The 57,671-nt window shown below is 35.4% G+C and carries 52 protein-coding genes (1 of these 52 running past the window's edge); 30 read left to right on the forward strand and 22 right to left on the reverse strand.

Annotation, left to right across the window (positions count from 1 at the left end; all coding sequences use genetic code 11):
• Positions 1-137 precede the first annotated feature (137 nt).
• From T367_RS25475 to T367_RS25485, 3 genes are all read left to right on the forward strand, one after another.
• Positions 138-1,652: a T9SS type A sorting domain-containing protein gene (locus T367_RS25475; RefSeq protein ID WP_051568513.1), complete on the forward strand. Its 1,515-nt coding sequence runs from the start codon at positions 138-140 to the stop codon at positions 1,650-1,652.
• 69 nt (positions 1,653-1,721) lie between these two features.
• On the forward strand, positions 1,722-3,284 hold the full coding sequence (locus tag T367_RS25480; RefSeq protein WP_051568514.1) for a T9SS type A sorting domain-containing protein: 1,563 nt from the start codon (positions 1,722-1,724) through the stop codon (positions 3,282-3,284).
• A gap of 345 nt (positions 3,285-3,629) precedes the next feature.
• Positions 3,630-3,761, forward strand: coding sequence for a hypothetical protein (locus T367_RS25485; protein ID WP_262485459.1), 132 nt, complete (start codon positions 3,630-3,632; stop codon positions 3,759-3,761).
• Here T367_RS25485 and T367_RS0111730 read toward each other — a convergent pair whose 3' ends face one another.
• The gene (locus T367_RS0111730; protein WP_027420018.1) at positions 3,762-5,000 is read right to left on the reverse strand and encodes a DEAD/DEAH box helicase; all 1,239 of its coding nucleotides are present in this window, start codon (positions 4,998-5,000) and stop codon (positions 3,762-3,764) included.
• Between the two features lie 374 nt (positions 5,001-5,374).
• Between T367_RS0111730 and T367_RS0111735 the strand changes: the two genes are divergently transcribed.
• The gene (locus tag T367_RS0111735; RefSeq protein WP_027420019.1) at positions 5,375-5,884 is read left to right on the forward strand and encodes a DUF2480 family protein; all 510 of its coding nucleotides are present in this window, start codon (positions 5,375-5,377) and stop codon (positions 5,882-5,884) included.
• A 141-nt stretch (positions 5,885-6,025) separates the two neighbouring features.
• Here the strand turns inward: T367_RS0111735 and T367_RS0111740 are convergent, their stop codons facing one another.
• Positions 6,026-7,036 carry an NAD-dependent epimerase/dehydratase family protein gene (locus T367_RS0111740; RefSeq protein ID WP_027420020.1) on the reverse strand — a complete coding sequence of 337 codons (1,011 nt, stop codon included), beginning with the start codon at positions 7,034-7,036 and terminating at the stop codon, positions 6,026-6,028.
• A gap of 221 nt (positions 7,037-7,257) precedes the next feature.
• Between T367_RS0111740 and T367_RS0111745 the strand changes: the two genes are divergently transcribed.
• Entirely contained in the window at positions 7,258-8,175 is a 918-nt protein-coding gene (locus T367_RS0111745) for a peptidylprolyl isomerase (RefSeq protein ID WP_027420021.1), read from the forward strand.
• Between the two features lie 339 nt (positions 8,176-8,514).
• Here the strand turns inward: T367_RS0111745 and T367_RS0111750 are convergent, their stop codons facing one another.
• The 3 genes from T367_RS0111750 to T367_RS0111760 form a co-directional block, all read right to left on the reverse strand.
• The gene (locus tag T367_RS0111750) at positions 8,515-8,892 is read right to left on the reverse strand and encodes a hypothetical protein (RefSeq protein WP_027420022.1); all 378 of its coding nucleotides are present in this window, start codon (positions 8,890-8,892) and stop codon (positions 8,515-8,517) included.
• A 127-nt stretch (positions 8,893-9,019) separates the two neighbouring features.
• Positions 9,020-10,027 (reverse strand): COX15/CtaA family protein, encoded by a 1,008-nt coding sequence (locus T367_RS0111755; RefSeq protein WP_027420023.1) that lies wholly within the window; start codon positions 10,025-10,027, stop codon positions 9,020-9,022.
• Between the two features lie 56 nt (positions 10,028-10,083).
• Entirely contained in the window at positions 10,084-10,566 is a 483-nt protein-coding gene (locus T367_RS0111760) for a glutathione peroxidase (RefSeq protein WP_027420024.1), read from the reverse strand.
• A gap of 134 nt (positions 10,567-10,700) precedes the next feature.
• On the opposite strand from T367_RS0111760, the gene T367_RS0111765 reads away from it, so the two are divergent.
• Both T367_RS0111765 and T367_RS0111770 read left to right on the forward strand, forming a co-directional pair.
• Positions 10,701-11,264 (forward strand): hypothetical protein, encoded by a 564-nt coding sequence (locus T367_RS0111765; protein ID WP_027420025.1) that lies wholly within the window; start codon positions 10,701-10,703, stop codon positions 11,262-11,264.
• 76 nt (positions 11,265-11,340) lie between these two features.
• Positions 11,341-13,503: a PKD domain-containing protein gene (locus tag T367_RS0111770; protein ID WP_027420026.1), complete on the forward strand. Its 2,163-nt coding sequence runs from the start codon at positions 11,341-11,343 to the stop codon at positions 13,501-13,503.
• A gap of 4 nt (positions 13,504-13,507) precedes the next feature.
• Here T367_RS0111770 and T367_RS0111775 read toward each other — a convergent pair whose 3' ends face one another.
• Positions 13,508-15,052 (reverse strand): hypothetical protein, encoded by a 1,545-nt coding sequence (locus T367_RS0111775; RefSeq protein ID WP_027420027.1) that lies wholly within the window; start codon positions 15,050-15,052, stop codon positions 13,508-13,510.
• 255 nt (positions 15,053-15,307) lie between these two features.
• Here T367_RS0111775 and hemA point away from each other — a divergent pair, with 255 nt between their 5' ends.
• Genes hemA through T367_RS24705 form a run of 3 tightly spaced genes read left to right on the forward strand, consistent with a single transcriptional unit; the run spans position 15,308 to position 18,100 of the window.
• Positions 15,308-16,540, forward strand: coding sequence for a glutamyl-tRNA reductase (hemA, locus tag T367_RS0111780; RefSeq protein WP_027420028.1), 1,233 nt, complete (start codon positions 15,308-15,310; stop codon positions 16,538-16,540).
• The gene (hemC, locus tag T367_RS24700; protein ID WP_051568515.1) at positions 16,537-17,436 is read left to right on the forward strand and encodes a hydroxymethylbilane synthase; all 900 of its coding nucleotides are present in this window, start codon (positions 16,537-16,539) and stop codon (positions 17,434-17,436) included. Before hemA ends, hemC begins: the two co-directional genes overlap by 4 nt.
• On the forward strand, positions 17,429-18,100 hold the full coding sequence (locus tag T367_RS24705) for a uroporphyrinogen-III synthase (protein WP_035843481.1): 672 nt from the start codon (positions 17,429-17,431) through the stop codon (positions 18,098-18,100). Before hemC ends, T367_RS24705 begins: the two co-directional genes overlap by 8 nt.
• 7 nt (positions 18,101-18,107) lie before the next feature.
• On the opposite strand, the gene T367_RS0111790 is transcribed toward T367_RS24705, so the two are convergent.
• Together T367_RS0111790 and T367_RS0111795 are read right to left on the reverse strand one after the other, a co-directional pair.
• Entirely contained in the window at positions 18,108-18,854 is a 747-nt protein-coding gene (locus tag T367_RS0111790) for a signal peptidase II (RefSeq protein ID WP_027420029.1), read from the reverse strand.
• 11 nt (positions 18,855-18,865) lie between these two features.
• A complete protein-coding gene (locus T367_RS0111795) occupies positions 18,866-19,243 on the reverse strand; it encodes a TraR/DksA family transcriptional regulator (RefSeq protein WP_027420030.1) in 378 nt (125 codons plus the stop codon).
• 187 nt (positions 19,244-19,430) lie between these two features.
• Here T367_RS0111795 and T367_RS0111800 point away from each other — a divergent pair, with 187 nt between their 5' ends.
• Together T367_RS0111800 and uvrC are read left to right on the forward strand one after the other, a co-directional pair.
• Positions 19,431-20,069 carry an NAD(P)H-dependent oxidoreductase gene (locus T367_RS0111800; RefSeq protein WP_027420031.1) on the forward strand — a complete coding sequence of 213 codons (639 nt, stop codon included), beginning with the start codon at positions 19,431-19,433 and terminating at the stop codon, positions 20,067-20,069.
• A gap of 30 nt (positions 20,070-20,099) precedes the next feature.
• Positions 20,100-21,893, forward strand: coding sequence for an excinuclease ABC subunit UvrC (gene uvrC, locus T367_RS0111805; protein WP_027420032.1), 1,794 nt, complete (start codon positions 20,100-20,102; stop codon positions 21,891-21,893).
• Between the two features lie 49 nt (positions 21,894-21,942).
• Here the strand turns inward: uvrC and T367_RS23970 are convergent, their stop codons facing one another.
• The 4 genes from T367_RS23970 to T367_RS25495 form a co-directional block, all read right to left on the reverse strand.
• Positions 21,943-23,841, reverse strand: coding sequence for a glycine-rich protein (locus T367_RS23970; RefSeq protein ID WP_051568516.1), 1,899 nt, complete (start codon positions 23,839-23,841; stop codon positions 21,943-21,945).
• A 3-nt stretch (positions 23,842-23,844) separates the two neighbouring features.
• Positions 23,845-25,836 (reverse strand): T9SS type A sorting domain-containing protein, encoded by a 1,992-nt coding sequence (locus T367_RS0111815; protein ID WP_027420033.1) that lies wholly within the window; start codon positions 25,834-25,836, stop codon positions 23,845-23,847.
• A gap of 126 nt (positions 25,837-25,962) precedes the next feature.
• Positions 25,963-27,828, reverse strand: coding sequence for a T9SS type A sorting domain-containing protein (locus T367_RS25490; RefSeq protein ID WP_027420034.1), 1,866 nt, complete (start codon positions 27,826-27,828; stop codon positions 25,963-25,965).
• 39 nt (positions 27,829-27,867) lie between these two features.
• Entirely contained in the window at positions 27,868-29,895 is a 2,028-nt protein-coding gene (locus tag T367_RS25495; RefSeq protein WP_157454211.1) for a T9SS type A sorting domain-containing protein, read from the reverse strand.
• A 194-nt stretch (positions 29,896-30,089) separates the two neighbouring features.
• On the opposite strand from T367_RS25495, the gene T367_RS0111830 reads away from it, so the two are divergent.
• The 11 genes from T367_RS0111830 (at position 30,090) to T367_RS23980 (ending at position 40,401) form a co-directional block, all read left to right on the forward strand.
• Positions 30,090-30,959 (forward strand): YicC/YloC family endoribonuclease, encoded by an 870-nt coding sequence (locus T367_RS0111830; RefSeq protein WP_027420035.1) that lies wholly within the window; start codon positions 30,090-30,092, stop codon positions 30,957-30,959.
• Between the two features lie 31 nt (positions 30,960-30,990).
• Positions 30,991-31,566, forward strand: a complete 576-nt coding sequence (gene gmk / locus T367_RS0111835; RefSeq protein WP_035843487.1) for a guanylate kinase — start codon at positions 30,991-30,993, stop codon at positions 31,564-31,566.
• Positions 31,566-32,213, forward strand: coding sequence for a nicotinate (nicotinamide) nucleotide adenylyltransferase (gene nadD, locus T367_RS0111840; protein WP_084274408.1), 648 nt, complete (start codon positions 31,566-31,568; stop codon positions 32,211-32,213). Before gmk ends, nadD begins: the two co-directional genes overlap by 1 nt.
• A 1-nt stretch (position 32,214) precedes the next feature.
• On the forward strand, positions 32,215-32,748 hold the full coding sequence (locus tag T367_RS0111845) for a CopD family protein (protein WP_027420038.1): 534 nt from the start codon (positions 32,215-32,217) through the stop codon (positions 32,746-32,748).
• Positions 32,749-32,869: 121 nt separating this feature from the next.
• Positions 32,870-33,649, forward strand: coding sequence for an enoyl-CoA hydratase/isomerase family protein (locus T367_RS0111850; RefSeq protein WP_027420039.1), 780 nt, complete (start codon positions 32,870-32,872; stop codon positions 33,647-33,649).
• A gap of 12 nt (positions 33,650-33,661) precedes the next feature.
• On the forward strand, positions 33,662-35,101 hold the full coding sequence (locus T367_RS0111855) for an oligosaccharide flippase family protein (protein ID WP_027420040.1): 1,440 nt from the start codon (positions 33,662-33,664) through the stop codon (positions 35,099-35,101).
• A 30-nt stretch (positions 35,102-35,131) separates the two neighbouring features.
• Positions 35,132-35,566: a dUTP diphosphatase gene (gene dut / locus T367_RS0111860; protein WP_027420041.1), complete on the forward strand. Its 435-nt coding sequence runs from the start codon at positions 35,132-35,134 to the stop codon at positions 35,564-35,566.
• Between the two features lie 61 nt (positions 35,567-35,627).
• Positions 35,628-36,629, forward strand: a complete 1,002-nt coding sequence (locus T367_RS0111865; RefSeq protein ID WP_027420042.1) for a sugar phosphate nucleotidyltransferase — start codon at positions 35,628-35,630, stop codon at positions 36,627-36,629.
• Positions 36,629-38,383, forward strand: a complete 1,755-nt coding sequence (locus tag T367_RS0111870; RefSeq protein WP_027420043.1) for a tetratricopeptide repeat protein — start codon at positions 36,629-36,631, stop codon at positions 38,381-38,383. Before T367_RS0111865 ends, T367_RS0111870 begins: the two co-directional genes overlap by 1 nt.
• The gene (locus T367_RS0111875) at positions 38,373-39,200 is read left to right on the forward strand and encodes a DUF4292 domain-containing protein (RefSeq protein WP_027420044.1); all 828 of its coding nucleotides are present in this window, start codon (positions 38,373-38,375) and stop codon (positions 39,198-39,200) included. Before T367_RS0111870 ends, T367_RS0111875 begins: the two co-directional genes overlap by 11 nt.
• Entirely contained in the window at positions 39,184-40,401 is a 1,218-nt protein-coding gene (locus tag T367_RS23980) for a murein hydrolase activator EnvC family protein (protein WP_027420045.1), read from the forward strand. The genes T367_RS0111875 and T367_RS23980 overlap by 17 nt, the downstream gene beginning before the upstream one ends.
• Here T367_RS23980 and T367_RS0111885 read toward each other — a convergent pair.
• The 7 genes from T367_RS0111885 to T367_RS0111915 all read right to left on the reverse strand — a co-directional run bounded on the left by T367_RS0111885 (position 40,373) and on the right by T367_RS0111915 (position 46,738).
• Entirely contained in the window at positions 40,373-41,374 is a 1,002-nt protein-coding gene (locus T367_RS0111885) for an energy transducer TonB (RefSeq protein WP_027420046.1), read from the reverse strand. The genes T367_RS23980 and T367_RS0111885 overlap by 29 nt on opposite strands.
• Complete coding sequence (locus T367_RS0111890) at positions 41,374-41,931, reverse strand: RNA polymerase sigma factor (RefSeq protein ID WP_027420047.1); 558 nt, start codon at positions 41,929-41,931, stop codon at positions 41,374-41,376. Before T367_RS0111890 ends, T367_RS0111885 begins: the two co-directional genes overlap by 1 nt.
• A 266-nt stretch (positions 41,932-42,197) precedes the next feature.
• Positions 42,198-43,673 carry a CotH kinase family protein gene (locus T367_RS0111895; protein WP_027420048.1) on the reverse strand — a complete coding sequence of 492 codons (1,476 nt, stop codon included), beginning with the start codon at positions 43,671-43,673 and terminating at the stop codon, positions 42,198-42,200.
• The gene (locus tag T367_RS0111900; RefSeq protein ID WP_027420049.1) at positions 43,666-44,352 is read right to left on the reverse strand and encodes a DUF2490 domain-containing protein; all 687 of its coding nucleotides are present in this window, start codon (positions 44,350-44,352) and stop codon (positions 43,666-43,668) included. The genes T367_RS0111895 and T367_RS0111900 overlap by 8 nt, the downstream gene beginning before the upstream one ends.
• Complete coding sequence (locus tag T367_RS23985) at positions 44,352-44,939, reverse strand: TetR/AcrR family transcriptional regulator (RefSeq protein ID WP_051568518.1); 588 nt, start codon at positions 44,937-44,939, stop codon at positions 44,352-44,354. The genes T367_RS0111900 and T367_RS23985 overlap by 1 nt, the downstream gene beginning before the upstream one ends.
• Before the next feature lie 256 nt (positions 44,940-45,195).
• Complete coding sequence (locus T367_RS22225; protein WP_035843498.1) at positions 45,196-46,401, reverse strand: APC family permease; 1,206 nt, start codon at positions 46,399-46,401, stop codon at positions 45,196-45,198.
• Entirely contained in the window at positions 46,394-46,738 is a 345-nt protein-coding gene (locus tag T367_RS0111915) for a PadR family transcriptional regulator (RefSeq protein ID WP_027420050.1), read from the reverse strand. Before T367_RS0111915 ends, T367_RS22225 begins: the two co-directional genes overlap by 8 nt.
• A 169-nt stretch (positions 46,739-46,907) precedes the next feature.
• On the opposite strand from T367_RS0111915, the gene T367_RS0111920 reads away from it, so the two are divergent.
• The 6 genes from T367_RS0111920 to T367_RS25565 all read left to right on the forward strand — a co-directional run bounded on the left by T367_RS0111920 (position 46,908) and on the right by T367_RS25565 (position 52,093).
• The gene (locus T367_RS0111920) at positions 46,908-47,294 is read left to right on the forward strand and encodes a DUF7793 family protein (RefSeq protein WP_027420051.1); all 387 of its coding nucleotides are present in this window, start codon (positions 46,908-46,910) and stop codon (positions 47,292-47,294) included.
• A gap of 25 nt (positions 47,295-47,319) precedes the next feature.
• Positions 47,320-47,706: a DUF7793 family protein gene (locus tag T367_RS0111925; protein ID WP_027420052.1), complete on the forward strand. Its 387-nt coding sequence runs from the start codon at positions 47,320-47,322 to the stop codon at positions 47,704-47,706.
• Positions 47,707-47,793: 87 nt separating this feature from the next.
• The gene (locus T367_RS0111930) at positions 47,794-48,174 is read left to right on the forward strand and encodes a DUF7793 family protein (protein ID WP_157454212.1); all 381 of its coding nucleotides are present in this window, start codon (positions 47,794-47,796) and stop codon (positions 48,172-48,174) included.
• 71 nt (positions 48,175-48,245) lie between these two features.
• Positions 48,246-48,626: a DUF7793 family protein gene (locus T367_RS0111935; RefSeq protein WP_027420054.1), complete on the forward strand. Its 381-nt coding sequence runs from the start codon at positions 48,246-48,248 to the stop codon at positions 48,624-48,626.
• A 202-nt stretch (positions 48,627-48,828) separates the two neighbouring features.
• On the forward strand, positions 48,829-49,191 hold the full coding sequence (locus T367_RS25665; RefSeq protein WP_449390398.1) for a DUF7793 family protein: 363 nt from the start codon (positions 48,829-48,831) through the stop codon (positions 49,189-49,191).
• A 109-nt stretch (positions 49,192-49,300) separates the two neighbouring features.
• Positions 49,301-52,093 (forward strand): PKD domain-containing protein, encoded by a 2,793-nt coding sequence (locus T367_RS25565; RefSeq protein WP_084274409.1) that lies wholly within the window; start codon positions 49,301-49,303, stop codon positions 52,091-52,093.
• Positions 52,094-52,163: 70 nt separating this feature from the next.
• Here T367_RS25565 and T367_RS0111950 read toward each other — a convergent pair whose 3' ends face one another.
• Positions 52,164-52,346 (reverse strand): hypothetical protein, encoded by a 183-nt coding sequence (locus tag T367_RS0111950; protein ID WP_157454213.1) that lies wholly within the window; start codon positions 52,344-52,346, stop codon positions 52,164-52,166.
• 337 nt (positions 52,347-52,683) lie between these two features.
• Here T367_RS0111950 and T367_RS0111955 point away from each other — a divergent pair, with 337 nt between their 5' ends.
• A complete protein-coding gene (locus T367_RS0111955) occupies positions 52,684-53,217 on the forward strand; it encodes a hypothetical protein (RefSeq protein WP_027420058.1) in 534 nt (177 codons plus the stop codon).
• Between the two features lie 164 nt (positions 53,218-53,381).
• Here T367_RS0111955 and T367_RS23990 read toward each other — a convergent pair whose 3' ends face one another.
• Entirely contained in the window at positions 53,382-53,813 is a 432-nt protein-coding gene (locus T367_RS23990) for a hypothetical protein (protein WP_027420059.1), read from the reverse strand.
• Between the two features lie 79 nt (positions 53,814-53,892).
• Positions 53,893-57,671: the 3' portion of a hypothetical protein gene (locus T367_RS0111965; protein ID WP_027420060.1), read on the reverse strand. It continues 310 nt past the right edge of the window; 3,779 of the gene's 4,089 nt are visible here — the last part of the coding sequence; the start codon falls outside the window, past its right edge; it ends in the stop codon at positions 53,893-53,895.

The raw sequence follows: 57,671 nt of genomic DNA on the forward strand, positions 1-57,671 counted from the left end.
AACCCTTCCTAAAAAAAGAGCTTAACAATCTGTTATTCGATTCAATAAAAATGCAGTTCATAAAGAAAAAACGGTCTTCATAAAGTATATAAAGACCAAGCATCATGAAAAGATAAATTTGACAAAAAAAACGAATTATGATAAAAAACTACTTAAAACAAATTTTCATTTTTGGAGGTTTTATGATTGCAGGATTTTCTGCAAGCTCACAAATAACAACATTCGACTATTCTGGCACTATCGATACATATACAGTTCCAGCAGGAGTTACAGTAATAAACATTGAAGCCCGCGGTGCACAAGGAGCAAATGATGGTGGACTCGGCGCCATTATGATTGGAGATATTGAAGTAACCCCTGGTGAAGTCTTAAATATTTTAGTTGGTAGCGAAGGATTGGGCGACGCCGGAAGATCTGGAGGCGGAGGCGGAAGCTTTGTTGTAAATTCAGCTAGTGAACCATTGATTATTGCAGGTGGCGGAGGAGGACGTGCTTGGGATGGAGTAGCTATAGTAACTACCCCAGGAATTGATGCCAATACTGGTGAAGCAGGCAATGACGGATATAGTGAAGAAAATGGATTAGACGGAGCTTACTTAACGCAATTTGGTTATGGTGGCCTAGACGGAAATGGAGCAACCTTACCTGGTCCTGGAGGACTTCCTCATGCTGGTAACGGCGGTGGATTTTACACAAACGGTGCGAATGGAGAATGTGGTAATGGTGGTTTCTCATACCTTTCAGGTGGTGCAGGCGGCGGTGGATGTGGTGTTGGTATTGGAGGATTCGGTGGCGGTGGCGCAGGTGGAAACCAAGGCGGCGGTGGCGGCGGTGGTTATTCTGGCGGTGGTGGTTCATACCATTCTCCTGCTAACGGAGGAGGTGCTGGCTCATTCAATTCTGGTTTAGATCAAGAAAATTCAGTAGGAAATACTGGAAATGGACAAATCATTATCAGTACATGTGATGCGCTTACAGTAACGGTTTCAGCTGAAACAGTTTGTTTCGGTACATCTTTCACACTAGACGCTTCAGGTACTGGTTCAATCACATGGGACAATGGAGTTGTAAACGGTACAGCATTTACACCAACAGATTTAGGAATCACAACTTACACAGCAACGAGTGATAATGCTGGTGATTGTGCATTTTCTATAGACATCAATGTATTAGATGCTCCGGCAATATATTATTCATTAGTACACGAAGTAACAGGTGGAGATGGTGAAATAAATCTATCAGTTTTAGGCGGAGCTCCGGCTTATACTTACGATTGGAACATAGATGGAACTGGCGACTTTGATGATGCAGAAGATTTAACTGGATTAACAGGTGGAACATATGTTGTAACTGTTAAAGATCAAAACGAATGTACATCTACAAGTTCTATTGTGATTAACAAATTTGCTAGTGTTGTAAATAACGATGAATTGACATTATCAGTTTATCCTAACCCAACTTCAGACGAATTAACAATTGAGACTGAAGGTAACTTTTCATACCAAATTATTGGAATGGATGGCGCTGCAATAATCAACGGTGCTGGAAATGATATGGAAAGAATTAGTTTGAATGAGATCGCAAACGGTGTTTATTTTGTAAAAGTAAACGCAGCGAACAAACAAAACATACTAAAAATTGTAAAAAAATAAATCTATTTATAAGGCTGATGCAAATATGTCAGCCTTTTTTAATTTTCAATTATAACAATAATACCCAAAATGAAAAAAAAATTATTCAAAAGCGCATTTCTAATAGCCGGACTAGTTTTTGCTAATTTTAATGCAAATGCACAAGAAGTGACTTACGACTACACTGGTACTATTCAAACCTATATAGTTCCTGACGGCGTAACCTCAATTCAAATCTCTTCAACAGGGGCTAAAGGTGGAAACAATACGACTGTTGCAGATGCAGCAAATCCTGGTAAAGGCGCACAAATGGTTGGTACATTTAGTGTAACACCCGGTGAAACATTAAACATTTTAGTCGGTGAAGAAGGCGCTACAGCACAATTTGTTGGTGGTGGAGGTGGAGGATCGTTCGTTTGGAAGACAGCGGATGACATATTATTAATTGCTGCTGGTGGTGGCGGTGGAACCGGATATACAGATATAGGAGGCCTTGCCTTTTCAGGTATTGACGCTTCAATTATGGAAAGCGGAACAAATGGAAATGAAATGCCTGATGGCGGAGGAGTTAGTGGTAATGGTGGAACAACACCTACAACTGATACTTACGCAAGTGGTGGTGCTGGCTGGTTGACTTCAGGTAGTGATGGTACAACACATGGATGTGCAAATCTATCAACTGGTGGTCAAACTCCATTAGATGGTGGCGCAGGAGGTACTGGTGGTGGCGGTGATGATTACGCAGCACCTGGCGGATTCGGCGGCGGTGGCGGCGGAAATGGTCGTTGCGGCGCAGTTGGCGGTGGCGGTGGCGGTGGCTACAGTGGCGGCGGTGCAGGAGGAGAACCTCTTGGTGGCGGATTTAATGGCGGCGGCGGCGGCGGATCTTACAATAGCGGAATTAGTCAATCTAATAGTGCTGGTATAGGTGTAGGAAATGGTCAGGTTATTATTACAGTTGTTTGTACTCCCCTTACTGTTACGGCTACTGAAACTACTATTTGTCTTGGGACTTCATTTACATTGGACGCTTCAGGTAGCGGCACGATTACATGGGACAACGGTGTTATTAACGGAGAACCATTTACTCCAACTGAAATAGGTCTTGTTACCTATACTGCAACAAGCGACGATGATGCTGATTGTAATTACTCAATTAATATAGAAGTAGTTGACGCTCCAACAATTTCTTATGTTTTAACACACGAAATTGCAGGTTATGACGCAGCAATTGATTTAACAGTTGAGGATGGAACCCCTACTTATACTTACGACTGGGACAATGATGGAACTGGTGATTTTGACGACATGCAAGATTTAACAGGCTTAACAAGCGGCACTTATAACGTAGTTGTTAAGGATCAAAACGAATGTTCTGCGACAAGCTCAATTGAGATTAATCGTTTTGCAAGTGTTACTAATAATGATGAATTGAATTTATCTGTTTACCCTAACCCTACATCTGATCAATTAACGATTGAAACTGAAGGTAACTTTTCATACCAAATTATTGGTATTAATGGTGCTGTTTTGATAAACGGAACAGCAACTAATAAAACAGATGTGAGTTTAATTGAATTAGCAAACGGGTTTTACTTTGTAAAAGTAAATACGGCTTACCAAGAACAAGTTTTAGAAATTGTAAAGAAATAATACCAAGATTTTACTGCTAAATGTTAAGTTTTATTTTGTAAATCGGTAAACTCCGGTAGAGTTAAAAACTTTACCGGAGTTTTATTTTGTGTCGAATTTAAATTAAGATAGATTGGTAAAACTGAACTGGCTTAGGGATTGCAGCAATTGTTTGAGCCCCCAACTGGAGGCGAGTGCGTAAAGCCCGACCCTGACCAAACGGGAAGGGGAAGCTCCAAATCATAAAAAACTTTAAATGAAAGGATAAACCAAACGCGGAATCACTGATTTAAGACGATAATTATTTACCTTGTAACTTTTAAAGGAATAAAAGCGTCATACAATTGAATAAGCATATTATTTAGGATGAAAAAATCAGGAAGAATTTTATTAATTACACTTGCTTTCACCAGCTTAATTGCATGTGAGCAAAACGCAGAGGATCAAAATGAAGCTCGCCAGCCTACAGGCAAAGAATTACCTTGGTCACTGATTTAGTTATTTCTTTTTATTCTTATTATTCTTACGCTTCAATTTTTTCTCTTCGACATCTTTTTGCATCAAAGCTTTCCAATTATTGGTACCATCATCTGAAAACAGAATAGTTTCATTGATCAATTTTTTGTCTGCCTCTAAAACTTCAATTGGCACTGTTATATATTCTTCAATACCTTTTAATAATACACGTTCTCCTTCACTACAAAATGACAAGGCTTGCCCTTTATTTCTTCCACGCCCCGTTCGACCTACCCTATGCACATAATTTTCAGGTTGATCTGGCATGTCGTAATTAATCACATAATCAACATCTGGAATATCGATACCACGTGCACTGACATCTGTTGCTACTAAAACACGTTCTTCACCTGTTTTGAATTTTTTCAATACTATTTCACGATCTTTTTGCTCTAGGTCGCCATGAATTGTACCCACCACTATTCCAACACGCTCCATTGCCGCCTTCACTCTTTCTGCCCGCACTTTTGTTCGAACAAAAACCATGAATTTTAAAGTCTCACTTTCTTTCAAGATCCGCTCTAAGAAAAAACGCTTGTCATCCATTTCAACAAATGTTATGGCATGGGTTACATTTTTAGAAACTGGATTTTTAGGTGAAATTTGAATTCTAATTGCTGCCTTATTGACTAAAGAATAGGCCAATTTTTTAATTTTTTGATCAATTGTTGCAGAAAAGAACAAAGTTTGCCTGTTTTTTGGCAAAAAACGAATCAAATCAACGATATCTTTGTAAAATCCTAAATTCAGCATTTGATCCGCCTCGTCTAAGATTAATGTTTCAATTTTATCTAAAGTAATATGCCCTTGACTAACCAAGTCGAACATTCTACCTGGTGTTGTTACCAACACATCAATACCCGCTTCTAATTTTTGAATTTGCGGATCTTGTTCAACACCGCCATAAACACACAATGATTTTACTTTTGTGCCTTTACCTAATTCTTGAAATACCGCAGTAATTTGAATAGCTAATTCTCTAGTTGGCACCATGACGATACATTTAATACCATCCTTTTTACGAGAAAATTGAATTTTATCTATAATTGGAATAGCAAATGCAGCGGTTTTACCGGTACCGGTTTGGGCAATCGCCAATAAATCTTCTCCTTTTTGAATATTAGGGATACATTTAAACTGAATGTCTGTTGGACGTTTAAATCCCATCTTTTCAAGATTGGCTTTTAATTCTTTGGAAATACGGTATTCGTTAAATTTCATGTTGTAAAGATAAGTCCTAATTTTTAACCTGAGTTTAAGGATAACGCAATAATTTCTTAATCAGCCGTCATAATGTTATCCATACCTTTGTGACGTATTTAATTGGTGGAATTAGTCACTCCTCATTAAAGCTGATATTTTAGATCAACAATATCGACATCAGCAATTTTCTTCATAACTTAAAAGTCCGTTCATGTAGGGTGTCCGGGCTTTTTTTATTTGATATGTTCCCCCACAAATGAATTGCTTTAACAATTCCTATTCATTGAAGATAATTAATTATTACTCTGAGCGGTAAAAAACTAGTCAACCAAAATTCGTCCTTTAACCAATTTTTATTTTGAGAATCTAGCAAATCAAGTTAACTTTGAAACATGGAAGAGGAAATAGTAAATAAGGTAGCGGGTGCTCAAATTGAACAGATCGATTTGAAAAGCTTTGTGAATAAATCGAACATTGTTGGTATTGATTTAAAGGATTTATTGTGGGAAGAACTGGTATTGAAAGAAAAGGATTTTCGCGACTGGGTTAAAACCAACGACTGGAGTCAATACAATGATCAAATAGTACATTTATACTGTTCGAACGACGCTATTATACCGGCATGGTCGTACATGTTATTGATGACACAGTTATCGGAAGCGAAGCAAGTTATTTTTGGCGATATTGCAGTTGTTGAGGAAGAGTTATTTTTCCAAAACCTTGCCAATTGGAATATAGATGATTTAAATGCCAAGCGCGTTATGGTTAAGGGATGCTCAACCATTCCAAACCCGAATAAAGCTTATGTTGAATTGACAAAAAAGTTAATGCCAACAGTAAAAAGCTTAATGTTTGGAGAGCCTTGTAGTGCAGTTCCCGTTTTTAAACAAGCAAGAAGGTAGTTGTTAGAGGATAGTGAATAGTGGATAACGGTTTTTCCTTCGCTGAGACTATGGAGGACAAGGTTTTAGTGGATGATAAAAATCACTAAGTAATGACACTATTGGACCTGCTATTATTACGCTACAGAACTTTTCTTTAACCTAATAAACTTTCTTAAAATAAACAACAGCATCATTCACTGACTGTTCGATTGGAATAAATTCATGAGCTATAGCTGCTTTAATTTTATCATTCGAATACTTTGTGGTATGCATTGAACTATGTGCCGTTTCTTTGGTAATATTCTGTTTTTTCTTGAATAAAAAATTCAAAACACCTTCAACACGCCATGCTACTTGAGCCATCCAAGGTTTTGTAAGTATACTAGGTGCTTTAACATGAAAGGCATTTGCCATCAATTCGAACAAATTTTTGTATCCTAAATTTTCAGAGATTACCAAAAATCTTTCGTTATAAATTTTTCGATCAGTTAATTCACTCAAGCAAAAAGCCACATCTCTAGCATCAACAAAAGCATTTGCTCCTGGTGTATAAAATTTGAGTCCTTTTTTAATTGCCTTAAACAAACTCAGCGAACTATCATTCCAGTCACCAACACCCAGAATCACACTTGGATTAACAATAACAACATTCAATCCTTCTTCCACTCCGCGCCAAACTTCGTTTTCTGCGCTATATTTACTAACGGCATAATTAGAATTGTCGCGCGCTGTGACCCATTTATTGGTCTCATCGTAAAAAAGCTTCTCTGTTGATCGACCAATCGCTGCAGTTGAACTAACATATGACAGCTCCTTAATCCCTACAGCCAAACAAGTATTGACGATATTTGCGGTCCCCTCTTTATTGACCTTCATTAACTTTTTAAAGTCTCTTTTTACGAAAGAAACGAGGCCAGCACAATGATAAACACTTGTACAATTTTGCATGGCATTAGTTAATGAAACAATATCTAAAACATCGCCATCCACCCATTCAATTTGATTGAATTTGTTTTCAGCATCTGTCTTAAAGAAATGCGCAAATACTGATTTAACATTAGACAAGTTACTAGTTGGCCTTTTTAAAGCCTTAACTTTCTTGTCACGTTTTAGTAATTCAACCAAAATATGCGACCCTAATAAACCTGTGCTCCCTGTTAGAAATATCATCACTACAAATTTAATTGAAATATCATGAATTGAATATCCTTTTTGTGAAATGTGCTATTTGCCAGTCTTGCAATAGAAACGGACTTAATAAAAGGCATGTTATTTGTATATTTGTACAAAAACAGATTATAATTATGAAGAAATTACTATTAAGCGCACTCTTATTTGCGAGTGTTGGTCTATTTGCACAAAAGGATCTAGAAGATGGACTTTATGCGAAAATGACAACAACAAAAGGAGAAATTATGTTGGCATTAGAATTTGAAAAAACGCCAATAACTGTTGCTAATTTTGTTGCTTTAGCAGAAGGAAATCTTGAATATGATACAATTGAAATTTCTAAACCTTATTATGATGGTGTAACTTTTCATAGAGTAATTGCAAATTTCATGATTCAAGGGGGTGACCCTACAGCCACGGGTTCAGGCGGACCTGGGTATTCATTTCCAGATGAATTTGATACTTCATTAACACATAAAGGACCTGGAATCTTATCAATGGCCAATGCTGGTCCTGGCACAAATGGAAGTCAATTTTTTATTACACATAAAGCAACGCCACATTTAGATGGAAAGCACAGTGTTTTTGGACATGTTGTTACTGGTCAAGAAGTTGTTGACAAAATTGAGCAAGGCGATGCCATGGAAAAAGTTGAAATTATTCGTGTTGGAAAAGCAGCTAAAAAATTCAAAGCTTCAAAAACATTCTCAACTAAGGTTACTGAATTAAAGGAAGCTGAAGCAAAAATATTAGCAGAACGCAATGGTATTTTTTATGAAGAAATGATTAAAAAATTCCCAGAAGCTAAACAAACTGAATCAGGCTTAATGTACCAAATCATTAAAAAAGGAGACGGTGTCTATCCAGCAAAAAACAAAACTGCTGAAGTACATTATACTGGTACCTTTTTAGACGGCAATAAATTCGACTCATCAGTTGACAGAGGACAAACTTTTCAATGTCAAGTTGGTCAAGGTCGAGTAATTAAAGGTTGGGACGAAGGAATACCAATGTGTGATGTAGGTGGACAGATTAAATTAATCATTCCTTACTGGTTAGCATACGGTGAAAATGGTCGTTCTTCTATTCCTCCTAAGTCGACATTAATATTTGATATTGAAGTTTTTGGAGTAAAATAATTATCTCAATTGGACCGGAACAAATAGAAATAATTTGAACCAATCCATAAGGGTACAGAAATATTTAGATTTAAAAAGCCTTGAATAACTCGTTTATTCAGGGCTTTTTTTTATGAATGAACCTTGTGGATAGTTATTTAATCAAACCTATTATAACGCACTTCTAAAGCGCATAATCTCGCCATCAGAACAACAAGCTACAAGTTATAATTGAAGAGCGCTAAAAGAAATATTAGGGCATAAAAAAACCTGATAAATCTATGAATTACCAGGTTTTAAATAAATCTATATTAAAATTGACTAAATTGTTTTTCAACTAAAAGTCGTAATGCTTTACAATTAAAGTACTGCGCCTAATTTCTCTAGGTAATCTGTAAATCTTTGGCTTTTTGTTAGGTTATCATTCCCAACAAATAGTACACTTTTTGGTTTATTGTTCTCAATCCAGAAACGCAATGAAGCTACAGCGGCATTCATTGTTGCATTGATATCAATTTGGTGCGTTGATTTATGCAATTTTTCAAGTGCATCTCTCAATTCCTTAACGTCTTTCGAAATATTGTGATCTTCGTGTAAAATCACAAGAGAATCTACCGTATCGAATAAGCTTTCCTTACCATCAAAAAATGATGTTTCAATATTCTTGTTTTTAGCCCATTCTTCAATGGCTTGGCTAAACCCATCATTTGTACGTAAAACTATTTTCTTCAATATCATATCTCTAACTTCAGATGAAAGTGGGGACAAAAGTACTCCTTTTTCTAAATCTATTTCTCAAAATACAGTTTTTTTTTCTAAAATTTTATAAAGTACTTTAAAGCATCAGTATAAAACGAACTAAAACTTATTTTATCCTGATTTTTAGCTTGTTAATTAAATAAAACTGAATTCCAATTAAAATTGCCGCCAATAATAAATGCAATGGTTGAATTATCGCTGGCATATTCGCATAAGAAAACAAAACACCTGTTATAAATTCAAGAATTAAAATCATTACAATAATATTAATTAAGTTAAAACCTAATTGTTTTTTACGGTTAATCCACCAAATAAAAAGATTAACGGTAAGAATAACCCAAGAAAAAGATCGATGGAAAAGGAAATCCCTTCCAACTGTGGCGATCCAATCCGCTCGATGAACATCATCCATCACTAAAAAATCGATTTCTTGTCTTACTTGAGCACCTAAAATAATTTGAATAAAAGTTAAGAATAATGCGAAATAACACAACCAATTAAACAATTGGCTTTCTTCTGATTCAACCGGGTTCTCTTCAGCCAAATGAATAATTTTAAATTGCATACCAATTATAATCAGGGCAAAGAACATGTGTAAGGTTATTGTCCAAGGGACGAGGTTTGTTGCGACAACAATTGAACCTAACCAACCTTCAAACCCCATTAAAATCAAGTTTAAAAAAGTCAACAAGACTAATAATTTATGGTTGCGGTACTTTATAAGTGTCCAAATAAAGAGGATAAGCACAAGATTACCAGCTACAAAACCGACCAATCTATTTCCATATTCTGTCCAAGTACGTGCTGCGTTAAAATCTTCTTCGTGCCAAAGGTTAGGGTCGTTTCGCAATTGCTCTGCTTTTTCAGTAAAACCAATTGATTCTAGGACACCAGCAAATTTTTGAACTTTTTCTTTCCGTCCTTCTACAAACTTTTCTTTATAATTATCAGGTAATTGATCAGCTGAAGTAGGTGGAATTATTTGATCAAAACATTTTGGCCAATCTGGACACCCCATTCCTGATCCTGTTGTACGTACAATACTACCCGCAAGTGTTACTAGGAAAATAAAAATTAATGTAATCCAAGTTAATCTTCTGTATCCTTTACTCATAATTACGATTTAAAAGCCGCACAAAAATACCTTGTTTTAAGCTAAATTCGATAAGATTATCCTATTAATTCTTGAATTAGCGGTTCAATTTTATTTGGTTTTGCGGTTGGAGAAAACCGTTTAACAGGCATTCCATTTTGATCAATTAAGAACTTCGTAAAATTCCACTTAATCTTTTTAAATAAAAAATGGTTGGTATTCGCTTTAAGCCAAGTAAATAGGGGCAATTCGTTTTTACCATTCACCTCAATCTTCTCTAAAAGCTGAAAACTTACTCCAAAATTAATAGCACAAGCTTGCACCATACTTTCATTCGTTTCAGGTTCTTGTTTACCGAATTGGTTACAAGGGAATCCTAAAATCACCAACCCTTTATCTTTATATTTTAAATGCAATTCTTCTAGACCTTCAAATTGCGGAGCCAATCCACATTGAGTTGCTGTATTTACAACTAATACTACTTTACCTTTTAATAATTCCATATCAAACGGTTTATTATTCGGTAAATTGAACGAAAAATCATAGAGATTTGTAGACATCTGCGTTTTTTTTAGGTAAAGTTAATGCTTATAAATCACAACAATCAAAACGATAAAATAATTCGACTAAATTTGCGTTTTATTGCCAGACGACAAATCGTCAGCTAGCCCTTTTATTAAGAAATACACACACAATGAATACTCCAACTCGCTTAAGTTTATTGTTATTAATTTGCGTATCAGCCATTGTCGGAAATGCTCAAACTGACCAATTTAAAATAGACATAGGAGCAGGAATATCAGGCGGACTTATCACTGAGAATACGCAAACATTGCAAGCCAATGCTTTTGTTGGCTTAAATCTTCCATCAAAAAAATTTCAAATTCGTTTAGACGGTTATTATTTTATTGATTCATGGGGAGATAGACCTAGATTTCAAATTAACCACCAAGCCTATTTAGGCGTATTTTATAATTTACCTTTTGAAAAAATAATCCCATACGTTGGTATACAAGGAGGCATTGCTTATTCACAATCATCTGAATATGGTGTAACAGATGTATCTACCGGTGAGATTGATTATCAAAAAACAATTAACCCATTAATTTCTGGAATAGTTGGTGCTAATTATCCAATTGCTGAAAAGATAAACATTTTTGCACAACTACGTTATATATCTGGACGTCATCAATCTGATACATATCCCATTTATTTGGACGAACTACGTTTTTCTTTGGGTGCAGTGTATCAATTTTAAGGTGCTTGCTCACTAATCACTACCATTAAATAAATGGTTTTTGATAAGCAATTTAAAATCATTACATTAGTTTGCTTTGAAAAGAATTCTTTACATACTGCTATTTTTTGGCCTCAATGCCAATGCTTCTCATATTGTAGGAGGTGATATGTATTATGATTGTTTAGGAGGAAATCGATATCAAATAACAGTCGTACTTTATCGAGATTGTTTATCAGATGGTGCAGAATACGATCGAATTTTACCCGTTACAATTTTCAATGGATCCAACGTACAAATTGGGAATTTTGGCATCCCTTTTCCCGGTAGCCGTTTGATTGATGCCGTTCTAGACAACCCATGCATTACCTTACCTGGAGATATTTGTGTAGAACAGTCTACTTATACACAAGAAGTTACCCTCCCCCCTTCAGCAAACGGATATTTATTGGCTTATCAGCGTTGTTGTAGAGGACCTGCCGTCGTTAATTTATTAGATGCCGGAGAACAAGGTTTAACATTAACTGTTGAAATTCCACCAAACGATTTAGCAGCATGTAATAATAGTGCACGATTTATTAATTATCCACCATTGGTAATTTGTGCGGGACAAGAAATTGATTTTGATCATTCAGCGATTGATCCAGATGGCGATGAATTGGTTTACGAATTGTGCGCGCCCTACCAGGGAGCAACGAGTATTGCTCCTGCTCCAGACCCAGCAAGTCCGCCACCATACGATCTTGTAATTTGGGGCGGAGGATTTTCAGCGGACGATCCTTTCGGCGCAGGCGACCTATCTATTGATCCTTCATCAGGACTTTTAACTATACATCCCGAATCCCCAGGGCTATATGTTGTTGGTGTATGCGTGAAAGAATATCGAGATGGAGAATTAATATCGACTTCGAGACGTGATTTTTTATTCAAAGTACTGAATTGTGATATTGAATTAGACGCAAATATTGTTCGACAAAATGAATTACCTGGATATCGATCGTTTTGTGATGGATTAGAAATTAGTTTTCAAAATGACAGTTGGGGTGGCGATTTTTATAAATGGGATTTTGGTGTACCAGAAATAGACACCGATATTAGTGATGAATTTGAACCTACCTATACTTTTCCAAGACCAGGCTCCTTTGACGTGATGCTAATTGTCAATCCAGGATGGCCATGTACTGACACTAGTATCAGAACATTTACTGTGTACGAAACCTTGGAAATAGACTTTGAGGTACCAGATCCACAATGTATTACAGATAATAGTTTTGATTTTGTAGGCAACGGTGTTTTTCCGGATGAAGGAACAACCTTTACATGGGATTTCGGAGAATTCACATCACCACCAACTGCCGACACAAAAGATGTGAATGATGTTGTATTTACAACCTCTGGCGCGCAAGATGTAACGTTCAGAATTAATTTTGAAACCTGTGCAGCAACGGTCACTAAAGAAATATTTGTCTTTGCGGAACCTACCATAATGTTTAGTTTACCTGACGAATTAAAATGTGTACCGTATACGGCAAAGTTTTCGAATGCTTCTTTTGCGCATACCCCAATTTTTAGTTTTTGGGACTTTGGCCACGACGGAGCAACCTCTACTTTATTTAATCCTACTCATATTTATGATGAAGTTGGTGTTTTTACCGTCTCTTTAACCATCTGGACAGATTCTGGATGTATAGACACCCTTTCATTGATCAGAGAGAACCTAGTTGAAGTATTTCCTAGTCCTACTTCAGCTTTCTCCGTTTCACCAGAAGAACAGGACGAATACCATGCGGATTTTTACTTTACAGATCACTCTATTGACGCTGTAGAAAAATGGTACCATTTTCAAGATGGAGATTATTCTCCAGAGCCAAATGTTTGGCACAACTATAAAGAGCCTGGTGTATACTATCCAATACAAATCGTAACAAACGAATATGGTTGTACCGACCAATCTTACCAAAAACTAACAGTTACACCCGTTATTCCAGTCATTGTTCCCAATGCATTCACACCCGACGGTGATGGATTCAATAATGTTTTTAAGCCAATCTTCTATGAAAGTGTTCCTTTCTCCTTCTATATCTACAACCGTTGGGGGGAGTTATTACATGAATCTTATGAAGCTGATGCTTTTTGGGATGGCACCTATAATAATGGTCAACTGGCTCCTGATGGGGTTTACTTATGGCGAATTGTTTATTACGAATTTGACACAGGATTACCAGTATTAATTGGTGGTCATGTAACCTTATTAAAATAACTAATTACCCTTCTGCTTCAACCAATTTAAGCGCTGCATATTTCTTCCGATCTATTTTAGATTTTACCCAAGTATGAAAGTCAAAATATTCGAACACAACTTGTTCTTTCGGATCCAACTTTAAAGCTTCCAACTCTTTCGCCAACGGGACTAATATTTCCTCTCTATCAAATACATCATTCGTTTTAGAAATTTGGCTTATCATCTTTAAGAAGACAGTTTCAAATTTATAAATCAGATTTCTATTCTTAAAATATCGTTTTGTTGCGTTAATAGCATACGGTAAGAATCTATCATTTTTCAATTCGTAATGAATTAATAGATTAATCAGCTGAGCAAAACAAAAGATATCTTGTTTACTATCTATTTTCTCTTCATTTAGAATCTTGTTGATCCATGACAAAGCCTCGTTATATTCACCTATTGAAAAATAAGCAATACCCACTTTAAAATCAATATATGCTTTTCTTAAATTATTAATTCGATCGCCATAAAGCTGATAAGCATGATTAATTTCTGGAATAAGATCAATCGCCTTTTGGAATGCTGCTTTTTCTGTAAATAAAAACAATTGAAGACTGCACCAGCTCGAAAAGTATTTGATGTTCAAGTCTAAATTAGAACTTTCATTTTCCTTCGGCATAAGCTCCTTCAATTTATTCAAATAATCTGTTGCGATATCAAACTTTTTTAATCGCGTTGACACGTAGATTAAATTTGTCAGAACGGAAAAATAAATATTCGGGGCATCATTAAAAATACTTTTATCCCCTTCAATTGCCTTTAAATTCAACTCTAAATGATGATATGAACAAGGTAAATCGTTTACAGAAAAATAATAAGCACTTTTAATATGATTGTATAAATAATTTGTCTTAACACTATAGGTCTCGATTTCAAATTCAGGAATTTCATCTATTAATTGCCTTAACTTAATTGTATCTTTCTCATTCCTTACATTCCCATTTGTATTAATCTCGTGAAACAATAAACTTTTAATCTTCCACAGAAATTGCTGAGTTGAAACTTCATCAATTACCCTTGCCTCTTTGGCACACATTTTATGAATAGATTCTGTTTTGATATCTGCATAAAGATCTTTTTCCACCAATCTTTTTTGTTTATCTAGAACAATTAGAAGGATGCGATGCATTTCATATTTCACAGCCTGTTTCTCAGCACTATTTAATATTTTTTCAACCTGCTTATATAAGCCTTTATTAAATAGAATTTCAGCACTGTGTAATTGCTGATAAATTTGCGCTTCTTTAGAATTGTTGGTATTGAATGAATCAAGACTTCGCAATATATTCTGATAAAGTCGACCTTTTGTAATTGAAAACTTGTTCAATAATGGTTGTCCTTTAAAGTGCATAAAAATCAAATCTTCTTGATATTCATCCATCTTATCGATAAAATCGAATAACCGCAGATAACCGTTTTCCTCGCCGATAGTATGTCGCGAAGAAAAAAGTTTAAAATACCTTTTTTCTGATTTATTTAAACTCTTAATAAGTTCAAAAAGATGATTAGAAGCTTTGTTAGACATGTTTAAAATGTTGCTAAAAAGTGAGTAATAAACATCAATTTAAAGCTTTAATAAAGGATAAACGGCAATAAAACCCTTTAAGGGTGTTTTGACCTATTCAGTAAACATGTTTATTTATTGAACAGATCCTTAACAAATAGACATGCAGCAAAAACTATGATAAAAATCATTATTAATTAAAAAACTAATTCCATGACATTACTGTGACAAATCGACTTTAATATTTCGGCAAATTTGTGCCATCATTAAGGATACATGGAGAAATTTGGTGTAATTGCATTTACGCATTCAAGTATAGGATTAGAAGGATTAAGCAATTTCCACATCGAAAGCGAGTCGGTTGTGGAAAGAATGAGTGCCTTAAAAGTTTATTTGGGTCTTACAGAAGTTATGTATTTATCAACGTGTAATAGAGTTGAAATTGCTTTTGTTCGAGATCAAGACTTTGACAATGAATTTACCACTCGCCTTATTCAATTTTTTCACCCCGATTGGACAGTAGAAACTTCAGCCGAAATGGCGAATAAATCCAAATTTTGGAGCGGTATTAATGCAGTAAATCACCTAATTGAAGTTGCATGCTCACTCGATTCAATGGTATTGGGTGAACGGGAAATTATTACACAAGTTCGCAACGCTTTTGAATTTGCAAGAACCAATAAATTATCAGGTGATACGATCCGTCTTATCATTCGACATACAATAGAAACAGCCAAAAAAGTATATACTGAGACATTTATTTCACATAAATCCGTTTCAGTTGTTTCATTAGCGTTTAAAGCTTTTTTAGAAAAAAATCATCCTAAGGATGTCGCTATTATCATTGTTGGTTCGGGGGTAACGAATCAAAAAATGGTACGTTTTCTAGTCGAAGGTGGTTATCAAAACATATCTATTTACAACCGTACATTATCAAGTGCAGAAGAATTAGCGCAACGTTTTAATTTGAAAGCGTATCCATTAAGTGAACTAAAAAATCACAACCAATCTTTTGATATTTTAATTAGTTGTACTGGCGCCAATTCAGCCGTTATCGATCAACCTATCTATCAAGAATTACTAAAAGGAGATACCAATCAACATACACTCATTGATATGGCCATCCCACAAGACATTTCGAACGAGGTTGTTGAGTTGAATGCGACAGATTATATATCAATAGAAACTTTACAAGTTATTGCAAAGGGACATTTAAATGCGCGTAGAAAAGAGCTTTTAAAAGTAAGACAGATTATTTTTAATGCTTTGGAAGAGTTTAAAAAACGGTTCGAACTGCGCCAAATGGAAATACGTTTAAGTCATATCCCTAAAAAAATTAAAGCCATCAGGTCGACAGCTATTAATGAAGTTTTTTCGAACGAAATAGAACAATTAGATTCAGATTCAAAAGCAACGCTTGATCGAATTTTGGATTATATGGAAAAGAAATATGTAAGTGTACCAATGTTAATGGCAAAAGACTTGGTAATGAATGAAGATAAAAAATGAAGATAAACATCGGTTCAAGAGGCAGTGATTTGGCATTATGGCAAGCCAATTATGTAAAAGATCAATTGGAAAAATTAGGTCATACCATCACAATTAAAATCATCAAAACACAAGGTGATAAAATTCAAGATTTGAGTTTTGACAAAATGGAAGGCAAAGGTTTTTTTACAAAAGAAATTGAAGCAGCTCTATTGGCAAAAGAAATCGACTTGGCCGTTCATTCACATAAAGATCTAGAGACAACCTCTCCAGACGGCTTGACTATTGGAGCAGTTTCTTATCGTGAAGATCCGAGTGAATTGCTTATTATCAATCAATCGGCATATGTAGAAGAAGAACATTTAAAGGTTGCTAAAAATGCGATTATTGGCACTTCATCAGCGAGAAGAAAAACGCAATTAATGCGATATAGCAGCGATTTTGAGATAAAAGATTTACGCGGTAATGTTCCAACTAGAATAGATAAATTACGCCAAGGGAATTACGATGCTATTGTGATTGCTCAAGCCGGAGTTGGAAGACTAAAAATTGATTTATCAGAATTTAAAACGGTTAAATTAAATCCAACCGAATTTATTCCGGCACCAGCTCAAGGTGTTTTAGGCTTACAGACCAGAAATGAAGATACAGCAATTATTGAAGCATTAAGCACAATTCACGATACCGACGTAGCAGAAAGTATAGCTATTGAACGTGGAATCATGCGCAAATTTAATGGCGGCTGCCAATTACCTTTAGGTGCCTATGCTGTTCGACAAGATGAAGGTTGGAAAGTTTATACTTCTTATGCTTTAGACAAAGACACAGAAGCGCGGGTTAATGTTTATGAATTTGAAAACAACGAATCAATTGCGGAGATCATAGTAGAAGATTTAATGCAAGAGTGGGATGATTAAGAAGTTGTTTATCAGCCGGGAATTAACAGCTGATTCTAAAATTATTTCGTGGGCAACATCAAATAACTTTGATGTTATTGCACATTCATTAATTAAAATCGTACCAGTACTTGACTTAAAAATACCGCGAACAGATTGGATCTTTTTCAGTTCTCCAAAAGGCGCAATCGCCTATTTAAACAACTATAAAATACTTGCTAAAAAAATTGGTGTTTTAGGTATTGGCACAGCACAACCTATAATAGAACGAGGCATTAAAGTCGATTTTATAGGTGAAGCATCACATTCCCCTGAAGAGATTGCAAAATGTTTTCAAAAAGCGCTAAACATTAATGATACGATCTTTCTTCCCATCAGTCAACGCTCTAAAAAATCAGTCCTAAAAGTAATTAGTAAAACGCATCAAACCTTAGCTTGGGTTACTTACAAAACAAATTTTGTTTCCGTATTTTTTGATATGGCATTCGATGCGATGATTTTCACAAGTCCTTCCAATTTAGAAAGTTATTTGGTGAACAATACCATTCCGTCACATGCACAAATAATTAGCATAGGGCAAACTACTGCAAATACTTATAAGGAATTGAATTTAAAAGGAAATTTGATTATTGCTGACTCACCTACTGAAGAAGGCTTAATTTTAGCACTTGAGAATCTTAAATAAGATTCTATTATTCTTGACCTGCAGAAGGTTCTGCAACAGCTAAATCTTCTTCAACATCGCTTTTTGATTTGGTTGTTTGACCAAAATATTTTCTGTACTTAACTAGAATTAAGCCAACACCAATTGAGATTACGAAATCAGCAAGATTCCATATTGCACTAAAAATTTCTTTACCAGCTTTGATATCTACCAATTCAGCTCCACCAAGCCAACTCGGTAAAGTTAAATTTAAAGTCGGCATCCAGCTAGGCCAAACAGTAGTAAACTGGAACATATCCACAACACTTCCCAATAAAAAACCATGCGGTCTTAATTTAGGATACATTGTTTCTGGATCCATTATAAATTGATTGTTGGCATCCGTTGCTAAATTCCACGTAATATTAGGATCAATCGAATAAATCAAATCATAACAAACACTATCAATTAAGTTGCCAGTTGCACCAGCAACAACAAGACTAACGGCGATAACCATTCCAAATGGCGCCGTTTTTTCTTTTATGATTTTTCTGAGGTAGAATATAATTCCAGAAATCACAATTAATCTAAAAAGCGACAAGGTATATTTTGCAAAAGCACCAGAACCTAAAGTTGCTCCGAATGCCATTCCTTTATTCTCTACATAATACAATTGTAAAAATCCAGAAATCAAATTTTTAGTTTGATATGGGGCAAAGGATTCCTTGATCCAAATTTTTATAATTTGGTCAACAATTAAAATCGATGTGATTATTATGATTACTTTCCGTCCCAAAGTGTAAGTCTTTATCCTTGTGCATTCTTAGCATCAATACTAAGTGTAGCATGAGGAACTAACTTCAATCTTTGTTTTTGTATAAGTTTTCCAGTAACTCTGCAAATTCCGTAAGTTTTATTCTCAATACGAATTAAGGCATTTTTCAAGTTTTGGATAAATTTCTCTTGTCTAACAGCTAATTGTGCCATTTCTTCACGAGAGATCGTTTCCGACCCATCTTCCATCATATTAAATGATCTTCCAGTATCATCAGTACCGTGATCATCACTGTGATCGAGCTGTCCTCTTAATAAATCTAAATCAAGTTTTGCTTCAACTAATTTCGCTTCGATCAACTCTTTGAATTCGAGCAAATCAGCATCTGAATATCTTACCAAGTCTGCCATTGTATACTATTAAATTATCAAAACGCAAATATAACCTAAATCTCATTAGATTAGACGAAGCAGATTGATTTTAACCGTAAAATTTTCTTTTTTTTAATATTGCCTACTAAAATCGCTTCAAAGCGATGTATATTTGTACTAATACTGGTGTCAATTTGACTGTTTTTAAAGGATATGCACAGTAAATATGGAAAACAAAATAATCTCTTCGCTTCGTCAAAGGTATGCAACGCAATCCTTCGATTCAACAAAAATATTAACAGAACAGCAAGTTGCATCAATTATTGAAGCTGTTAGACTCACCCCAACATCCTACGGATTACAATTAATGAAAGTAGTTGTTGTAGAAAACAAAGAAAAAAGAAAGGCTTTAGTCGGCGCATCATACGGACAGAAACAAGTTGACGAAGCTTCCCATTTATTCATTATTTGTCGTGAAGTAAAGATTAGTGAAGCATTAATAAACGCTTATGTTCAAAACATTTCTAAAACGCGACAAATAGAACTAGATCAACTAATTGGATACAGAGACATGATGGTTCGTTCAATTTTAACAATGCCGATTGAACAACAAAATCACTGGATGGAGAAGCAAGTATACATTGCTTTGGGTAATTTATTAAATGTCACAGCACTTTTAGATTTAGACGCCTGTCCAATGGAAGGGTTTTCAGTAGACCAATATATTGAAATATTAGATTTAAAATCATTAAATCTTGTACCAATAATCGCTGTTCCAATTGGACATAGACATCAAGATGACAGTAGATCAAAAGACAAAAAAGTACGCCGATCTATATCTGATTTTATGATACAAATTGATTAATATAAAGAAGTAGAAAGGGGTAAGTTCTATATGTTTGAACATTTAAGAGATAAAATAAAACACATTCCAAATTTGCCTGGAATTTACCAATACTTTGATAAAAATGACGTCATCATTTATATTGGCAAAGCCAAAGATTTAAAAAAAAGGGTCTCATCCTACTTTAATAAATCGAATAATGACAGTGCTAAAACAGCAATTCTCGTTCGAAAGATAGTTGACATCAAATATTTGGTTGTTGATACAGAATTAGATGCACTGCTTTTAGAGAATAACCTCATTAAAAAATACCTCCCGAAGTATAATATTCAATTAAAAGATGATAAAACATATCCTTGGATCTGTATTAAAAACGAACCGTTTCCGAGAGTGTTTTCTACCAGAAGAGTCGTAAAGGACGGTTCGGATTATTACGGTCCCTACGCATCTGTTAAGATGATGTATACTTTACTAGATTTAATCAAGGATGTTTACCCTTTGCGTACTTGTAAGTTGAATTTATCGAAACAAGAAATAGAGGCTAAAAAGCACAAAGTTTGTTTAGAGTATCATATTGGCAATTGTTTAGGTCCATGTATCGGAGCCGAAACAACAGCCGATTATCAAAAATATATAGATGATATTAAATCGATTCTAAAAGGAAATATTGGATCGGTTATCACAGAACTAAAAAGGTTGATGCGCCAATTTTCTGACGAACTAAAATTCGAAGAGGCATTGGAAGTTAAAAACAAAATTAGCAGCCTACAAAATTATTATTCCAAATCGGCCATTGTTAGTCCTCGAATTCATAATGTGGATGTGATTAGCATGACTGAGGATGATAAATCTGCCTATGTCAACTTTTTAAAAATCAGCAACGGCTCCATCATTCATGGTCACACCGTAGAGGTTAAGAAAAAGCTAGATGAAACAGACGAAGAAATCATTTCGTTTGTTTTAATTGATATGCGCAATCGTTTTGGCACCGAATCAAAAGAGGTTATTACGGATGTCAAATTGAATAAAAATTTTGCAGATTTAACCATTACGAATCCGATTAGGGGTGATAAAAAAGCACTTTTAGACTTGTCTCAAAGGAATTCTAAATTCTTTATGTTGGAAAAGCATAAACAAGTCAAATTGATTGATCCCAATCGTCATACCGAACGAATTATGGAGACGATGAAAAAGGATTTAAGATTAAAGGAACTCCCACGTCATATAGAGTGTTTTGACAACTCGAATTTTCAGGGAACGAATGCTGTTGCTGCTTGTGTTGTATTCAGGGATGGTAAACCAAGCAAAAAAGAGTACAGGAATTTTAATATTAAAACAGTTGTTGGACCAGATGATTTCGCATCGATGGAAGAAGTTATTTTTCGAAGATATCGTCGTCTTTTAGATGAAAACCAAGAACTACCTCAATTAATCATAATAGATGGAGGAAAAGGGCAGCTGAGTTCTGCCTTAAAAAGCATAGACAAATTAGGGTTAAGAGGAAAAATAACCGTGATCGGTATTGCCAAAAAATTAGAAGAAATATATTTCCCTGGAGATTCTATTCCAGTCTATATAGACAAACGTTCAGAATCGTTAAAAATCATTCAACATTTAAGAAATGAAGCCCATCGATTTGGGATTACGCACCATAGAAATAAGCGAAGTAAAAATGCATTAGGAACAGAATTAACGAACATTCCAGGCATTGGTGAGAAAACCGCTGAACAATTAATTCAACACTTCAAGTCGGTTAAGCGCGTAAAAGAGGCGACTAAAAATGAATTAACAAAAGAGGTTGGACTTTCCAAAGCAACTTTATTGATAAAATATTTTAACCTATAAAAAAAGGCCTTCATTTCTGAAGACCTTTTCTACAATTTATTTGATGTAATTAGTTTTTAATAATCGGAATCTCAACAGTCTTTTCTGCTTGTTGAATTTTCAAGATATATTGTCCACTTTCAAAATCATTTAAAGCTATACGTGTTTGATTTAAATCACGCCCTATTAGCACTTCTTGACCTGTTATTGAATATAGCGTGAACGTAAATTCGCCTTTTAAACTCACATTTACAACCTCGTTTGTTGGATTTGGGAATACATTAACCTCAATATCATTTAGCGATTCAACTCCTAATTGTGTTTCAATAGTCATCGATTCTGAACCAGAACAAGTACCTGCATCTTTCACAACTACCACATAATCACCACCTGCAATTCCTGTTAAATCTTCTGTATCATCAAAATCACCTGTACCATCATTATCCCAATCAAAAGTATATGGAGTTGTACCTCCAGTAACATCAATATCAATAGCTCCGTCATCGCCCATCACTTCTGCAGTTACAGTATAAGTAATTTCAATTGGTGCACCAACTGTTATGGTGATTTCACCTTCTGCTTCACATCCATTTTCATCTTCAATTTCAACTTCGTAAGTATACGTTCCGATGGTACCAATTGTGAAAGGAATACCATTTTCAACTGGGCTATCCCAATCATATTCAACACCACCTGTAGCGGTTAAAGTCACCTCATCACCTTCACAAATAATAGTATTATCAGCTGTAATCACTAAAGATGGTTCAGGATGAACGACAACAGTCACTTCATCATCAGCAACACATCCAAATTCATCAGTTCCAGTCGCGATATAAGTATGCGTACCTTCTTCAGGATACAAAATACCTCTATCAGTTATATCACCTGGACCCCATTCGTATGTTTCAGCACCATCCCCATAAAGAATTAAAGATTCACCTTGACATAATTCAGATGGAGCTGCGTTTGCAACAACTGTTGGGAAAGGACGCACATTAATTTCAACAACCGCATTACAATCATCTGGACCAGTACTATTAGCTGTATAGAAATAAACCCCTGGAGCACCTGGAATAAATGGGACTCCATCTTCTACACCGTCTTCCCAAGAAATATCACCACCAGTATCAGATTCAGCAGTTAATGTAATATATTCGTTAATACACGGATCATAATCTGTAACAGTTAGAGATAAATCATTACATAAAATTGTTATAATAACTTCCCCATTACCTTCTCTTAGTCCAGCCATTGTTTCGCCGTCAACAAGTCCTTCAATATAAGAAGAACCTCCACCTGCTGAAGCTTGTCCTGCGCCAGATCCGCCACCATACCAACCGCCACCGCCGCCGCCGTTGTGTGCATCACCTGGGCCACCACCTACTCCGAATGTTCCCCCAGTAGCAGCACCATAACAGCACCCTGCAGTTCCACCAGCAACTTGCGTTCCTCCGCCTCCACCAGTAAATTCATCCATATCTTCTCCTGCCAGTCCATTTAAACCACCTCCGTCACCACCATTACTTGGTGATGAACCAAAAGTCGCAGCTCCGCCACCTCCAGCAACAATCACACGATCATCTAATCCATAAGGTGCTTTTCGAACATCAGACGCTCCTCCACCAGATCCAGCATAACTAGAACCTGATCGACCACCTCCATTAAATCCACCGGCTCCTATCGTAACTCCTTCTCCTCCTACATATATTTCTAAAACCTCACCTGGAGTAACAGTTAATTGTCCAACAGCATACCCCCCCTTTCCAGGAATTGGTGTAACTCCTCCAAAAACTCCTGTTCCTCCTTCTGCACCCCATGCTTCTACTTGAATTGATCCGACATCATCGGGAACTGTATAATACTGTACACTACCTGTATAAGAAAAAACCTCTTCTTGTGCAAACAAGAGATTCAATACTAAACCTTGGATAGCGAATAATCCCAATACCGTTAATAATTTTGTTTTCATATTTTAATTTTTTACAACTTTAATTAATTTGGATGCATCCTTCGTTTTTACAGTTAAGTAATAAACTCCAGTTTCAAAATCACCTAAGTTCAATTTAGTTTGGTTTATAGCATTACCCAATGTTAAAACCGAACCATTCATGGCATGAAATTCATAACTAAATTGTCCTTCTACCTGTATAGTGATATGATCATTACTTGGATTCGGGAAAACATTAACTTCTAAATCTTTTAGTGTTTCAATTCCCAATTGCGTTTCAATTGTCATCGATTCTGTATTCGAACAAGTACCTGCATCTTTAACAACCACGACATAATCACCTCCTGCAATTCCAGTTAAATCTTCAGAATCGTCAAAATCACCAGTTCCATCATTGTCCCAATCAAAAGTATATGGCATTGTTCCTCCAGTTACATCAATATCAATAGCTCCGTCATCGCCCATCACTTCTGCAGTAACAGTATAAGTAATTTCAATCGGTGCACCAACTGTTATGGTGATTTCACCTTCTGCTTCACATCCATTTATATCTTCAATTTCTACTTCATATGTATATGAACCGATCTCATCAAGTGTAAAAGGAATACCATTTTCAACTGGGCTATCCCAATCATATTCAACGCCCCCAGTAGCGGTTAAAGTCACCTCATCACCTTCACAAATAATAGTTTTATCAGCAGTTATAACTAAAATTGGTTCAGGATGAACAACCACAGTCACCTCATCATCAGCAACACAGCCAAACTCATCTGTTCCAGTTGCGATATAAGTATGCGTACCTTCTTCAGGATAGATCACATCACGATCTTCAATATCACCAGGACTCCATTCGTAAGTTTCAGCACCACCACCATATAAAATCAATGATTCACCTTCACATAATTCTGAAGGTGTTGCGTTGGCTACAACTGTTGGAAAAGGGCGTACGTTAATTGTCACAATTCCTGCACAATCATCTTCACCTGTACTATTCACAGTATAAATATAGGTTCCAGGTGCTCCTGGAATAAAAGGCACACCATCTTCAACAGCATCTTCCCACGTTGTAATTCCTCCAGTTTCAGATTCAGCACTTAGCGTAATATATTCGTTAATACAAGGATCATAATCTGTTACCGTTAAACTTAAGGCAGAACAAGTAACTTCAATAATAACAGAACCGTGCTCAGTACCAACACCTGCGATATTCTCTGGTGAAGTACCTCCATTATACGAACCGCCGCCACCGCCGCCGTTAAACTGACTTCCGATAGCTTCACCGCCGCTACCCCCACCACTGTAGCCACCCCCGCCGCCGCCACCAACAGATCCACATCTACCATTATTACCACCTCCGCCGCCAAAGCCGCCATCAGCAGCAGTATCATCATCACCACCACCACTTCCACCTTCACCACCTAACAATGGTTTAACACCTCCAGTACAATAAACGGCACAATCATGTTCACTTCCATCATTCCCACTTGTTAACCAACCAGTTCCTCCACCAGCCCATGCTACTACAGCAGGAGTAGTTGCTCCATTTCCGTCAACACCTCCACCATCAGGCATTCCAGCACCATCAGTTGCATCTTCTGTTAAAACAGCATCTAAACCATCTTCAAATTCTGATGATCTTCCGCCACCGCCACCACCACCGGCAGCTATTAATAATTCTTCCGTATCGTCTATCCAAACAAAAGACCCTCCACCTCCGGCACCAACATAACCTCCGTCATTTCCTTTCTCACCCACCAATATTTTGAGTGTTTGACCGGGAACAACAATAAAATCACCAGCAATACTAGCTCCATCTCCTGCAGCACCGGCCTCACCTGTGACTCCAACTCCTCCTGCTGCTCCAACCGCAGTTATCCGGATATTTGAAACACCGTCAGGAACTACGTAATCAACAATTTCTCCCGTATATTCAAAAGTTTCTTGTGTATATGCAAAGATTCCTTGAATAAATAAAAAAATAATCAAGTAAGATTTAAGTAATAAGTTTTGCTTCATAGCATGAATTTTAAATTTTTATTAAAATACAAATATTATCCGGAATCAGCTTTACTATCTCGCCAATTTTCAACCTTTTAACCAAAAAAAAGCCTCCAGAACTGGAGGCTTTAATGAATAAATTAATTATTGCTTAATTACGGGAATTTCAACAATATTAACACCTTGTTGAATTTTCAAAATATATTGCCCTTTCTCAAAATCATTCATTGATATAAACGTTTGATCGAAATCCTGTCCTAATAAAATTTCTTGTCCTGAAATTGAATACAGTGTATAGGTAAATTCACCTAATAAATTAACATTCAAAATATCACTTGTTGGATTAGGAAACACATTCACTTCCAAACCATTTAATAATTCAAGACCTAATTGCGTTTCAATTGTCATTGATTCTGTACCTGAACAAGTACCAGCGTCTTTTACAACAACGACATAATCACCACCTGCAATTCCAGTTAAATCTTCAGGATCGTCAAAATCACCAGTTCCATCGTTATCCCAATCGAAAGTATATGGCACTGTTCCTCCAGTTACATCAATTTCAATAGCACCATCATCTCCCAATACTTCTGCAGTAACAGTATAAGTAATTTCAATTGGAGCGCCTACAGTAATTGTGATTTCACCTTCAACTTCACAACCGTTGACATCTTCCATTTCAACTTCATATGTAAAAGATCCAACAGCATCTATTGCGAAAGGTATGCCGTTTTCAACTGGACTATCCCAATCATATTCGACACCTCCACTTGCAGTTAGCGTAACCTCATCTCCTTGACAAACAACAGTTTTATCAGCAGTTATAACTAAAATTGGTTCAGGATGAACAACCACAGTCACTTCATCATCTGCAACACAACCAAATTCATCTGTTCCAGTAGCAATATAAGTATGCGTTCCTGCTGCAGGATAAATCACATCACGATCAGCTATATCTCCAGGACTCCATTCGTAAGTCTCTGCACCACCTCCATATAAAATCATTGATTCGCCTTCACATAATTCAGTCGGCGCAGCATTTGCTATAACTGTTGGAAAAGGACGTACATTAATTTCAATAACAACTGAACAATCTTCAGGACCTGTACTATTTACTGTATAAGAATATAAACCTGGAGCTCCTGGTATAAATGGCACACCATCCTCTACACCATCTTCCCATGATATTTCACCACCAGTTTCAGATTCGGCAGTTAACGTAATATATTCGTTAATACAAGGATCGTAATCAGTTACTGTTGTTAACAGCGGAAAACATAAAGCAGTTATAATAACTTGACCTGGACCGGCGTTCGCACCTGGTGTATTATCTTGATCTTCACCTGCGTTATAAGAACCGCCGCCACCGCCACCGCCAGTACCATCACCACTAAACATTCTCACTCCGCCACCACCAGAATAACCGCCACCAGCACCCCCAGCAAAAGTTGTACCAACACTTGCTCTACAATGAATTGCTCCACCGGGAGAACCTTCACCATCTTCACCAGCTGAAAACCAACCGCCGCCGCCGCCTGTTCCCCACTCTCGCTCGCCAGCCTCACCACCTTCACCACCAACTCCTCCTGGACTACCAATATGAATTGGTGGAGCCGTTCCATCTTCCGTTATAACAGCGTCTCCACCATCAGTATCTCGGCCACCTCCGCCACCACCAGCAGCAATCATTAAAGTACCATCTTCACGAGCTACATACGATCCATCACCTCCTGCATTCAGACCAGCGGGATTTCCACCAGCATAAATAGTCAATTCTTCACCTGGCACAACTGCAAAAGTTCCAATCATAATAGATCCAGAACCTCCAACACCACCATTATCGGTTCCTTTGGCCCCTTTGACTTCTAATTGAATTGAACCAACTCCTCCCGGAATTGTGAAAATAATCTCATCCCCTGTATAGTCGATTGTTGCCAATTGACCATAACTTATACTTGAAAATGAAATTCCAAGTAAAACAAACAATGTAAAAAAGTAATTTTTTTTCATAACATTAGATAATTTTTAAATAATTAAATTTTCATGGCTTTAAATTTTGAGGAATTTAAAAGTCTTTGAAATCGTACCTTGTTCAACTGTAATAAAATAAGCTCCTTTTGCTAAGCCGTTAATTTCAATATTTTTATTATCAATGAAGTTTCCATTCGTAATAATTTTACCGGAAAGATCTGTTATACTATAAATAAGCTGACCTTTGGACGAAAGCGTTATCACAGAACTTGCAGGATTCGGATAAATTTCCATTTGAAACAAATCATTTGACCCAACACCCAATTGAGTATCAACTGTGATAGTTTCAGATTTAGAACAAGTACCAGCGTCTTTTATAACAACGACATAATCTCCACCAGCAATTCCCGTCAAATCTTCAGGATCGTCAAAATCACCAGTTCCATCGTTATCCCAATCGAAAGTATATGGCATTGTTCCTCCAATTACATCAATTTCAATAGCACCATCATCTCCCAATACTTCTGCAGTAACAGCATAAGTAATTTCAATTGGAGCGCCTACAGTAATTGTGATTTCACCTTCAACTTCACAACCGTTGACATCTTCCATTTCAACTTCATATGTAAAAGATCCAACAGCATCTATTGCGAAAGGTATGCCATTTTCAACTGGACTATCCCAATCATATTCGACACCTCCACTTGCAGTTAGCGTAACCTCATCTCCCTGACAAACAACAGTTTTATCAGCAGTTATAATTAAAATTGGTTCAGAATGAACAACAACAGTCACTTCATCATCTGCAACACAACCAAATTCATCTGTTCCAGTAGCAATATAAGTATGCGTTCCTGCTGCAGGATAAATCACATCACGATCAGCTATATCTCCAGGACTCCATTCGTAAGTCTCTGCACCACCTCCATATAAAATCATTGATTCACCTTCACATAATTCAGTCGGCGAAGCATTTGCTATAACTGTTGGAAAAGGACGTACATTAATTTCAATAACCGCACTACAATCATCTTCTCCAGTACTATTTGCTGTGTAAGAATATAAACCTGGAGCTCCTGGTATAAATGGTACACCATCTTCTACTCCATCTTCCCATGATATTTCACCACCAGTTTCAGATTCGGCAGTTAACGTAATATATTCGTTAATACAAGGATCGTAATCAGTTACTGTAGTAACTAAAGCACTACAAGTCACTTCGATTGTTACCATACCATTACTCGTACCAACACCTTCAATATTCTCTTGCATGGTACCATCATTAAATGATCCGCCACCACCACCGGCATTATATTGACTTAACACTATTTCTCCACCACATCCACCACCACTATATCCACCGCCGCCACCACCGCCAACAGCTCCACAACGCGCATTATTGCCTCCACCGCCGCCAAAGCCGCCATCAGCATTATTTCCAGCAGATCCACCACCGGTTCCGCCAAGACCTCCTGATAATGGAGTATCACCACCCGTTGAATTATACGTACATAAATGAATCGTTCCATCATTACCTCCCGACAACCAACCAGCGCCACCACTAGCCCAATTAATAGCAGATGGATCAGTACCTCCGTTACCTCCTATACCACCGCCATCACTAAAACCGCGTCCATGTGTACCTTCTTCTTCAATTGATGCATCTACACCATTTGTAAACTCTCCACCAGCATCGGTAGCACCGCCACCGCCACCACCACCTGCAGCTATTAATAAATTTTCTGTGTCATCATCCCAAACGAAACTTCCACCTCCGCCACCTCCGGTATATAAAGCGCCACTACCTTCTCCTCCTACAATTATCTTAAGCACCTGACCAGGAATAACAATAAAATTGCCAGCCATACTTGCACCATTTCCCTTCTCGCCACTACTCAAAGCAGTACCCTCACCTCCAGCGGCACCAACTGCCGTGATACGAATATTGGAAACACCATCAGGCACAACATATTCTTGAATAGTGCCTGTATAATCATAAGTCAGTATTTGAGAATAACTCAAATTAACAGATGTTAAAACAAATAATGTTAAAATCCCTTTAGTAAGTAGATTAGTAAGTAGATTAGTAAGTAGATATCTTTTCATAGCTAATTTTTTTAAAACTTTAGGAAGATATTAAAATAAAATATACTAAGCAACTACAAGTGTCAATATATTATTCTAAACGTTAAAGTCTTAACAAAGAGAGGGTGTCTGTTTAATTACTAACAGCATTACACGTTTAGTTAAATATTAACTCTACTTTATTTAGTATTTTTGCATAAAAATTCGCAAAAATTATGTTGCAATCAATGACAGGTTTTGGAAAGGCTTCTGGTATTTCTAAAAACAAAAAAATAACAGTCGAAATTAAATCGCTGAACAGTAAGAATTTGGATCTCTTTGTAAAAATGCCATCTGAGTATAAACAGAATGAAATCGAACTTCGAAAAATTATCAGCTCAGCAGCCGATAGAGGTAAAGTTGAATGCTCTATTCAAGTTGAAATGGTTGGTAAATCGACATCGAATAAAATAAATACTGAAGTCCTTGATGCGTATTACCACCAACTATCTCAAATAGCAGAAAAGTTAGATTTAAAGAACGAAAACTTACTGCCTACATTGATGAGAATGCCAGACATTTTTACAACAGAACAAGTTGATATAGATCCAGACGAATGGGACTTTATCGTTAAACTTGTTCATGAAGCTGTAGAAGGTCTAATTGAATTCAGAAATCAAGAAGGCGCATTATTGTATGACGAATTTAAAATACGAATCGATAATATCAAAGCTGCATTTGCACAGTTGCCGCAATATGAAAATGATAGAATTGAAAGTATTAAAGAACGTATAAAGAATAACCTTTTAGAACAAGTTGGTGTAAAAATTGACCAAAACAGATTCGAGCAAGAGCTTATTTTTTACATTGAGAAATTTGATGTTTCAGAAGAAAGACATCGTCTAGAAAACCATTTAAATTATTTTATGGAGACACTTGACGCTACTTCATCAAAAGGCAAAAAACTTGGTTTTATCACGCAAGAAATTGGAAGAGAAATCAATACTTTAGGCTCTAAATCTTACCACGTTGAAATGCAAAAATTAGTGGTTGAGATGAAAGATGAATTAGAGAAAATTAAAGAGCAAGTTTTAAACAGTTTATAATTTGTAAATTGACCGACTATTATCTAATGAAATGGATGAAAAAATAACAGGTAAATGTTTAATATTTTCCGCACCATCTGGAGCGGGTAAAACAACCATCGTAAAATACCTATTGCGCAATTTGCCAAATTTGGCATTCTCCATATCTGCAGCATCAAGACAACCTCGTGGACGTGAAGAAAACGGCGTTGATTACCACTTCTTTTCCGTTGAAGAATTCAAAGCAAAGATTGCCAATGATGATTTTATAGAATGGGAAGAAGTTTATAAAGATAATTTTTACGGTACTTTAAAATCAGAAGTTCAAAAGCAATGGGACGCTGGAAAAACTGTTTTGTTTGACGTAGATGCAATAGGAGGAATTAACCTCAAGAAAATATTTGGATCAAATGCCTTATCCATATTTGTACAACCTCCTTCATTGTTTGTACTTGAGCAAAGATTAAAGAATAGAAAAACTGAAAATAGTGATCAAATTAAAATGCGACTTGAAAAAGCAAATGAAGAATTGAGCTATGTCAATCAATTCGATTACGTTTTAATGAATGACAACCTCGAACAAGCTTGTTATGAGATCAAAAATGTTGTTGAATCATTCATAAAATAATGGAAAACGATATAAATAATTTGATAGATGGTTTCGCAGGTAAAGAGCCTGTTTACGAAAAAAAAATCGGTTTATATTTTGGCTCGTTTAACCCAATTCATGTCGGTCATTTAATTATTGGCAATTACATTGCCGAAACGCCAGAAATTGACGAAGTATGGTATGTTGTTAGCCCGCATAATCCACATAAAAATAAGGCCAATCTTTTAGAGGATTATCATCGTTTGGCATTGGTAAAAGCAGGGGTCGAAGCCAACCCAAAATTAGCAGCCAGTGATATTGAATTTGGTCTACCAAAACCTTCTTATACCGCTTATACTTTACAAGCATTAAAGGAAAAACATCCATCTTATCTTTTCACGTTGATAATGGGCGAAGACAATTTAAACACCTTGCATAAATGGAAGAATTTCGAGCATATCATCGAAAATTACCCAATCATCGTTTACCCGCGTGTTTTACGTGAAGATGAACCAACAGAAGCAAGTGAATTATTGAAAGCAGCAAACATTTCGTTTTGTGATGCGCCAGTGATGAATGTGTCTGCGAGTTTTATTCGCCGTATGATTAAAGAGCAAAAAGACGTTCAATACTTATTAACCGAACCGGTTTTTAAATACCTCGACGAAATGAATTTCTATAAATAAGATGTACCAAACTGTATTAGCTTTACATATTATTTTTATTGTAACATGGTTCGCCGGATTGTTTTATATCGTTCGTCTTTTCGTTTACCATAGTGAAACGAAAACAAAAACCCCAACCGAACAAGAAATCCTCATTCCTCAATTTAATTTAATGGCTAAACGACTTTGGTTCGGAATTACTTGGCCCTCTTTTATTTTAACAATCATTCTTGGCCCAACCCTATTATACCTAAATCCCGCTTTACTATCTGCAAGTTTCATGCATGTCAAATTAACCCTTGTTTTAGGATTGATTATCTATCATTTTCTTTGTCACCGATTTTTTAAGCAACAACAAATTGGTTCGGATACCAATACATCTAATTTTTATAGAATCTGGAACGAATTGGCCACCTTATTCTTAGTTTCTATCGTATTTATTATTATTTTAAAGAATAATGTGAATTGGATTTATGGGACATTAGGCTTTATTTTATTCGGTGTCATTTTAATGATGGCGATTAAGGTTTATAAAAAGATTAGAGAGAAAGTATAAGTTTAAACAAATACCTATTCTACTTTACTACACAATATCATGTGTAAAATTCGAATAATTCATTGCCGTGTCAGGCAAATATTTACCTAACTTTATCAATTAAATATCAAATTGCATAAAAATGAGTTACGAAAATATTCAAGTTGTACAGAACGATTTAATTTATACCATTACCATAAATAGACCTAGTCAATTAAACGCTTTAAACAAGGCTACTATTGAAGAGTTGCATCATGCATTAAATGCAGCAAACACGAACGATACAGTTGGAGCAGTGATTTTAACTGGTGCTGGTGAGAAGGCATTTGTTGCTGGCGCTGATATTAAAGAGTTTGCACATTTTAATATTGACCAAGGTAAATCGTTAAGTGCAACTGGTCATAAAATATTATTCGATTTTATAGAAAAAATGAATAAGCCTGTCATCGCAGCCATTAACGGTTTTGCATTAGGTGGAGGTTTAGAATTAGCTATGGCATCACATATTCGCTTAGCGTCAGACAATGCTAAATTAGGTTTGCCTGAAGTATCTTTAGGTGTCATTCCAGGTTATGGAGGAACACAAAGATTGGCGCAATTGGTTGGTCGTGGTAAGGCTTTTGAAATGATTGCAACAGCAGGAATGATAAGTGCCGAAGAAGCACAATCATGGGGATTGGTAAATCACGTAGTTCCAGCTGCAGAATTAATTCCATTAGCAGAGAAAATTGCAAGTAAAATTGTTAAAAATTCACCGAATGCAATTTCGGGTGCAATGCGTGCTGTTAATGCAAATTACGAAACAGGTGTTAACGGTTACGAAACTGAGATTAACGAATTTGGAAAATGTTTTGGTTCGAAAGAATTTGTTGAAGGCACCACTGCATTCATGGAGAAGAGAAAAGCTAATTTCAGAGATTAAAACTAAATTTAAGTGAGCGCAATAAAACGATTAGCTGGACAAACAGCGATGTATGGTTTGCCATCCATTATCGGTCGTGTGCTCAATTACTTTCTTGTCCCTTTACACACTTATTTTTTCGATCCTAAGGAATACGGTATCGTCAGTGAGTTTTACGCTTACGTAGCCTTTTTTGTTGTTTTGTTAATGATGGGAATGGAAACTACTTTTTTCCGTTTTGTCAATCAAACTGACGATAAGGAAAAGACCTTTAATCAGGCTTTCTCTCTTGTACTTATTGCCAACGCTATCTTTTTAATAACGGTCTTAATTTTTTCTCAAGACATTGCCAATTGGATGCTATTTCCGGAATACCAAAACTATGTCATTTGGTTTGCTTTTATCTTAGTATTCGATGCGACATCTTCTCTATTCCTAGCAAAATTGCGCTATCAAGAAAAAGCGAAGAAGTTTATCTTTATTCAATTCGCTTCTATTATCACCGTAATTTTACTGAACTTGATTTTCATTTTCCTAATAATGGGTGAAAACGACAGCTTTGGGATTGGATATATCTTCTTGGCCAATCTTTGTGCGAGTTTAATCAAACCCATATTACTCTATAAAGACGTCTTGTCTTTTAGATTTATCATGGACAAGGTCTTAGCGAAGACAATGATCATTTATAGTTTCCCATTGGTAATTGCAGGATTTGCTGGCATCATAAACGAAACTTTCGATCGTATTTTAATCAAACGACTTTTATTAGACGAAGGGGTTGATTATGCCCAAGCTCAAGTTGGAATTTATTCTGCGAATTATAAATTATCGATTCTCATCAGTCTTTTCATTCAAGCATTTAGATATGCCGCAGAGCCGTTTTTCTTTTCACGAGAAAAGGACAAAGATCGCAATAAAATTTACGCTCAGATCATGACGTATTTTGTAATTGTACTTACATTTTTATTCTTGGTTATCTCACTGAACTTAGAAATTTTTAAATGGTTTATTCCAAAAGAGGAATTTTGGGAAGGCTTAAAAATTGTTCCATTATTGTTATTGGCCAATGTATTTTTAGGAATCTATTACAATCAATCAATTTGGTACAAACTCTCTAACAAAACAAAATATGGCGCATATATTGCGTTAGTGGGGGCCGGCATAACAATAGGACTAAATATTATCTTAATTCCAATTTATGGATATATGGGTGCGGCAATCACAACATTCTCGGTTTACTTTTCAATGATGGTGATGTCTTATTTTCTCGGCAAAAAACATTATCCTATTAAATATAATTTACGCAAAGTCGGCTTATATATGTTTAGCTCGGTATTGCTCTATCTTTTTAGTTTGCTCTTCCATTTTGAGTCTTTACCTGCGACCTTAATATTGAATGCATTTCTATTGGCTATTTTTATAGGACTTGTTTTAGTAATAGAAAGACCATTAACTCGACTTAAAAAGAGATAAAATCGTTAAATTTGCCTTTTTTGCTACACTATGGAAATCAAATTAATTAACAAGTCAAAACACCTAATTCCACAATATGAAACCCCGCTTTCAGCAGGCGTAGATTTGCGTGCGAATATAGATGCAGATATAGAAATTAAACCTTTGGAGAGAGCATTAGTTAAAACAGGACTATTTATGGCGATTCCAGAAGGATACGAAGGACAAGTACGACCAAGAAGTGGTCTTGCTTATAAGCACGGGTTAACAGTATTAAATTCTCCTGGCACAATAGATGCAGATTACCGCGGTGAGATTGGCGTGATTTTGGTTAACTTATCAAACGAAAACTTTATCATTAAAGATGGAGAGCGTATTGCGCAGATGGTATTTGCTAAATGTGAACAAGGTCAATTTGTAAATGTTGACAATTTAGAGGAGACAGAAAGAGGTGCTGGAGGATTTGGAAGTACGGGAAAAAACTAATTATTAAAAAATTAATGAATCCGAAATACATTATTGTGATTCGACATAAATATTAAATACAATGAAGATAATTGTTCCAATGGCTGGAAGAGGTAGCCGACTAAGACCACATACATTAACTGTTCCTAAACCATTAGTTCCAGTTGGCGGTAAACCAATTGTACACAGACTAGTGCAAGATATTGCAAAAACAAGCACCGAAAAAATTGACGAAATTGCATTCGTAATCGGTGATTTTGGTAAAGAGGTTGAAGACGAATTAATTCGAGTTGCTGAAAAATTGGGTGCCAAAGGAAAAATTTATTATCAAGACAAAGCATTGGGTACTGCACACGCTGTACTTTGCGCGGCTGAGTCTTTAAAAGGACCAGTTGTAGTTGCTTTTGCGGACACATTATTCAAAGCTGACTTCACGCTAGATAGTGATTCGGATGGTATTTTATGGGTAAAACAAATTGAAGATCCTTCTGCATTTGGTGTTGTCCAATTAGACGATGACGGCGTTATTGTTGATTTTATTGAGAAACCAGAAACCTTTGTATCTGATTTAGCAATGATTGGTATTTACTACTTTAAAGAAGGCGAAAAACTAAAAACTGAATTACAATATTTGGTTGATAACGGGATTATTAAAGGCGGAGAATATCAATTGCCAGATGCTTTAAAAAACATGACCAAAAAGGGCGCTAAATTTAAGCCTGGAAAAGTAAATGAATGGTTAGACTGTGGTAATAAAAAAGTGACAGTTCATACCAACCAAAGAGTATTGGAATTTGATAAAAATGAAGATTTAGTTTCAAAAGATTTATTGTCAACGAACTCAATTGTCATTCCTCCTTGTTATATTGGTAAAAATGTAGTACTTGAAAATTCGATTGTTGGACCACATGTATCATTAGGTAATGGAACAACAGTTAAAAACTCTGTAATAAGCAATTCAATTGTTCAAAAAAATGCAATGATTTCAAATTCTGTTCTACAGGATTCGATGATTGGAAATTATGCCAAAATATTGAGCCATGGCAAAGAAATTAGTATTGGCGATTATACAACTATAGAATAGTGACAGAAAAAAGTAAAAACATATTGCGTTCAATTCAACAATTACCATTTTTGGGAATCGTTTTCGTCTTACTTGTGCTATCTGCATGTGGGAATAGTAAAAACGTTGGTAAAACTGAGACACCAGTCATTAGAAAGTCATTCAAGGAAGCTTTTCACGAAGCTGTCTCTGAAAAAATGATAGGCCACAACGAAAATGCAATCGCATTATTCGAATCTTGCTTATTAATAGAACCTGAAAATCCGGCCGTATTCTTTGCTTTATCTGATCTTTATGAACAAGCTGGTGACCAAACTAAAAAATTGACTTTCGCCGAAAAAGCTTATAGTTACGATCAAAACAATAAATGGTACATCCTGCGTTTAGCGGATTTGTATTATGAAAAACAAGAATTCACTAAAACGGTTGACTTATACAGCAAAATCATTGAAAACGAAAAAAACATCGACCTAAAATTTCAGTATGTAGATGCTTTAATGCGTGCTCAAAAGTTTCAAAGAGCGATTGACATGTTGAATGAGATTGAAGTAGAGACTGGTGTTATTCCGCAAGTGAGTTTTACCAAACACGACCTTTATATGCAATTGCAGAATGAAGAGTTGGCGAAGGCTGAACTGGACAAGTTGATCACTGAGAATCCTTCTGAATACGAATTCAAAATGATGGTTGCAGAATACTATATGCAACAGCAAGATTTCTCAAAAGCCAATGCATTAATTGACGATATTTTGCAATCAGATGCTGATTTTGGTCAAGCTTATATCATGAAGGCAGACTTAGCTTTGAGACAATCTAAAGTCCTAGATGCTTTTAAATTATTGGAAATAGGTTTTGACAAAGACGACGTACAATTGGACCGAAAATTAGAATTAATTGGCGGCCTTATTCCTTACGCTGCTCCGGGGCAAGCTGACGCTGAAATTATGCGCACAGGAATCACAGACCTATTCGAACAGGTGTATGACGAATCTGCCGAGAACTCAAAACTGCACGAATATTACGGTTATTTTTTAGCGGATAATATGAATTTAATCAAAGCAGAAAAGCAACTCGAATTGGCGACAAAATTTGATCCTTCAAAATTTAATGTTTGGGCTGAACTTACCCGCGTTGAAATGGAATTGAATGCATTTGATAGACTATTTGCCAATGGAGAAAAAATGATTTCATATTTTCCGTCTCAACCCTTTGCCTATTTGATTACGGGATTGAGTGGCATTAAAATCGAAAAATACGACGAATCAGAAGAATACCTCATTCTTGGAAAAGATTTAGTTATTGATGCTCCAGAACTCTTGTCGAATTTCTATATTGAATTGGGGAAGTTAAAATACGCACAAGGCAAAAAAGATAAAGGCATTGAATATTTGAATAAAGCTAGTCAAACCTATCCTAAAAACTTACAGGTATACGACTTAAAAGCAAAGCTATTCATGCAAGACAATGACTATGTAAAGGCCGAACAAACCATCAAAGAAGGTCTTGAAATGAATGCCAAAGACCCAATTTTATTAGAAACTTATGGCGTTTTATTAATAGAGAAAAAACAATATCCACAAGCTATTGAGGTATTTGAATCTGTTTTAGTCTATGATTCTTACAATATCACTGCGCTTGAGTATTACGGAGATGCTTTATTTTTGAGTGGTCGCGAAAAAGAAGCGTTAGAATTTTGGATTGAGTCTAAAAAGCAAGGGAACACGTCGCCGATCATTGATAAAAAAATTGAGGAGAAAAAGTATTATGCAAATTAGAAAAATAGCTTTTGGTTTTTGCTTAATGCTAGGGACATTTGTACTCCAAAGTTGTGGTACAACAAAAGAGTTGGTGGAATTAGAGAAAGTGAAGAACATCAACGAAAAAATACTCGTCGAAAAGCTATTCGAACAAGGTGATGTTGGCTATAATTATTTAAGTAGCAAGGTTAATGTCGACTTTAAGAATAAATCACAAGACAGGTCTTTTGCAGTCTATTTAAAGCATAATGTTGATACAGCCTTAGGCGGAACAATTAAGTTTGCACAAATCATTGGAGCCGCTTTTAAAGTTGATTACGATTCTATTCATTTCACCAATAAATTAGAACGTTGTTATTTCCTACAAAATTTAGATTATCTGTCTGAACTTTTCGGAACAGATGTTGAGTTTAATTTTTTCCAAGATGTTATACTAGGTTTACCAATTGGACTTGATACGAATATTAAATATAAGCAAATAGGTGATAATTATAGTTATACCTTATCTTCCCACAAAAAGAAAGCATTCAGAAAATTAGAAAATGATAAATTGGATATTGAACAAGACATGATGTTGATTCAATACGATTTAAAACCTAATAATTTTGAGTTATTCCGAACAACCATTCAGGTTCCTTCTGATTCTGTCACCATTACAATTAATAATGTGGCAAGAAAAATGGTTGACGGATTTAATGTTCCAGAAATCACAACAATTGATATCACACATCCAACAGATACCATCTTCGTAAAACTCGATTATGGATCAGTTAGATTGAATGATTGGAAAGAAATAAGCGTTCGAATTCCAGAGACCTATGAAAGCTGTCGTTAGTTTTATTGGATTTTTCACCCTATTGTTTTTTTTTGCAACCGTTTACGGGCAAGAGAAGGAAAGTGACCGTTTAAAAAAACAACAGAAGCAGCTTGAGCAAAAAATTGACCTGACTAAAAACCTCTTAGAAAACACCATTAAGAGTAAAGAGAGTGTCAATGAAAAAATCACTTTAATAGAACGTAAAATTGAGTACCGTCGGGCTTTACTTGACAATTTAGGTTTGCAACTATCTAAATTAGAAAAGGACATTGAAAACATAAGTTTATCAATCAATGAACTTGAACTAGAACTCACAAAACATAAAGAGCAATACAAGCAAATGGTTATTCAAGCCTATAAAATGCGGAATTCTAACGCATCATTGGTTTTTGTTTTGTCATCCGAATCGTTTAACCAAGCCAATAAGCGAATGGAATATTTAGATCAGTTGGCAAAATATCGCGCTGATCAAATTCGAAAAATTCAGCGCACGATGGCCGAATTAAATGCTGAAAAAGCCAATTTATTATCTAAGCGTACGGAGAAAGATCAAGTAGCCAAACTGAAGGCAACCGAACAAAACAATTATGTTAGAGATAGAGAAAAACAAAAAGAATCTATCATAGACATACAAGGAAAAGAAGCCGAACTTAAAAAGGAATTGGCAGCACAACAAAAGCAATCAGACGACATACGAAATGCCATTAATGCAGCCATTAATAAAGAAATATTAGAGGCCCGTAAAAAGGAAAAAGAAAAGACACCTACAGAAACAAAAGAGATTGCATTAAACAACCAAGGATTTGAAGCCAATAAAGGTCGATTGCCTTGGCCTGTGAAATCGGGTGAGGTCACCAAAGGGTTTGGTAAACAACCCCACCCTGTTCACAGCAATGTTTTCACCTATAATAGTGGAATTGATATCACGACTGTCCGTGGAGCAACTGTTAGAGCCGTTTATTCGGGTGAAGTCACAAGTGTTATTGTTATTCCAGGTGCTGGAAAAGCCATTATTATTGCGCATGGAGATTATAGAACAATCTATTCGAATTTACAAGAAACATACGTTCAAACAGGTGATAAAGTAGATGTAAAAGCTGAAATTGGCGCGTTATTGATAAACGGATCAGGCAATTCAGATGCACATTTTGAAATCCGTCAAATCACTCCAGACGGCAAGATCAATAATATCAATCCAACATTCTGGCTCTACCAATAATCTCTTCGTTGAGTTGATAAGCCGAACATCCATTTTCAAGATCATAATGAAAATACATGCGCTGTAAGGATTTAATTGGTTTCCCATCCGTTCCTTTAGCTGTTTCCCAATATGGCATCGTACGTAATACGTGAGTCGCATTTCCAATGAATAGATTTTCAATTTTCTTATTCATTATCTTTTTCATTTCGCTAAAAGGTTCTTGACCCTTTTCATTCATTTGTATACACAAAGCTTCAATTGAAGAAATAGCTCCTTTTTTATCAATTTGAAAGTCTACACGAACAATGCCTTCAATATTTTTGCTACTCGCTGTTCTTGGATAATACAAATTCTTATCAATATACTTTTTCAATGACAAATGCCCACCAGGGAATGCAGCATAAGCACTTTTATTGATATAAATTTCCTTGGTTGATTCGTATTCTAAATTATCATTCTTTGGAACTTCCGCTATTGGCGTTGACATTAAAATATGTTCCCGATCTTTTGGTTTAAAATGCACGTTCACATTAATAAAATCATCCTCATCCTCCACATAATTATGTTTACTAGAGAAAGTTGTTTCTGGCAATTCAGGCAACACCTCATTCGACTCTACCTCTTTTAATTGAGGTTCTGCAACCACCGCTGTAATGGCCGGTGTAACAGAAGGTTTATCAGGCTGTTCAGACGAAGAATTAAAATGATATACACCAAAAGCTACACAACCTGCCACTGTTAATGAGGAAATTGTCCAGATAATGGTATTTAGTGTTGTTGCAGAAGTTGCTAAGGTAGCAGTAACACTTGATATTTCAGCAGACAAAGCTTGCCGACTTACCGCCTGCGCTAACATTTGTTGATCTTTCATGGCTTCACCCAAAACCGGATCGGCCTCTAACATTCTACCAAATTCCTCCGCTTCATTTGGAGACATTTCCCCATTTAAATACGCATCAATTTGTTCTAATTTTTCTAATTCTGTTCTCATCAGCTATGATTTTCTATGGCCTGATTTGCTTTTGCTATGGAAATTGCCTTTTCCATACATTTATACTTTTGGGTTTTCGCCGAATTAATACTCGAAAATTCAAGCTGACTGGCAATATTTGCCATGCTCTCTTTTTGAAAGTAAAATAATTCGAATATCTTTTTGCAACGCGCTGAAATATGCGTCAATACATGTTCTAATTTTTTTAACTCCTCTTCTTTATCCGCTTCGTAATTCAAATCTTCAGCAGTCAAAATCAAGGTGTCCTTCCATTCACGTTCTGGACTCTTTTTTCGCCTTCTCAACTCATTTTTCCATAAAAAATGATTGATTCCATACAAAAACGTCGATAATTTGGACGTTAATTCAAAATTCGGATCCGTTACTTTTTCTATGATTAAGATCAAACTATCATGAAAAATTTCTTGCGCAATAACATCATCCCCTCCGTTCGAAATTATATTCGCACGAATCTTCGGGTACTCCTTATAAAGCACCTTAATGGCCTTATCTCGCTTACCATTCCGAATGTTTTTTATGATTTCTAAATCACGCATTATTAGTTTTATGTCCAGATTACTTAAAGGTAACCCAAATTCACCAAATTTCTAATAATTCAATCGCACTTTGCGCTGCTATACATCTTTGCAAAGCTCTAAACCTATAGTAAATAAAGGCACTACAAGATATGCAGTGATTTTATTAAAAGTAAAATTATTTATTCGTAGGGCATTGCCTTAACGCGTTAATGCCGGGCTTTACACACTCGCTTTTACTGATGGTAAAGAGCTCAAACAATTGTTCCAATCCCTAAGGCGACTATCTAATTGAATTTCTCATCTAGTACTACAAGTCTCTTTTCTATCCAAGCATTAATATAACTTTCTTCTGCCGACAAATTCATTGGAATGTCCCACTTCCGCAATTCTAATGTCTCCACATTATACTCGCGCAATAGGTCAAAATTAATACCGAACAATCGACTTAGATTCTGCACCGAAAATTGATCTTTACGCAAGTTGTACCATCTAGTTTGTAGCCTAAAATTAAAATCGTCCGGATTTAAGTCAATTAATCTATTAAACAACTTATTTGTTTGAATGATTTGCGATGCATAAAAATCGCCCGTTGCATCTCTTCCCCAAGTTGCATCCAAATCCCAAGGAACAATTATAAATTTATCGGTACTGTTTCGCTTTAAAAAGCACCAGTTTTTCCCAATATTGTCATAGGCCGAACATAAATTGACCAATAAAAAATAATCAATAATATTGTCCAAATCAATTTGCTGACCAATATTCGCTTTAAAGTCTGCATCATCTGCCTTTATTACCAACTCATTTAAGGCTTGAAAATCATCCCAAACTATCGTCTCACTAGGCTTAGGGTATTTTTGTTGCCAATCTCCCCATTTTGAACTTAAAGGGGCTTTGTGTGGTAATTCCTCAAAATGCGTCGCTTCAGAATTATCCGTGCCTTTATATAAAACAGACGATCCGTTTAAATCCAATAAACGCGCTGTAAAATCTTCCGTGAAAGCATATAATCCCAGTGCATTATTATTCATAAAAAGCTCAACATAACGCGACTCAATGGACACGTGATTTTCTGCATCACCCATTGATTGCCAAAGTTCGAACGAGGTCTTATTCCGCAATTTTGATTGATCGATATACAGAGCATCTAAAATCCAATCTTCGTTGTTTTCAAAATCAAAAAAAGCGGCGTGCGATTCGTTTTCCGTACTTTTATCATTATAAATCCTGAATCCGTACGATTTTTTGTCATACCGCAAACTAGATGCTCCCCTAAATTCAAGTCCAATCCAATTCACTTGCGACGGCCGATCTAACTCGGGATAATTAATCGTTAATTTACCCAATGTTTTTGGTTCATTTTCAACCTCATCTAAAACAACAATCTGCACAGTTGGTATTGCAGTAAAAACCAATTGGGTATTTAATGTTTCTCCCCTTGCTTTTAGCACAACAGCATAAGCTTTATTAATTTCAATATCGCCAAAACTATTAACGGCATTGTTCTTTAATAATTTTCCGGCAAATAGAATTTCTGTTCCAGCTTCAAATTTCACCAAAGGATTAAAATTTGCCGCATCTGCCTCCGATAAACTAAATTTTAAAACATCAAATTCGCTATCGTAAAAACAGTCTTTACCCGCGAGATTTAGCAAAGCTACCAATTCAAAATTGTCATCCCCTTTTGCGTCGTAAATAACAACCTCTTTTTTACAAGCCGTCAACAAGAATAAACCAATTAGGATAATGTATAATTTATTCATTATTCAATTTTAAAGTATAACTCAATTTCAGAAAGAAAAATTCAAACGGATAAGGGTCGTTCAATTCATATTCATAACCTAATGCAAAACCTAGCTTCCCATAAGTGGTTTTAAAATCGGTACCCAACATAAAACGCAAATTATTATACGCCGGTTTTTTAAAATAGACGTATTCTCTGAATAATTCAGTACTCGCATAAACTGTTGCATTCTTAATTTTATATCCCAATTCTAACCGGTGTCTTAAATGCGCTTTTTGTTTGTGTTCATCAACAAACTCAAATAAATCGATATACTTATTCTGGTACCTTAATCGATAATCAAGTTTTAGCTCTTTGGTTATTTTTAACCGGTATTTAAAATCTACACTATACCGCAAGTCATGTGTCAGGTCAAGCTCCTTTTTACGATCGTATGAATAACGAATTTGAGCACCCAATTTAAACTGCTTATTGATCCGGTATTCGGCACCTAAATCTGTATTGGACGCCTCAAACATGTTTAGGTTATTAAAAAAACGCACTTGTTCTTCAAGACTTATGCGCCAATCTTTACCAATATTGTATGCTACGGCTACCTCGGACCAAATGCCAATGTCACGAATTTTTTTAATCTCCTGTGCATTGACCTGCAAGGCAAATATGACAGATAATAAAAGGATATTTTTTTTCAGTATCATTACCCTTTTTTAAAGCGACGAATAATGTCTTGTTCAGCAAAAGTGAACATTTCGTCCGTGTAATAATCTGTTTCCGTACAATAAAGCAGCGCTGCCCCTTTTGAGTGGGCCATAAAAAGGCTCAAAGCTTGTTCAGGTTTTTCAAACCGTTGTGTAAAATATGCGTTGAGGGTAACCAATTGTTTTTGAATGCTCAACACATCACAATTTTGGAGCATTAATTCTCGAATTTCTGCATTCATTGAGATCACAAAAATCATGGAGAAAAAGTCACGATTATCACGAATGGATTGAAAAGAACTACGGACAAATAATTCAAATTCGTCTGCTGTTAAAACACCATCTTTATTGGGATCAAAATCCGTATAAATTAATTGGTACATTTTATTGCCAATATGTTGTATCAGATCTTCTTTACTTGAGAAATAATGATACAATAATCCCTTAGAAATATTAGCCTCTTTAGCTATTGCTGCAGTTGAGGTTCCGTGATAACCTTTCTCTTTAAATAACTGCAAAGCAACATTCAGAATACGCTCGTATTTACCTGAATTCTCCTTCTCTTTTTTTAGTAATGTTTCACTCATATTCTACATATTGACCGAACGGTCGGTAAAATTAAGTAATTATTACTAGAATGTTAACATAAAGTGATATTATTAATGTTTAAACTAGATATTGAGGAGCATACTTTTGCGTTAGGGGTAGCAGCGGATATCCTTTTTCTGTCGGCCTTAGGCGGATAGAAAAAGATAAGAGCGAATGACCCGACCCCATTCCGATGGGGTAACGGCGAAAAAATAAAAAAGCCGACCAAAATAAATTGGTCGACTTTTACACGATTTACTTAGCTGCTAAAACACCATTTTGGTAATTCAGCATAGCACTTTCGTTCATCAATACTTGCATTTGAATATCCATTAATTCGTGCAGCACGACTGAAACTATAGTATTTGTCATTTGCAGCTCACCCAATTCAATTGGCTCAATTGGGGTGTTACCAGATATGGCTGCTACTTTTAAATTGTATTGGTCGACCGCTGCTAGAAAAGCGCTGTAGGAGTATTCCGAATTTGCATTATCAAAACCGGAATTCACAACTTTAAAATCGTTTGGATGCTTTAAATCTTTGGCTTTTTTACCCTTTGCTTGGTCGAACGGGATATTGTTAGACAACGCGAATAGGTTCGTGTATATACCAGTCAATTTACTTTTCAGCTGCGCAGATTCGTCCATAAAGTCTTGTAAACTTATTTTATTTACCCCTTGTAAGTTGGCATATAAATTGGCGTTATTGGTTTCAATTTTCTGCAAATTATTCGACTTAAATTCAGCCATTGAATGGACACTGGTTTCAATATTCACTGACGGGCCCAAATTCACTAAAGCGAATAGCATACCACAAGCCGCAACCATAAAAGTACTTTGAACAATGGCATTAAATCGGGTATCAACATTACGGTAACGTGTAATAAAAAACACGGGAATAAATACGGCGAAGAAAGCTAAAAAGCTGCCATAAAAAAGGATGTTTGCCCATGGCCAGTGCATGACCTTAAAAATTACGCCTAGAGAACCTGTGATGGCGAGCACCATGCCCAATGTCATAATTAATCGGCTGCTTTTCTCTTTATCATCCCTAAACTTCATGATGATATTGAGCGGTAAAAAAATTAAACTAAAAAAGATGAGACCGCTGAACAGGCAAACGCCTGCTCCGGGTAAGTGTTGGAACTTTAAAATAGATCCAATTAAAATCAATACAATACTGACAAAGCCAGTTATTTTTAATGTACGTTTCATGGCGTAATAATATTTAAATGTGATTAAATCTCTCGTTTCAAGCTCAATTTCAGCAAGATCTTTCTTGTAAAATCGGGCAATAGTATCCTCGTAGCACTTGTAAAAGTCCATTTCAAATGGCATTTCATTCTCGATAATACAACAGACGTGATCCAAGATATTATAACGAACGTCCTCCGTTTCAATACCTCTTCTCGTTATATCATCCAAAATAAAATCAACCTCAGTATCTGTAATTTTAGGCATGGCCTGGTTTTACATCTAAATCCAACAAAAAACGCATGGTTTTCATAAAATCAGCCAATTCATTCACCCGATCTTGCATTGTATTAATTCCCTGATCTGTGAGTCGGTAGTATTTGCGAACGCGTTTCCCAATATACTCTTTCTCTGTAGTCAGGTCTCCTTGCTTCTCGAGTGCATGGAGGGTAGGATACAATGCGCCTTCAGTAATCTGAATCTTGTTTTGGGTTAAGTCCTTAACCTTTTGAGTTATTTCATAACCATACATGCGCTCATTATCTTTTAGTAGGTTTAATACTATGGTTTTTAATGTGCCTTTTATTAATTCTGATGAATACATAATACAAATATACATTAGTTTCTTATGTATTGCAAATTTAATACATAAGAATATTAGGTATAGTCTTAAAAAATTCACTTTATCGTTGATAATCTGTCGTTTAACGATAATTATTTTTTATTTTAATAATAAAAGATAAAACTGACTTAATTATACTTATCTTAAAAGCATGTTAGCAATGGTAGCCCACCAAACAATAAAAACTAGCAAGGCCCAAATTTCTATAATAGAAGACAATATTTGCTACTTCCATTATCAGGGAAACACTCACCTTGAACTTGATGATTATCTCGAGAACCATAAAGTATACAATGAATTGAACGTTGACCAAAACCTGAAAATTTTGGCTGAATTCCCCAAGCATGTTTCCTTTTCTGTTGAGGCACGGAAATACGCTGAAATGGCAGCTCTTGACACAATTGCACAAGCCATTGTAATTCATTCTTTACCACAACGAATAATTGCGCGGTTCTACCATAGAATGAGAAAAAACGATTTTCCTGTAAAGGTCTTTAATAAAAAACATGAAGCTGTTGCCTGGTTATTGACATTTTAAATCAAGACTTCTTAATTTTACACGTGTGACAAAAACCAAATTGGAACATATCATTGAAAGTAAAACAGTAAATGTTTATGCACTTGATATGGACACTTTGCTTTTCGAGTATAAGCCAAATACACTCATTGAATTAAATGATTTGAAATTTGCTTATGATAAATACAGTGCGTTAACCAAACACAAATTACACAAAGTCATTATCGATTTTCCACAATTTACTTCATTGACTGCAGAGGCAAGAGAATATGCTGTTGCATCTCAATTACCAGCCATAGCTGAAGCTATTGTTTTTAAATCATTAGCCCAGCGCATTACAGCCAGATTTTATTATATGTTTAACGCGAAAAAACATCCCGTTAAAGTATTTAACGACCGAAAAAATGCAATCGCCTGGTTGGAACGAATTTAATCTTCAATCATCAAACAAATTAATTCCTTAAATATTCGTTAATTCTTTTTTTATCCCTGAAGCCTTCAGTATCTTTGCCCCATGGTAATGAATAGAGGAGATGAAATAATTGAGCAGAGGACTTTTAATGTCACCATCACTGCTGAGGGCTTTGTGCATTTTAAATTTAAACCAGACATGTTTGTTGAACTTGAAGATGTCCTGGAATCATACGAAATCTACAAATCCTTAACAGAAATTAAAAAGCGTAAAGTTTTAATTGAGTTCTCAAAATTCACTAGCGTGTCAAACGAAGGTTTAAAGTTTAGCGCAACATCGGATTTAGATTCGATCGCTGAAGCCATTGTTATTAATACCCTACCTCAACGTATTACGGCACGGTTTTATACAAAAGTCAACACAAAAAATCATCCCGTGCAATATTTTTCTTCTAAGAATGAGGCGATTAATTGGCTAAAAAACATTTAGTGTTTAATTCAACAAAAATCTTATTATTTTAACACCTTTTATTTAGTCGATTCTAAGTTTAATAGCAGACAATGACAAAAGAAATAGTCAAAACGAACAGGTATAGCGTAACTATAATTGAAACAGATATTGTGCACATTCGCTTTGCAGAAGCAATCTGTATCGAAATAGAAGATGTAAAAGCGACTTTTGATATTTACCAAGAATTATCTGAAGCACAGGACCGCAAAATTATGGTTGAATTTCCCGATCATACAACAATCACAAGCGAAGCGCGCGAACATGGCCAAGCAGCCGAAATAAACGCTGATGCAGAAGCATTCGTCATCACAACTTTAGCCCAACGGATTTTAGCACGATTCTTTAAAACATTCCATAAAAAAAAGCACCCCTTTAAGATTTTCATGAATAAGGAAGAGGCGCTGACTTGGTTAATCAACTATAAGAAATAACCGCTTCTTAAAATACAACTCAATAGCGAAAACACTCAAAAACTATTGACTTACAGGTGTTAAACACTTGTTAATTTCATTGTTTTTTAAAAAAACAAGCCATAATTAATGTATATTCATGACTTCAATCAGTCAGATAAAAAGAATTGGACTTTTACACATTAATTAAATTTGCATTATCGAAACAACCACAGAAATATTCATCACCGAAACAAAGGCTTACAAAGTTTACGCTTTAGGTGATGACATTCTAAACTTTCGGTATAAGCAAAGTGTCCATATCGAATTAGAAGACATAAAGGAATCTTTTCAGATTTACCTAGATTACGCCAAAGGAAAACATTTAAAAGTATTACTCGAATACCCTTCGTTTGCAACAATGGAAGTTGAGGCCAGAGAATATGGAGCAGCATCTGAAGTGCCTGCCATAGCTGAAGCAATGGTGATTCAAACCTTAGCACATCGAATTTTAGCGCGATTTTACACAAGTTTCAATAAAAAATCACATCCATTAAAGGTTTTTATGAACCGCGATAAAGCGTTGGAATGGTTGGCAGGATTTTGATTTATAAGTACCGTTTATGAATCGAAACGGTTACTTACTGAAATAATCTTTAATCGAGACAACCATTCCATATAGTTAAGAGTAACTGAGTCACTCTTATAATACATTAATGAAACATATAATAAGTATTCTATTTCTAATTTTGTCAATAGCCGTTTATGGCCAAGAAATTTGTAACAACGCTATTGATGATGATGGAGATGGTTTTATTGACTTGAATGATGATGAGTGTGATTGTGGCAGTGAACCAATACCAGGTGAAAGCCTTATACCTAATCACTCTTTTGAAGCGTACACTTGTTGTCCAGATTTCTTAAGTATGTTAACCTGTGCTGAAACATGGGAGCAAGCTTCTGACGCAACTTCTGATTATTATAACTTTTGTGATCTTGAAGGCCCTGAAGATTTGGGCTTTTTTTTATTAGACCCTGAATTCCCTCTTCCAGGAGATGGCTCAGGCGAGGGTTATGCTGGTTTTACCTCCCTAATGTCGGGCACAGAATACAACGAATATATTGGCGCATGTTTATTGGGAACTATGACTGCTGGAACAGAATATGAGTTACATATGTATTTGGCAAGATCTGCAGGTGAAGAAGAATTAAAGGTCTCTATTTTTGGATCTCCTGATTGTGGAGATATGCCATGGGTGGGAACTTCATGCCCTGATGGTATTGGAAGTTGGGACTTGCTGGCTGAAAGCATCGTCATATTATCTGATGTAACAGCATGGTATGAGGTAACGATAACATTTACACCGCTAGTTGACATTAATGCTATTGCTATTGGGGGACCATGTTCACCTCCACGTGTACCAGTCGATGCGGCACTTAATTATTATTTCTTGGATGAGTTAACATTATTAGATCCTGCCGGCTCTATTGCAATGGAAACAGCAGGCGGTTGGTGCGTTGGTGATTTAGAATTAACAGCCAATACTGAAACAATTGGCGGAGAATGGCAATGGTATAAAGATGGTATTGCACTTTTAGGAGAAACAACGGAAACGCTAAGTCCTGTAGCTTATGGTGAGGGAGAATTTACAGCCATTTATGCACTAGAAGATTATTGTGAGCGGGTTTCTTATTCTTCTCCTGAAGTAGAATTAACAGCAAGTTTTATTGCGGAAAATGTCTGCTTATCTGAAGCAATTATTTTTGAAAACACATCTATTTATGATGATGAAGATGGAATTTTATGGTCGTGGGATTTTGGTGACGGAACGGTTTCTTCAGAAGAATCTCCAGCGCATCTTTATGCAGATCCGGGCACTTATACGGTTGAATTAACTGCCCTATCAGATGAAGGTTGTTCGGATGTTTTTACAAGTACTGTTGAAGTTTATCCTTTACCTGTTTCGAATATAGAATTTATAGTAGATGAGATTTCTTCTTTAGACGCAGGAACAGGTGGTTGTTTTACAAGTGAAGTCGAATTTAAAAGTTGGGCGACTATTGAGGCACCTTCAATTATTACAGGTTGGTCTTGGAATTTTGGCGATGGGGAAACATCAATCCTCGAAAACCCAATTCATAATTATATTGAGGAAGGACTTTATACTGTTAGCCTAACCGTGGTATCTGATTTTGGATGTGAACATGCGTTTGAAATGGATATTTTAATGACCAATGGAGTCGCTTTTTTATCAGCTGACACCACTATTTGTCAAAATGGAATTGCAACTTTGAATGCTGGCAGTTCTGATGGTTCTTTTCATACTTACGATTGGTCAATCCCTGGCGCTGATGATAGTCCGGAGCAGGTCATCGAAGGATTAACAGCAGATTATTTGGTCTCTGTTTCAGCAACCAATGAAGCGGGTTGCGTTTCTGATTTAGCTTCAATTTTGATTACGGTACTTGATCCAATTACAGCTGAAATCTCGCCTTTTGATAACATTTGTATTGGCGATGTATCTGAAATATCACTTTCAGTTGATGGAGGGAGAGGTGATTATACTTATGAATGGACCGCCAATGGGACTATTTTGGAGGATGATTTACCCACATTGATGGTAAGTCCATTAATAACAACCGAATATTGCGTCACCATTTCGGATGGTTGCGAAACGGATCCTGTTGTTCTTTGTACGGAGATTTACGTTCAAACCCATCCTGTTTTTACTTCCGACACAACCGAGGGATGTGAAGGCACAGAGATTCTATTTACTGATTTAACAGACGATTCAGACGATTTGAATCGATCGACTTGGTATATCAATGGCGCTGTCTTAATTGGGAATCCTGTTTCATTTACTTTTGAAAACGCAGGAAAATATACTGTTACTCTTGATGTACTTACAAGTGAAGGATGTATGCTAACCACTACAACTAATGCTTATATTATAATTCATCCTACTCCTGAACCCGAATTTTATGTGACGCCTAATCCAACGACTTACTTTAATACCAAAGTGAAGGCAGTGAATACGACACCAAATGGCACAAGTTCATTTGATTGGTATACACCAGGTGCCCTTACTGAAATTCCTGTGAGTGATTTAGTATCAACCATTGTTTACCCAGAATTAGTCAGCGGGAACTATACTATAAGTATGATTGAAACAACAGCATTTGGATGCATAGATTCAATCTCACATATTTTAGTCATAGATAATGGGCAAATTATTTATGCTCCCAATGCCTTTACTCCAGATGGCAATAGTTTCAATGAAAATTGGGGGATTCATATTGAAGGAATCGATGTTTATGATTTCCACTTGGTTTTATTCAACCGATGGGGAGAATTGATTTGGGAATCGTATGACACAAGTGCCAAATGGGATGGCAGTTATGGCGGAAATATCGTTCAAGATGGTATTTATGTTTGGATCATACATGCCAAGGACAATGAAAATGACAAGGTCTATGAATTCAAAGGAATGGTCAACGTGCTGAAATAATAGTTTGAGTTAGGTTTATCTTTGTGATGGACTTAGGTTTTCAGCATCAATTAGATTAAAGTTTGAGCGTTTAATCATCCAACAACCCATTCTCATCGCGTTCATCCAACTGCTTAATCTCTTTCCACATTTTATAACGTGGCACCCAGTATCTTAAAATAGCCATTATTATCAATGCAAGCACAAAAACAAACCCCATAACCGGGCTATTGGGATTTCTAACTCCAGAAGCAACTACCACAAGTTCTGACATTATAGCTCCAGCAAATATTGCTATTAACCTCAATTCGACTATAACAAATTTCCACAGAAACCATGAAAACAGTAGGCATTTTTGGTCAAAAGGCCGCTGTTTTCATGATTTTTCGAAGAATTGATTTCAAATTACTTATATCACGTTATGATTTTTCGTAGTGAATACTGCTTCAAAACCATGCCTTACCTAAGAAAATTGAAATCAACTGTGTGCGTTTGTTATAATCGACCTGAGATTATTAAAATACGTTTCCAAAGTTTATTGATAATTTCCATATCTAAAAATAGGAAAACTAACGATAAGTGTTAAAAAATTCAATAGATTTGATTGAATCATGAACCGAATTAATCGTATTTTAATCAATATTTTATGCTGCTTTCAATTCATTTGGAGTTCGATCCTAATATTTTTTAGTGTAAAAGGACTTGTAACAATTGATTGTGACAACCCCCAACAATATTCAGCACATGCTGAAATACTAATTAGTGACAATTGTTACCTCAACTATTTTCTAGTCTACAATATTAGTTTTATTGTGCCTTTCGTCGGATTAATTGCCAGTATTCTATTATTTTATAAACAAAAAATTGGATGGATTGGCAGTGTTTTTGTAAATGCGATGTTTGCGGTAATTCTTGTTTTTCTCTTAACTATCACTCAGTTCACGTTAAGATATACCGAGTTATTAATAATGTTGATACTAATTATTGGTGTTTTAGGATTGGTATTGATGTGTAAAAGATCTATTCGTGAATATTTTAAAGTTAAGATTTGGCACATAGTACTGATTGGCGTTGTAATTGGACTTTTGATATTGATAAATTATATGATTTTTTCGATAGAACCAGAAGTTGGTGGTTGCGGTTAGGCTTTTGAGATGGTTTGGAGATATGGCAACGATCCTTATTGAGAATGCTTTGTGTTGGCATAATTCAAAGAACAGAGTCATTATGCTGCGTTATCTAGATATGAATCGGGAGAGGGTGAGAGGTGGGTAGCTCTCAGTATTACCCTTCTATTCTTTACGCAAAACTACTCAACCCACCAAAAGTTGGTACAAGAATTCTTTAAAAGTCCATGATGACCATTATTAATAATAATTATTTTTTCTTTCTTAGCTTCAGCAGGGATGTCGTGGATAAAATTTTTATTATAAAATGGCTTATGATTAGCAATAAGTATAGATTCTGGAATTTCTAAGTTGTCAAAATTATGATCAACAATCTCACCTACCGCATAATTAACATTATTTGCAAATTGCCAAAAAGAACGTTCATGTTGCGAAAGCCGTTTGCTAAATTTTTGATCTGTTTTACCAATATAAGCTAAAGTATCTCTGCCATAAACATGAGAATCGCAATAAATTTGATATAGCACATTTTCATTGTGTTGTCTTTCAAACTCTGCTGGATCCCATCTTTCCTTAAATTTCCAGTCGATAATAATTTCTTTATATTCTGCCATAATACTATTTGATTTGTTACAGGCTTATTTCAGTATGATACACAGTTTAATTTTTTATACAGGAGTCAAAATACAATAGTTACATATTAATCAATTTTTTAATTTGTTTTAAGGTTAATGTTTTTGAAATGGACGAATAATATTGATCCTCAAATTTTGGTATCTGATAAAATAAATACTTAACTCCTTCAAAATTTCTTACCCAATACTCTAGTCTTCCCTTTACACGAAGAAAATCACTCTCATTTTTACATCCTGCACTTACTATTTCCTTCAAATATTCGGTCCTATGGTCCCAATCCCCACCCCCATAATTATTTACAAGTGAATCTTCATAAATTTCAATTAGATCCTCCAACTCAAATTTTTCAATGCAATTTTGTTTTGAATATCTCATCTCTGGCAATTGCTGATTTCTGATAATCCAATCTTTGAAATAATTCAAAGTTCGAGCGGTATTAGAATTGTCATATTTGATTAAAGATTTTAAGATATCCAATTTCAACTCTTCTTCAATCGAAGATTCTAAAATATTATAGCAATATTCTAAGGCACTACTATTTTCTCTTATAATTAATTTGTCAATAGAATGGATTTTTAAACTCTGTTCAAACTGATCTAATAAATCAATAATTTCATACTCAAGCCCTCCCAAATTTAAATAGTAGTCCACCAAATCTCTTTTCTCGTAATATTTATAATTCTCAGCTTTTATCTCTTTGAGAATGAAATTAGTTGCCTCACGTAAATTGTTATTATTACAGTGTTTGAAATGGTTCATCCTTACTGGATAGAGAATATTGGAACTTTCAAGATTTTCCAATATTCTATCATTAGTCTTAGAAAGCCCTGCTTTTTCTATGACAAAATTAGTTATCCAATTCTTTGCGTTTTCTTCATCCTTAATTTTTGATGGCAACGCTGGAACAATGAAACACTCCAGATACAATAAGTCTAGATAAAATTCATCTGGAAGTGAAATCTCAATTCTCGCAGAAAAATATGCTAAATAAAGTTCTAAATACCGAAAATTGAATCGGTTTTCATTCGCTCGAATGGCAGTTTTAAAATTTGCTTTTTTCCAAGTATTATTAATCCATGTAATTATAAATTCAACTGATTTTTCATCAAAAATGAAGTCTACATCCTTATCATATTTTAATAACTCACTTAAAGTAAACCATGTCCAACTTTTATTATTGTTTACCAATGATTCAACTTCTTTATAGCTTACAAATTCCTTTTCTCGGCATTTTTCACGTAATACCTGAGCCACAATATTGTTGGTCATTTGATCGTCATTAAACGATCGCTTTTTGTAGTCATAAATTTGCTCTTGAGTTAGCTCCAATGCGGAATTAGAATTCTCTTCGAATAGGTTTAAGGTCTCTGTTAAGAATTCTTTTTTACTAAACAATAATTCTAAATCACGCTTCCTTTTATCTGTACTCGAAATTGCAGGAAACTGTTCGATATAGCTATACTTTTCTGTATTGATTTCCTGTAAATTCTTATAAAAGAGATCAAAAAGCGTTTTGTTCTCTCTCCAATTAAGGCAGTCTCTAACCCTTAAAACAACTTCTGTGGATAATGAATTCTTACGAACCCTTTCTAAAAGGTAGTCAACACATTGGTGGTTAGCAATCAATGAAATAGCACTAAACGCGTTTAATTGCCATTGCTTGTCTGATTCGAACTTTCCAAACAAGATTTTGAATGCTGCAAATTCTGTTTTTGTAGCTTTAAAGAAGTTTTTAAAATCATCATTTAATTCTTTATAATGCTCTTCAATACAATGATTTAATAAATTTGTAACAAGATTTAGATCAGTTATTTTGCCTTCATTATAATAAGGAGCTGTTTTCTCTAAAGTATTCCTCATAACGCTTTCAAACATGTTATGAAAATATGAAAGCTTTTCAAAACTAACTCCCCATTCTAAAATGCACACCAAGCTCTCAGGTTGTCTAATTTCTTTGATAGCCGCTTCAAGGTTATACTTTTCAGCAAATACATTCTCTTTGCGCTCACCCACCCCTGAAACTTCAAGCTCTCTTAGTAATGATATCCCTTCAAGCAGAATGTTTAAAAAATCTTCGAGATGATCAGAATCTATTAGGTATTGATAAAGTCCCGCACGATAGTACTGCCCCAATTCCAACTCATTGTTTGTTAAGATCTGGTTAGTTAATTTAATACTCGATATTTTTAAAGAGGCTAGTGTGTTTAGACAATTATATTTGGTTTTTTCATCTATTATTGAATTACAAATTTTATCTAATAGAATTTTTTCAATTCGTAGCTTATGTTCATCAATTGAATCAAAATTTTCAAATAGTCTTATCGCTTCAGAAATGATCAAGCTTTCATTTGATGCTTCTACCTTATTTAAGAGATATTCTATGATTTTAGAGCTATCTGAAACGAAATAGGATAAATCATCCGATTCAAATTTGGTATTTCTTATGATAATTCCTTTTGCTTCAAAAGATTCATAAATCTCTTTAAATATGGTTTCCCTCAATGAAAGTTCAATTTTATCTTTTTCAAACCGTACTAAAACGTCTGGTTCTCCATCAAGAATCCAATTAAACAAGTTCTTAAAAGCGGCACCATCAACATCTAATAGACCAAATAAGAAAGAAACAGTATTCAACCAAGAAGGTTTGATTTTATCATAATTAGGTGAAAAAGAAATGAATTTCCTAATTTGTTCAAATCCAAGCTCCGAGAGATACTTTGCGGCTAGATATTCTTGGAAATTGTTATGTTCAAATTCCCATCTATGGTTATTATTTGACCCCCTATTGAATAAAAAAGTTCCTTTAATCATTTTGAAGATTTGAGGACTTGATACTATTTCAAGTACTTCACTTTGTTCGTCAAGATAGTTTCTCTCAAAACACTCTGCGGTTAAAGCCAGTTTTTGAATTTCCTTTTTAATTTCAGCTCCATATTCTCTTAAATTGGAAACAGTATTGGTAAACTTATTAAAGTCCTCATTTATCCTTAAATCAATAAGGTAGTCAAATATTACTTTTCTTGATTCAGGAATACGGATTTCCATTTGGTAAAATTCTAAAATTCGAACTAAGAAAAACGGTGAGTAAAGTAAGTCTTGAAACTTAGTTTTTTCAATTAGTTTTATGAACAACTTCGACTTTTTACTTAAGCGGTCAGAAATGTATTTATTTACAGTAAGCCAATCTAACCCTCTTAATATATAAGTTTTAAAACCGTCAATAGTCGCAACACTGTTATGAGTTTCGGCTGTATAAAAGTTATTTCGGCATGTTACTACGATTGTTGCTTCTTTATACTTTTTGCCAAGTAACGAAATACTTTTTGCAACTGTACCAATATGATCGGGATGAACTTCATCAAGAGCATCAAGAAGAATTAGTAAATTTTGTTCCGGAACCTTGGAAAAAGAATCAAAGTTTAGCTTAATAACATCTTCAATACTCTCTTTGTCTGAAATCGTATTCAATCTGATTTTAAAGGGATACAAATCTTTATTTGGCAGAGAATACAAATATGCGAGATGATCTAGCTCAATACTCTTTCCTGAACCAGCAACACCCAATACCGTAATCTGTTTGTTCGATTGAATAATATCTTCTAAAGACCTATTTTCAAAAGAATGGTTTTTTTCATCATTTACAGGTCTGATATATTTTGGGATGTGGTCTTTTAGAGGAGGGAGTAATTCTTTCTTAGGTAGTTCTTTAATGATTGGACTTTCTTCAATAGTATCAATGAATACTTCAATTTTTTCTATCTCTAATAATTCTTGGATTGTTACTTCACCTCTTCCGTTAATTTTTTCGTCCCATTGTTTTAAAGCATTCGAAATTT

Origin of the sequence: Crocinitomix catalasitica ATCC 23190 (assembly GCF_000621625.1) — a bacterium.
GTDB lineage: Bacteria > Bacteroidota > Bacteroidia > Flavobacteriales_D > Crocinitomicaceae > Crocinitomix > Crocinitomix catalasitica.

What these genes read in the sequence shown, in the direction of transcription:
- T367_RS25475 (WP_051568513.1), top strand. Translation starts at nt 138, where the DNA reads ATGATAAAAAACTACTTAAAACAAATTTTCATTTTTGGAGGTTTTATG.
- T367_RS25480 (WP_051568514.1), top strand. Translation starts at nt 1,722, where the DNA reads ATGAAAAAAAAATTATTCAAAAGCGCATTTCTAATAGCCGGACTAGTT.
- T367_RS25485 (WP_262485459.1), top strand. Translation starts at nt 3,630, where the DNA reads ATGAAAAAATCAGGAAGAATTTTATTAATTACACTTGCTTTCACCAGC.
- T367_RS0111730 (WP_027420018.1), bottom strand. Translation starts at nt 5,000, where the DNA reads ATGAAATTTAACGAATACCGTATTTCCAAAGAATTAAAAGCCAATCTT.
- T367_RS0111735 (WP_027420019.1), top strand. Translation starts at nt 5,375, where the DNA reads ATGGAAGAGGAAATAGTAAATAAGGTAGCGGGTGCTCAAATTGAACAG.
- T367_RS0111740 (WP_027420020.1), bottom strand. Translation starts at nt 7,036, where the DNA reads ATGATATTTCTAACAGGGAGCACAGGTTTATTAGGGTCGCATATTTTG.
- T367_RS0111745 (WP_027420021.1), top strand. Translation starts at nt 7,258, where the DNA reads ATGACAACAACAAAAGGAGAAATTATGTTGGCATTAGAATTTGAAAAA.
- T367_RS0111750 (WP_027420022.1), bottom strand. Translation starts at nt 8,892, where the DNA reads ATGATATTGAAGAAAATAGTTTTACGTACAAATGATGGGTTTAGCCAA.
- T367_RS0111755 (WP_027420023.1), bottom strand. Translation starts at nt 10,027, where the DNA reads ATGAGTAAAGGATACAGAAGATTAACTTGGATTACATTAATTTTTATT.
- T367_RS0111760 (WP_027420024.1), bottom strand. Translation starts at nt 10,566, where the DNA reads ATGTCTACAAATCTCTATGATTTTTCGTTCAATTTACCGAATAATAAA.
- T367_RS0111765 (WP_027420025.1), top strand. Translation starts at nt 10,701, where the DNA reads ATGAATACTCCAACTCGCTTAAGTTTATTGTTATTAATTTGCGTATCA.
- T367_RS0111775 (WP_027420027.1), bottom strand. Translation starts at nt 15,052, where the DNA reads ATGTCTAACAAAGCTTCTAATCATCTTTTTGAACTTATTAAGAGTTTA.
- hemA (WP_027420028.1), top strand. Translation starts at nt 15,308, where the DNA reads ATGGAGAAATTTGGTGTAATTGCATTTACGCATTCAAGTATAGGATTA.
- hemC (WP_051568515.1), top strand. Translation starts at nt 16,537, where the DNA reads ATGAAGATAAACATCGGTTCAAGAGGCAGTGATTTGGCATTATGGCAA.
- T367_RS24705 (WP_035843481.1), top strand. Translation starts at nt 17,429, where the DNA reads ATGATTAAGAAGTTGTTTATCAGCCGGGAATTAACAGCTGATTCTAAA.
- T367_RS0111795 (WP_027420030.1), bottom strand. Translation starts at nt 19,243, where the DNA reads ATGGCAGACTTGGTAAGATATTCAGATGCTGATTTGCTCGAATTCAAA.
- T367_RS0111800 (WP_027420031.1), top strand. Translation starts at nt 19,431, where the DNA reads ATGGAAAACAAAATAATCTCTTCGCTTCGTCAAAGGTATGCAACGCAA.
- uvrC (WP_027420032.1), top strand. Translation starts at nt 20,100, where the DNA reads ATGTTTGAACATTTAAGAGATAAAATAAAACACATTCCAAATTTGCCT.
- T367_RS23970 (WP_051568516.1), bottom strand. Translation starts at nt 23,841, where the DNA reads ATGAAAACAAAATTATTAACGGTATTGGGATTATTCGCTATCCAAGGT.
- T367_RS0111815 (WP_027420033.1), bottom strand. Translation starts at nt 25,836, where the DNA reads ATGAAGCAAAACTTATTACTTAAATCTTACTTGATTATTTTTTTATTT.
- T367_RS25490 (WP_027420034.1), bottom strand. Translation starts at nt 27,828, where the DNA reads ATGAAAAAAAATTACTTTTTTACATTGTTTGTTTTACTTGGAATTTCA.
- T367_RS25495 (WP_157454211.1), bottom strand. Translation starts at nt 29,895, where the DNA reads ATGAAAAGATATCTACTTACTAATCTACTTACTAATCTACTTACTAAA.
- T367_RS0111830 (WP_027420035.1), top strand. Translation starts at nt 30,090, where the DNA reads ATGTTGCAATCAATGACAGGTTTTGGAAAGGCTTCTGGTATTTCTAAA.
- gmk (WP_035843487.1), top strand. Translation starts at nt 30,991, where the DNA reads ATGGATGAAAAAATAACAGGTAAATGTTTAATATTTTCCGCACCATCT.
- nadD (WP_084274408.1), top strand. Translation starts at nt 31,566, where the DNA reads ATGGAAAACGATATAAATAATTTGATAGATGGTTTCGCAGGTAAAGAG.
- T367_RS0111845 (WP_027420038.1), top strand. Translation starts at nt 32,215, where the DNA reads ATGTACCAAACTGTATTAGCTTTACATATTATTTTTATTGTAACATGG.
- T367_RS0111850 (WP_027420039.1), top strand. Translation starts at nt 32,870, where the DNA reads ATGAGTTACGAAAATATTCAAGTTGTACAGAACGATTTAATTTATACC.
- dut (WP_027420041.1), top strand. Translation starts at nt 35,132, where the DNA reads ATGGAAATCAAATTAATTAACAAGTCAAAACACCTAATTCCACAATAT.
- T367_RS0111865 (WP_027420042.1), top strand. Translation starts at nt 35,628, where the DNA reads ATGAAGATAATTGTTCCAATGGCTGGAAGAGGTAGCCGACTAAGACCA.
- T367_RS0111875 (WP_027420044.1), top strand. Translation starts at nt 38,373, where the DNA reads ATGCAAATTAGAAAAATAGCTTTTGGTTTTTGCTTAATGCTAGGGACA.
- T367_RS23980 (WP_027420045.1), top strand. Translation starts at nt 39,184, where the DNA reads ATGAAAGCTGTCGTTAGTTTTATTGGATTTTTCACCCTATTGTTTTTT.
- T367_RS0111885 (WP_027420046.1), bottom strand. Translation starts at nt 41,374, where the DNA reads ATGAGAACAGAATTAGAAAAATTAGAACAAATTGATGCGTATTTAAAT.
- T367_RS0111890 (WP_027420047.1), bottom strand. Translation starts at nt 41,931, where the DNA reads ATGCGTGATTTAGAAATCATAAAAAACATTCGGAATGGTAAGCGAGAT.
- T367_RS0111895 (WP_027420048.1), bottom strand. Translation starts at nt 43,673, where the DNA reads ATGAATAAATTATACATTATCCTAATTGGTTTATTCTTGTTGACGGCT.
- T367_RS0111900 (WP_027420049.1), bottom strand. Translation starts at nt 44,352, where the DNA reads ATGATACTGAAAAAAAATATCCTTTTATTATCTGTCATATTTGCCTTG.
- T367_RS23985 (WP_051568518.1), bottom strand. Translation starts at nt 44,939, where the DNA reads ATGAGTGAAACATTACTAAAAAAAGAGAAGGAGAATTCAGGTAAATAC.
- T367_RS22225 (WP_035843498.1), bottom strand. Translation starts at nt 46,401, where the DNA reads ATGCCTAAAATTACAGATACTGAGGTTGATTTTATTTTGGATGATATA.
- T367_RS0111915 (WP_027420050.1), bottom strand. Translation starts at nt 46,738, where the DNA reads ATGTATTCATCAGAATTAATAAAAGGCACATTAAAAACCATAGTATTA.
- T367_RS0111920 (WP_027420051.1), top strand. Translation starts at nt 46,908, where the DNA reads ATGTTAGCAATGGTAGCCCACCAAACAATAAAAACTAGCAAGGCCCAA.
- T367_RS0111930 (WP_157454212.1), top strand. Translation starts at nt 47,794, where the DNA reads ATGAATAGAGGAGATGAAATAATTGAGCAGAGGACTTTTAATGTCACC.
- T367_RS0111935 (WP_027420054.1), top strand. Translation starts at nt 48,246, where the DNA reads ATGACAAAAGAAATAGTCAAAACGAACAGGTATAGCGTAACTATAATT.
- T367_RS25565 (WP_084274409.1), top strand. Translation starts at nt 49,301, where the DNA reads ATGAAACATATAATAAGTATTCTATTTCTAATTTTGTCAATAGCCGTT.
- T367_RS0111950 (WP_157454213.1), bottom strand. Translation starts at nt 52,346, where the DNA reads ATGTCAGAACTTGTGGTAGTTGCTTCTGGAGTTAGAAATCCCAATAGC.
- T367_RS0111955 (WP_027420058.1), top strand. Translation starts at nt 52,684, where the DNA reads ATGAACCGAATTAATCGTATTTTAATCAATATTTTATGCTGCTTTCAA.
- T367_RS23990 (WP_027420059.1), bottom strand. Translation starts at nt 53,813, where the DNA reads ATGGCAGAATATAAAGAAATTATTATCGACTGGAAATTTAAGGAAAGA.